The sequence below is a fragment of the Lysobacter auxotrophicus genome, assembly GCF_027924565.1.
GTDB lineage: Bacteria > Pseudomonadota > Gammaproteobacteria > Xanthomonadales > Xanthomonadaceae > Lysobacter_J > Lysobacter_J auxotrophicus.
The window spans coordinates 3633629-3689339 of sequence record NZ_AP027041.1 but is presented as its reverse complement, the minus strand read 5'-3'; the positions used below and the strand labels follow the sequence as shown (position 1 = coordinate 3689339).

Genomic DNA, 55711 nt, shown 5'->3' with positions numbered 1-55711 from the left:
GATGATGCAGTCGACTCCAGCGTTGTACGTGCGCTGCCGGACGCGCCGTTATGAACCGGCCCAGCCAGATCAGGTCCTGGAAGCCGCGCACTCGATCGTGGATGCACGCATGCAGCGCGGCACGTCGTTCAAGGATCCCAACGTGGCCTGCGCCTTCTTTCGGGACAAGCTGGGCGGCCGGGAACGGGAGGTATTCGTCGCGGCCGTGCTGGACACCCGGCATCGACTGATCGAGTACGCCGAGCTCTTCCTCGGCACCGTGGATGGCGCGGAAGTCCATCCGCGAGAGGTCGTCAAGCAAGCCCTGCGCCACAATGCCGCGGCGGTCATCGTCGCCCACAACCATCCTTCGGGCGAGATCGAACCTTCCGCGGCGGACCGGGCGGTGACCGCACGGCTGAAGCAGGCCTTGGCGCTGGTGGACATCCGCCTGCTCGACCATGTCATCGTCGGCGGCCATCAGAGCCTCAGCATGGCGGCGAGGGGCTGGGTCTAGCCGTTGTTCGTCCAACACAGACGCGACACCCGAACTATTGCCAAAAGACGGTGGGGGGACGATGGAGCGACTGGAGGGATTGGCGGCTTTGACCGGGTGAGCGCCACGGCGCTCACCCGGTCAGGGCGCGTGTCCTGTTTTTTTGGCCCCTGCGGTTGAAAACTTGCTATTCCTGCCATTCGTGGCACGAATAGCACTGCCATTGGCGGCCCGCTGTCCTGAATTCCGGTCAGCAGGCCGTCCCCTTCTTGAGCGGGCCCAAGGACTAGAGTGGGTCGCAACAGCGCATGGGATCGCCATCCGGTTCAAAGTTTCCGCGCATTGTCTACCGAGCGTAGGACGCGCGTTCTTCCGTCGTCATTGTGCGGATCCGTGCTGGACCCAGATAGCGCTCAGGTGCCCGGTGGATGCCACGTTCCCGTAGGGTCCGATGGTCGACCCGGGGGTCGTGTCCGTACTTGGCCAGGGCGGCGTTGATCTCCTCGGCGGCAGCCTTGCGCTGCGCAGTCAAATGACTGTGCAGCGCCTGCGGTGTCTTGCCGCCGCTGTCCTTGCGGCGACCGCCTTTTTCCGGATGCTTCCGGTTGTAACGCTTGAACATATGCTCTGGTGAACGCTCGATCCCGTCCGGTACACGGTCGCAAATCACGATATGCACGTGGGGGTGGAGCTCGTCCCGCAGCGAGGAGCGCGACATGTGCAGCGCGAACTGGAAGGGCTTGGGCCCGGCCAGCCGTCGGGCTTCCCGCCATGCCAGTTCGGTCAGTTGTTCGATCGTCAGGACGTTGGGCAGGGAAATCGTGAATGAGCGGAAGGTCGATCCGTTCTTTCGCTCGTTCCGGTCGGATGCCTGCCAGAGCAGCATTGGCTGGTCCAGCGCGAATGACGGCATGTTGCCGCGACCCGTTGCCACCAGATCATTGCGGGCCGCGTAGGACCCTTCGCGGGTGATGTAGTTCAGGTGGTCGGTCGCAGTACCGCGCTTGCCGCTGCGGATGCCGAAGTGCAGGGATTCCATGGGTTGATTCTCTCTTGGTAATAAAAAAAGCCAGCGAGGGTGGCCTCGCCGGCTCGGTGTGGGTTTGGCGATGTCTATGGGAAACGGTTAGTGCACGTCGGCTTTGCCCCTACTACCTCGACTGGCAATGGCGCGCATCTGTCGTGCAACTAGTTCAACGAATCTGCTTCCCATAACGTACCGTTACACCAGTATTTTTTAACCAACATGCAGACAGAGCAGACCTGGGATTCAATCGTTCGCCGATCAGTGAGTGCGGCCTCGAAGGTGACAGCTGCTACCCCTGCGACGCCAGCAACATTTGCGCATGCGGATGGGCGCGTTGACCATGAAAAGTGCCATGTGACTTGATACCCGGAATCGGGTCATCGCAGTGAAGGCCTGTTCCGCAACGCTGTGGCGGTGCAGAGGTGCAGCCGTGCGAGGTGAACCGTGAGGCCATGCGCGACAACGCCGCTGCGGTGAGCCTCGACCAAAACCCTCCCTTCGGGTAACTCGGAACCAAGCGCGGGCCAATCAGGCCGCAAACCGCTAACCCATCCCCCTGACCGCACCAGGTGGGCTCAACACCGGGCATCTCAACTTTCGAGACGCCTGTCTGTAATATCGCTTGGAACCGCGGACGACAACCTCGGGAGGATCGGCTGGGGAGGCGCTTGCCGGTTAGCGCCGAGACGATCCGGTGTCGGCCTTTCGCTTGGCCGCGACGTTATCGTCCGATTCAAACTGCCAAAGGGGGAGTGTCCAGATGAGCCACGCGGAAGCACAGGACTTGACCAATCTTCCGGATCCGTCACGCCTGATCTACGGGCTCAGGGATACCGGCTACGACTTCAACACTGCAGCGGCCGACATTGTCGACAATTCGATTGCAGCTGGCGCAACCGAGGTGAACATCAGGGTCACCTTGGAAAAAGACGGGCGGAAGTTCGTCTATTTCGGCGACAACGGTTCTGGCATGAGTTCATCCGAACTGTTTCATGCCATGCGCTATGGCGCTCCCAAACGGCAAAATCTGAAAAGTCTGGGCAAGTTCGGACTCGGCCTGAAAACTGCCTCCAGTTCCATCGGCAAGAAATTTACGATCATTACGCGCAAGGACGCTTCGGCTCCGCTCGAAAAGCTTGCTTGGGACCTGGAGCATGTGGAGTTGGAGAACAAGTGGGAAATGCTGAAGGAGCCAATCACTCCAACGGACGACTTTTATTTTTCCGAACTGTGCGGCGACAAGGGCACGCTGGTCATCTGGTCGAAGTGCGACAGGCTACTCGACAAGGACTACGAAGAAGCGGGCGGCACCAAGGAAAAGAATGCGATCCGGACACGCGTCAATAAGCTCCGCGATCACCTCGCTCTGGTGTTTCATCGCTTTATTGATCCCACGGACAAGCGTGAACGGAACGTTTCGATCACTCTCGATGGCACGGCCGTTCAGGCATGGAATCCTTTTTATCCAGAGAAGTCCGAGCAGGTTTTGCCGCCCCATGCGCGGGCCCTGAAAATCCAAGTTGAAGACGGATCAGTCCACGAAGCCAAGCTGGCGGCGTGGATTCTTCCTCATCGGAAAACCCTTACCGATGAGGAAAACAAGATTGCGAAGATCTCCAATCGGGCTCAGGGGTTTTACGTATACCGCGAAGGACGAGTGATCCACTGGGGCGGCTGGCTCGGCCTGTTCGACCTCGAACCCCACTTCTCCCTCATCCGGGTCGAATTCGATTTCGACCACCTGCTGGATGAGGCCTTCAAGATTGACGTGAAGAAGTCGAAGGTCCTGTTTGACCCAGCTTTGGAAGAAGTGCTGGACAAGATCCTCACTCCTTTCAGGAATGAAGCCAACAATCGCTATCGCCGCAAGGAAAGGACCATTGCGGCGGAAACGGTTATCAATCATCAGAGCGCCAACAAGACCATCGCCGCATCAAATACCCAGACGGCCTCAGTATCGGCTGTTGACATCGCCACTCAGACTGCGACCGTCAACAACCGGCTTGGTCAGGGCATCAAGCTTCATATTCCTGTCGAAAACAACGTCAACGTGAAGTCGATTTACGTCGAGACCGTTGATGACATGACCAGTGGCCTGCTTTGGGAGCCTGCCGTAAGGAGTCCGAACCAGTCCGGGCATCATGTGAGTGTTCGAATCAACAAGCATCACGACTTCTTCCAGAAGGTGTACCTCCGGGCCGGTTCGCAAGGCTACACAGTTGACGGCATCGACTATCTCCTCTGGGCTTTTGCCGCCGCGGAAATCAACAACTCAAATCCGGAGCTGGCTGCGGTATTCGAGGACCTGCGAGATGAAATTTCGTCGAACCTGCGAAAGCTTCTGAGAGACACTCCGGCGGCGAGCGAGGATGACATCGAGGAGTTGTTGCCTGCCCAAGCCGGTGCTGAGCAGTGACAGGGGACAGGGTGAACCTGCTCAAGCAGGTTCTCGAACTAGGAATTGGAGCTGGAATTGAAGTCAAGCTGGACAGGGCCGGCTTGAGAACTGGACTGCGTGCTCATTTCTCCGATCTGGAGCCAAACAATGGCCCGATTGTCACTGTCAGACCCTCCGGGCTCCGGCGCCATCTGGTTCTCCTGAAATTCGGAGACTTTTCCACGCCGTGCATCCGGCAAATGCAAGCAGCGAACTACGAGCAGCAGGCCACCGCACGTGGCTTGCTGAAGCAAATTGCCCGATCCCATGACCTGAGAATCAATCCGGGCTACGGCTTGGATGACTGGGTGGTCAGCGGCGGTGACTTCAATATCGAAGTAACCGTCAGAAATGTTGATGAGCACGACAGTGCCAATGCGGTTGCAGACACTGCAAAGACCATCATGGTGCCCTTGATGGCCGCGATGGCCGAACTCATCGGCTATGACGAGTGGACTGACAAAGTCCCGGACATCGAAGGTGAAGTGACAGAGACGCTGATACGGAAGCGCGAAAGAAGCCGCCGAAACCGCTATCTCTGTCTATCCATTCATGGCAACAAGTGTGCCGCCTGCGGGTTCAGCCCGCTGGAGGCGTTTGGCGAAAGCGGAAACATCATCGAGGTCCACCACCTCGAGCCGGTTTCCCTGCTCGAAATGCCGAGGCAATACGATCCTGTCTCCGATTTGATCCCCCTGTGTCCTAACTGCCATCGGCTGATACACACCAGGAAGCCCGTCCCCTTTTCGCCTGATGAGCTGAAGGAACTGCTGGTCGATGCTCGCTCCTGATCCGAAAACATGGCCACGCGAATTTTCGGTTCTTGAAAAGGATCCGCCTGATGGCTGGATCCTTTTCACTACCGTACTCGACCCGGTCCTCTCCATCGTGCGGGAGAACAATGGCTATGTCGTAAATTTGGGCGCACGCCTTGTGCGGCGCGCCGGTACCCAGTTCCTTACCGCGCCATCGCCCGAATTCAATTGGGTATGTGGGAATGGGCTGATCTATCCGTTACCCAAAGATGTCCAGCCTGTCATCAATAGAGTGCTGGCGGGAGCAAACTCAGAATCGCTTTCGTTTCCTGAAGTTCTCAAGCTGCAGCAAACGGCCAAAGATGAGATCCAGGTCGAACTTGACGAAAGCGTTCTGGTTTCCGCCAATGACGCGGCCGATCGTGAGACCGCGCCTCTAGTTGTTCCGAACCTGCAAGCCAATCTTTATCCATATCAGAACAAGGGCGTTTCATGGATGCGGAATGCCCTGTCGAAAACGGGTGGGGTCATCCTTGCCGACGAGATGGGCTTGGGAAAGACCTTGCAGATCATTTCTCTTCTCCTGCTTGACCCGCCAGATTCAACCTCTCCTGCATTGGTCATTTGTCCGACTACGCTGATCGCCAACTGGGTTCGCGAATTCGGAAAATTTTCTCCATCGCTGACCGTGATGATCCATCGCGGCAGCGGAAGGGGCACGCTCCCGCGCCACCTGCTTGGTGCGCAGATCGTAATCACTACCTACGACACGGTCGTCAACGACCTAGTCCTGTTTAAGGCCGTCGAGTGGTCATGGCTGATTTGCGATGAGGCGCAAGCCCTGAAGAATCCTGATTCGCAGCGGCGACAGTCCGTCAGTGACATTCCCAGGAAACGCACCATTCCGGTCACGGGTACGCCAGTTGAAACGAGGTTGCTCGACTTGTGGTCGCTAGCCGATATTGCGATTCCGGGACTGCTCGGTACACGGGACGTTTTCGAGGCCTCTTACTCCGACACCGACGATTCGGCTCGCACCCTGGCGAGAATTACATCGCCAATAATCCTCAAGCGGCGCGTGAAAGACGTAGCCCAGGATTTGCCGGAAAGGACCGATGTTCTTGTTCCGCTGGAACTCGATGCTGACTTGGCCAGCGAATATGAGTCTGTGCGGCTAGAGACCCTCCACAAGTATCCGAAAGCAGGTTCATTGGTCGCAACAGGGCAGCTCCAGATTTTTTGTGCGCATCCGGCGCTTGTGAGCGGGGGAATGGAGTCGGATGAATGGGAGGAGCTTGTAAGTCTTCGAGGCCGCTCCGGCTCAGTGCGAATGACGCCGAAACTGTTGCGCACTATCGAGCTGGTTATGGAGTCATTTGCAAACAACCGAAAAGTTTTGATATTCGCCAACTTCAACGCATGCGGTCCCATTGTCCGGTCCGCTATGCATCTTCCTGCATCGGTCTACTGGGGCGCCATAAATGGCTCCACTCCCCAGGAAGATCGACAGCGAATCGTTGACGAATTCGAGAAACACGACGGGGACGCAGTTCTAGTTCTCAATCCCAGGGCGGCTGGCGCCGGGCTCAACATTACCGCTGCAACCGTGGTCATCCACTACACCCAGGTGTGGAACCCTGCACTCGAAGCTCAGGCCAGCGCCCGGGCACATCGGCGAGGCCAGAAAAATCCAGTCACCGTCTATCACCTCTACTATGCCGATACCGTCGAGCAGGTAATGATGGACAGATCTCAGATGAGGCGTGAACTGGGAGCCGAGGCAGTTCCGACCAGTGCCGACGATGCAGCTGACCTCAGTCGCGCACTTTCCATCTCTCCTGTCAGCAAATGAAAGCAACTTTCGCCAAAACACTCAGCGCAAACGATGTGGGCGCAACTGGCAGCCACCAGGCGGGCATCCTTGTTCCAAAGGCTGACAAGGAGTTGATGGCGTTCTTTCCGGTGCTGGATCCAGCCATATTAAACCCGGATGCCTGGATCATTTGCATCGACGAGTTCGGGGATGAGTGGAAATTTCGCTATGTCTACTACAACAACCGTCTCCATGCCGAGCATGGGACCCGGAACGAGTATCGCCTTACGTATCTGACGAAATTCTTCAAGAGGATGGGAGCGAAAGCCGGGGACAGTCTCCTCTTTTCCACGACAAACGAAGTCGGCAAATACCGTATTTCTCTGAAGCGAAAAGAGTTACCTGCCGAAGACTCGCCGCCAGGTGTGATTGTTCTTCAGGGATGGCGCCGGGTGCATTGAGTCATGAGTCATTCGCTCTTCTATCGGCTGGATAATTCGCTTCATTCCCTCCCTGTGTCCAAGATTGGGATTGGCGATCTGGCAGAGGTCCTGCAGAGCGTAGGACTCGGAACGCTTGGTTCGCTGCTTGGAAGGCTTGAAATCGAGCCTCGCACACTCAGGATGATCGTGGGGCTTCGGCGTGATGACGCCGATGTCATTCAGCGAAGGCTGGATGCGCTTTCGCTCATGGTTGATGACTATGGCTTTGTTGACTGGAGTGAGTTCAATGGGCTTCCGCCGATCTCTCCAGTTGGCGAAGGCCCAGATTCGGCGAGCAGCACGGATGAGCCTTTCGTTGGCCCCGTTGCGCCACAGTCGCCCTTTGGTCCTCTTTTTCCAAAGTGCGATGTGACCAATGGAGAGGAATTTGTTTCGTCAATCCCTGAAGTCATCAAAGCGATCCTTGAGACACGAGGATCCGAGACGGACAGGTTGATCCTTACTGGGCGGATCCTCCGGTTCCCGGAAGAGCGCATGACGCTGGAGCAGGTGGCGACCGCGTCTCCTGTCCAGGTAACACGCGAAAGAATCCGGCAAAAGGAAGCAAAGCTCATCCAGTTGCTACTTTCGGCCTTCGTACTCGGTCGGCAACGCAAGCTTGGCATCTCGCTGCGGACAAGCTTTACAGGCTATTGGAAGCGTGCATCCGAGTGGTTTGGCGCAAAGGAGGAGATCAATTTTCCCGATTTCCTGGACGGACTTCAGACCGCATGGGATGTCCCGGCAGAACTCCTCTTTCCCCATTTGCCGCTTATCTTGACCATCCTTACCAGCAAGGCTTCCATTCCGGAGGTCTTGCGTGCCCAGATGAAGCTCGACCCTGGCCTCTTCTTGCCGCTGAGCCAGCATCTCCGGTCGGTTCCGCTTCATTCGATTCCACTGGGCGAACCAGCTACGGATCTGGCGAACCACGGCCTGACGACCTTGGGCGACCTCTGGGATTCCTTCAGGAGCGGCGCGGGCCCGTCACCTCATACACGCTCCGGAAAAAATCTTCGGAAGGTGGCTTCTCTTCTAAGAGCATCCATTTCCATCGATGGATCGATCGATTTTTTCGCCTACGCGAAGGCGATGAATCTGGAGATTCTTCCGGAGCATGACCCGGATTCGGCCGAGGAATTTGTAGAGGCATTGCCTCTAATCGTCGAGAAAATCATTCGTGCGAACAGCATTACCGCGCGTGCTGCCGACATTTTCAGAATGCGGATAGCTGTGCTCAGGGCATCACGGCCCACGCTGGAGCAGACTGCCCTCGCGCTCGGCACCTATGGTCCGTCGGTCAAACGTGAAGAGTCGATCATGTTGACCGCTCTCAACGACCAGCTTGTGGATGGGGATTTCTCAACGGCCAAAGCCTTGCTTCAGCCAAATTTCCTTCGCTACTGGCGAGAGGCTGCTGATTTCTACGCCAGCAGCCACGGAAGCTTCGGCAGCTTCCAGGTACAGACTTCTCTGAAGTGGGGCATCCCGCTTCCATCCAGCGGCGTTGGAACTGAAATCCTGTGGGCTGTGCTGGACGAGTACCCCGGCGGCCGGCGGTCGGGAAGGAAGGCTCGGCCCCAAGTCGTCCCTTCGAGCATCTCTCAGTCCTCTGCGCCTGGTCTCATAAGGCTCCGGGGTTTCCGAAGCGTCCACTGACTGCCCTTACCCCAGCGGGCGGGCTGATTCGCAGCGTGTGAGATGAAAATCGGACATACTGTCCGCATTCCGTCCCGCCGCCGAGGTCGCCCATGCAAGACGCCCGCCAGCTTCTGACTGCCCTCCGGGGTCGCTACAACCAGACAGAGTTGGCCCAGGCCTTAGGCATCACGACCCGAACCCTGCGGCGCTGGGAGGTCGGGGAGACCGACCCGCCGCCATATGCTGCTGACGCGATCCGCCAGCGCCTGTTGCCCTTGGCCAATGAGTCGGGAGACTGCGACTTCCGCTTCATTGACCTGTTTGCAGGTATCGGGGGCATCCGCATGGCCTTCGAGGCTCACGGCGGGCGCTGCATGTTCACCAGCGAGTGGAACTCCTACGCGCAGAAGACCTACCTGGCCAACTTCCCGGAGTCGGCCCACGCCCTGGAGGGCGATATCACCAAGGTGGACGAGCGCGACATTCCGGCTCATGACGTGCTGCTAGCTGGCTTCCCCTGCCAGCCTTTCAGCATCGCTGGCGTATCAAAGAAGAACGCGCTGGGCCGCGCCCACGGATTTGCCGACGAGACCCAAGGCACCCTCTTCTTCGACGTGGCTCGCATCATTGCAGCCAAGCGTCCGGCGGCGTTCCTGCTGGAGAACGTCAAGAATCTCGTCAGCCACGACAAAGGCAACACCTTCCGGGTCATCAAGAAGGTCCTGGAGGAGGAGCTTGGCTACCACATCACCTGCAAGGTTGTGGATGGCGCGCACTTCGTGCCGCAGCACCGCGAGCGCATCCTGATCGTCGGCTTCCGCGACAAGACCGATTTCACCTTCGACGACATGTATTTGCCGGAGCACAAGCCGAGGATGAAGGGCATCCTGCACCCGCAGGACGGAAGCGAGGAACCGGAGGGGCATTACACCGTCGGGCCGAAGGCCAAGGTCGACGACCGCTACACGCTCACCCCGAAGCTCTGGGCCTATTTGCAGGCCTACGCGGAGAAGCACCGCGCCGCCGGCAACGGTTTCGGGTTCGGGCTGGTCGGCCCGGACAGCGTGTCGCGCACGCTGTCGGCCCGCTACTACAAGGACGGCTCGGAGATCCTCGTGTCCCAAGGTCCACGCAAGCGCCCACGTCGGCTGACACCGCGCGAGTGCGCCCGTCTGATGGGCTTCCCTGAAGATTTCATCATTCCGGTCAGCGACACGCAGGCCTACAAGCAGTTCGGCAACAGCGTGGTCATGCCGGTCATGCGCGAGGTTGCCCGTGTGATGAAGCCGCGCATCATGGAACTGATCGATCCCGAGCTGGCCCGGCAGAAGTCGCTGCTGGCCGCCTGAGCCGCATGGACATCGTGGACCAGGCCACGCGCAGCCGGATGATGTCCGGCATCCGTGGCAAGGATACGAAGCCGGAGCTTGCCGTCCGCCGCGGGCTGCATGCGCTCGGCTTCCGCTACAGGCTCCATCAACGAAGGCTGCCGGGCAACCCGGATGTCGTGTTGCCGCGATACGGTGCGGTAGTGTTCGTGCACGGCTGTTTCTGGCACGGCCATGACTGCCGGCTTTTCAAACAGCCTGGGACCCGGCAGGAGTTCTGGCGAACCAAGATCGGCCGCAATCGTGAGAACGACCAAAAGCATCTGGCTGCGCTGCTCGAGGCGGGCTGGCGCGTGGGTACGGTTTGGGAGTGCGCCATTCGGACGGATCCCGCCGTCGCCGTGCAGCGATTGTCAGAATGGCTCCGGTCCAATGATGAACTCTGCGAGATAAAGAGCTAAGTGGTGAAGCGCGGCTACCTGTCAGAGTATTTTGAAGGCGTGGCGGTCAAGCGATTGTCGGCCGTCGAGGCCGATACGACGCGATCGAACCAGCACGAATACAACGCCACGAAGGACATGCTGGCTTTCATGGGACGCCCATCCGGGCGTACCCGATTGCCTGCGCGGTTCATCTACCTGGACGACCAGAGTGACGAACCGATCATTGAGGACGCTTTCCTGACGCTGTACGACAGCCGCGAGAACCAGCCTCTCCGTTCTGCCGAGTACCGCTTCTATTTTCCGACCACTACAGTTTCAGAGAAGGGCGGTGAAGGGGATCTGCTGCTTATAGCGAAGCGACGTGATGAGGGGCTGCTGGTCGTGATTGCCGCCAACGGTTCGAGCGCGGTGAACCAGATCGAATGGCTATTCGGTTTCGACGATGAGGGGCTTCTAAATTTTTCCGTGCGTTCCGAACTCGAAGGCGAGAACGACAAGGTTGGTTTCGCAGCAACCATCATTCTCGAAAGCATTGGTATCGAGGTGGAGCAGCGGGAAGAAAGCTATCTCGAAACCATGCTGGCGCGCTTCGGCGGAAGGTTCCCCAAGACGCTGGATTTCTCAGCTTACGCACGGGAGACACTCGCGGAGATCGATCCACGTGACGACCCGGACGCGGCGCTCATGGCCTGGATGGAGCGCGAGGAAATCCTGTTCCGCACTCTGGAACGCCATCTGATTGGAGAGAGGCTGGCGCAGGGTTTCAGTGGCGACCAGATCGAGGACTTCATCCAGTTCTCCCTGTCTGTGCAGAACCGGCGCAAAAGTCGGGTCGGTCTGGCCCTGGAAAATCACATGGAGGTTGTCCTGGCCTCGCTGGGAATCCGGTACAAGCGCACGGCCATTACCGAAAACAGATCCAAACCTGATTTCCTCTTCCCGGGGCAGAACGAATACCACGACAGCGGATTTGATCCTTTGCGCCTTTCCATGCTCGCGGTCAAGAGCACCTGCAAGGATCGCTGGCGGCAAGTGCTGGCTGAGGCCGACCGGATCGAAGAAAAGCATCTGCTCACTCTGGAAACCGCAATCAGCGTCAACCAGACCAGCGAAATGCAGGCCAAACATCTGCAGCTAGTTCTGCCCCGTGGTCTGCACGACACTTATAACGCTGAGCAGCGGCAATGGTTGTTCGATGTCGACGCATTCACCCGCTTGGTGCTGGAACGGCAGCAATAGGTTGAAACCGTCAACGATTGCCCCGTCGTCGCGTGCAGCTTTCAGGAGAGGGCGAAAATTGGCGGAATAGGGGCCGAGAGACCGCGAGGCGGTAAGCGGTTCGCTCGATGGTCGTGTCATCAATTCCCCCGTCCGAGTGGGAAGATCGTTCAAAATCTTCAAGGTCGTCTGCGACCCTGAAACGAGAAAGCCCGCCGGTTCTTGCGGGCCGGCGGGCTGGGTCGTGGACTGGCGGTTCGATCAGCAGATCGGGCAGGAATTGAAGTACTGCATGTTGAGCGCAATGGAGTCCTTCGGCTTCTTGCTGTCCCCGTACACCACCGGCCTGACCCACACTGCCTTGCGTCCCGCCAGAATCTGGAGGGCGCTATGGAGCCGGCTGCTGTTGCGCACGCCGCAGTACTGGCGAACGTGGTTCTTCGGTACTTCTCCAACCCCCCGAAGATAGAAGGTCCGATACAGATAGGCGTAGACGCTGTCGGCGTCCATCTCCTCGGGAGCGCGCTGCAGCGGCGGCGAAAAGAGCTGCTTGTACTCGTTCATGTGCCACCCAGCGATCGTTTCTGCCCGGGAGAGGGTGTCGCGGGAAATGGAGCCAATAGCACGGGCACGAGCCTCGGGGTCAGCCGGGAGGCGGGAGGTGTCGAGCTCGAAGTAGTGCAGGAGGCAGGCAATGCGGCCGACGATGTCCATGTACTTGTTGCCGAAGTCGCTGATGTCGTGGAGAAACTGGCCAGGCTGGAAGCTGGCCTCGACGTTGCCGGCGATCTGAAGCCACAGAACCTTCGCCTGCTCATCAAACTCAAGGACGTCCCGGCTCACGCGTCCGGACTGGAGCATCTCCTTATAGGCCAGGAGCAGCTCGCGAAAACGCGCATGGAAGGGCAGAAGGTGCTCAAGCGGCTGGTTGAGCTTCGGCTCGCGGCGCCCTTGGATCGAGGGAGACCGCGAGAACAAGAAGCGGGCGCAGAAGCCGGAGGACTGCACGATCTTGCCTCGCTTAGCGAAGAACTCCGCCAGCACGTCCGGCTGGATCATGAAGCTGATGGTCAGTCGCGAATCTCGGGCGACGAGATGTTTGTGCTCGGCGCGATCGAGCGACAGCAGCTTCTTGCCATCCCAGGCACTATTGAGGAAGCCGTAGTGGCGCATCACTGTGCTGGAAAGCAGGGTCTGCCCTTCGTCCGTCAAAAGGGCCATGGCCTTTCCGTTGCCGTCGAGCGCCTCAAAGATGGAGCGCTTGTTGACATCGGTGTAGATGAAGCGGTGCGCCCTGTTCCGGGCAGGCTCCTGAGCTTCGATCGCCGAAAGACGGGCCTCCGCCTCGGCGACCTCGCCCGCTTCGACCAGTTTCGCGTACTGACCGAGCACCCGCTTGTGGAGGGCAGCCCAACGTGCGTACGCCTTCTTGTATGCGTCCTCGTGGTCGTCTTCCTGTTCGATGACCTCGATGTCGTGGGCGTAAAGCGGGGCACAGAGCTCGGCTTCGGCCGAGGACTTGCGATCCCCGGAAATCGCAGCAATCGCCTGATAGAGAACGCACGGGCGGATCTGCCCGGACAACGGATGCCGCCAGTCGACAAGGGGACTCAGCGCAATCGAAAGTGCAGTCAGACAGGACGTGCCCGCAATGATGTCGGTGACTTGGACGTTCTTGGCCAGCTCTTCCGCCGCGCGTTGGATGCGCGGCGGGAAGGCATGGGTGGGATAGGAAGACTGGTTGAGGATGAACATGTCGGTTACTCCGAATGGGCCAGAAAGTGGTCGGCGGACTCGCGCACGGGGCCGTTGGTGTGGGGGCGGGCGGGGTCGTTGGGCTCCGCCGAGGTCAGACGGTGACCACAGGCGACGCAACAGACGGGCTCGCCACTGGCGTCCCGGCGGGCACGCTCCCGCTCGAGCATTTCGTTGAACTTGCGGGCGCAGACCTTGGCTTGGACCAGTTCGTTGAAGGCCGCCAGGATGTCCTTCAGGAGCTTGCCGTTGGCGAGATGGGCCTCGAGCTTCGGATAAAGGTCCCGGACGTACTGCTGGGCGAGCTCGCGCTTCGAGGGCTTGGCCTTCGCCAGCAGGCGGTCGAGCTTGTCCTGGAGCGCTTGCACGCCGGCCCTTTCGACAGGGGCCTCCGGAGCCCGAAGGCCTTCTGCGGCCGGGAAGTTGTTGTTGTGCGTCATGCTCTTAGCCTCCGTTCCCGTGATGCAGCTGGGCGCGAGACGTCAGGTACGCCATCACGGAGGAGTCCCACCACACCGACGGCGAACGCTCGGTCGTGCCCAACTTAAAAGGGCGCGGCATAGCCGGGTCGTACGAGGCCGACTTGGGGTTGAGGCGGTCGTAGAGGCAGCTCTTGGAAATACCCAGAATCTGCAGAACTTCGGGCAATCGGATGGCGTGGCCCTGATTCGGCGCAGGCCCGCATTCGCGGGACTTCAAGGCTTTGACCCCTTCGAAGATCGCCTCCAGGCGAGCAAGCACCTGTTCTTCGATCAGCCAGCGCAAGTTTTCGTAGTGCGCATCCCGAGTGAGGGAGGATTCACCGCACTTCGGCGGGGTGGCCCGGTAAGGTGCCAGGGCAGTTACGGCGGAGCGACGCATATAAACCTCGTAGATGACGCTGCACATTGCAGCGTGGCCATCGTCGGAAGTTCTCGGACCGTCGTCGTCCGTTATGAACGTGACGCTTGACATGTTCGCCTGCTTCAGGCAGGCCGCGTTCTTCACTTCAAAGGCGCTCTTCCAGCCCTCATAAGAGGGGAACGTCTGAGGGGGGGACTGAAAAGCGGAGGTCTTTCGCCCACTTTCCCGGCGGCCGCCTTCTCGGGCCGGATGATTGTTACGCCATGGCTCGCTGCATTCGTTCCGGTAAGGCCCATAAACTGAAGGAACGCAACTATTTCGTCCCGAGTTGGGTGCGTCTCAGGCTTGTCGTTCTGGACGTTGATGGGGGACCAAAACAACTTGGCGGCAGTGACTAAAGCAAGCATGTCCGGCGTCACTGACGACTCCAACTTCCTCGATTTAGCCAAGCTGGAGGGATCGCAGGCATCAGCCGCAAACTTTACGAGGGAATTCGGATTTGTGCCCTTTTTACAGAACGAACGGAATTTATCGTTCAAGTACTCGACGGTGAACGCCCTTTTTCGGACACGCTCGTCGGTTCCCAGCCCCTCGTGCTTGCGCCAAAGGACCTGGTTTGCCTCGATCATCTCTTTCAGCTTTCCGGAGATGTAGGGCGGGAGTTCTTCTTTGAACGTTCCGCCGTCAAAAAGATCTGAAATGAAGCTGTAGGACGTCAGGTTGACGAGGAACCTTTTTGCATCGGCGTCCCGGATGCAAACGTGATCGGGACGAACGACGAAGCTGGCCTGTATGACGCTGCGGCCGTCGATTGAAAGCAAATCGGCCGCGTTTGCCTCGTCCGAGGCGTCATACCCATCAAGGATTCGGAATATCCCGGCACGCCAGCCCACAGGCCGGAACGTGTGGCCGGACGTGCTCGGAAAAAGTCCGCGGAAGCAATCCCAGCTCAGGTTGTTGCAGATGACTGTATCGAAGGACTCGATTTCAACGGGGTTGCTGCTAAGAAGCGCTTCCAGAGTTGGGGCGTCTGGGACAAAACCGACGAGCTCGCCTTTGGGTAGCCGGATTAACGGTCCTTGGGTCAGAGGCATCGCGTCTTCATCGACGCGAAACAGCGCGTACTCCACGGCCTTGGGTGGTGGCTGGACAAGGAGTTTCAGCCGCCCTTGTGACGCGTGGTGCAACAGCGATCTGGCGGGGATGTTCAGCCGCTGCTCCCACTCTCGCAGAGATCTCTGTTCCCTCGCGCCCTGTCTAAACTCAACGTCGTGGAGCATGGCCCGCTGATCGCGAGTTTGGGGTTGTTATGATAGCGCCGTGCTCCGAGCCAACAGTCCAGGGTGAACCAGCGCGCCCGCGCAGCAGCAAGCGCGAAAGCGAAGGTGAGGTTGTCCGGTGTGGTCCGGGTTGGTGCGGCTCCAGCCAACCAAAAAGTGGACCAAGTTGTGAGTCAGGCCGTCGAAAATCTCTTTAGAAAATCAACGTAGTCAATCGCTTACCGTTGTAATGCGGTTGCTGGTGGGGCACTGGTCGTCGCGAGCCAGGCAGGCTCACCGCACTGTGGTACCCAGAGGGCCTTCAGAAGGAAGGCCCGAGCGAGAGCTCCTACCTCGATAGTCGCTGGAGGCGGGTAAAGCCGTGCCGCAATGACGGAGCTACCCGACACAAACATCGCCGAAGGAGCGCGCACACGATCTGCTCAAAGACGATCTCAGCCAGGTGTGATGAGATCCAGTCCGTCATCAGAATTGCTCCTTACTTTCGGGGTCAGTTGAACTCCTCGCCAACAACGCTGACACCGCTGCGCCATCGCGCCGGGTCAAGTTCGGAACGTAGCGCGAGTACACAGTGAACAACATCTCAGTGTTCACATGGCCAAGGAATCGGGCGATCCATTCCGGGTTCTCGCCGGCTGCCAGCAAGACGGTCGCAGTCGTGTGCCGGGTCTGGTAAGGACGGCGACGGGCGATTCCGAGGCGATCAAGCAACGGGTAGAAAACGCGATTGGTGAAGTTCTTTGCATCAATCGGGCCTCCGCGCGGAGACGCGAAGACATAGTCCGTACCCAGAGGTCGTGCGACGGCATGACGCTCAAGCAACACCTCCCTGACAGGAGGCAGCATCGGAATGTCACGAATGGAGTGCTCGCTCTTTGCGTTCTCCTCCGTTTCTCCCGCCGAGAACGTTTCCCTAACCAGTACGACGTTGCGCTCGAGATCCACGCGGCCCCACTTAAGCCCGTTGATCTCGCCGGTCCGCATTCCGGTGAAGAAGCGACAAACAAGGTAGTCGCGGTAGTCCGGACGCACCTCGTCGCAAAGGCGGCGCACTTCTTCCAGAGTAAACGGCTGAACCTCCGGCCTCTGAGACTTAAGCTTCCTAATCCCTGCAAGTGGGCTCTGGAAACCATGGCGGTTGGCCGCCTCTCCCATTGCCTGGCCAAGGATGACGAGGATCTTGTTGATGCGGGACGCCGACAAAGTGCGCCCACGGTGGCCTGGCAGCTTCGCCAAGTGGGCTCTGAACTTCATGACGTCCGCGCGGCCGATCCGACTCAGCTGCATTGCCCCGAACCAGGGGAGCAGGTGCTTACTTGCAATGTCATTCACCCCCTGGATATGCAGGCGGCGCCACTCAGGCAATTTCTCCATTCGCCATTCGTGGAAGAACTCTTCAAAGGTCGGGGTCTGCGTCATTGGCGGGTGCGTCAGCGAGGGTAGGGAAGTTGCAGGCTGTGGCTGCCAATCGATCGAACCTGAGGCGGGCAAGGCCATGTTCCACGTAACGTCTACTTTCATTCGAATTCCCGGTGAGGCGAAGCACGTCGCTTCGCGTCCTTCCTTGATCTCATGGGGAGCTCGATTCCAAAGTTATCCGCACGAGGTCAACCTTGCTCTTTTGGAATATTTGCCGTCGGATCACTGGCACATCAGGGATCTGCATCGCGTGCATCGCTTCGCGGACGGCAGATGACTATCAATAGCGGCAGCCAGCGGCCTATCTCGTTCTTCCGACCCTTGGCTAACCATTGAACCTTTCGGCAGCCGTCGTGGCTCGCAACTTTGAACGTAACACCTGAACCCGCACCCTGGACTGCAAGAAGCACAGTTCTAGCTTCGCTCTCTGTCCAGTCGCGTTTGGCAGCCCTGAACACTTTCATCGAATGAATGAGCTTCTCAACCGACTCCCGCTCGGCAGGACTTGCAGGGTTGGAGAAAAAAAGCCGCAGATCCCGGTATAGCTCCGAGAGGATTGCCTTAGGTGCAGAAGGCATCGCCCGGTATGCCGTAAGCGCCCGGGCGACTGAGGCGTCGCTTGGCGCCTGCGCCACAAGCATGGCTTCTAGCTGGTCGACTTCGCCGGCGCGATAGTCATCGCTCCCCATGGATCCGTCTGCATCTGACTCCAAAGTCTCGGCAGGAGCTGGTGTGCGTGCGGCGGGCGAGTGCGACTTTCGCCGGCGCGACATGGGAGCGCGCGAAGCTATCGTGGCCAAGGCCCCCTTCGCGCGGCTCACTGCCTTGTCCATGCGGTTGGCGACTCAAGCGCGCTGGCGCGCACGGATGTCGCGGCGGACGACGGACTTTCGCTTGATACCGTCCAGCCGAGCGCGAACTGCGATGGGGATGGCGGGCGCCAACCGCTTGGCGTACTGGGCGAGGATCACGTCCATGAAGTGCACATAACTATGCATCGACGTCGTTGGGTCGATATGGCCCAGCAGTGCACGGACTAACTGGGAGCGCGAGCCATGTTCGGCCCGGCGTCCGGACAGGATTTCGGCGTACGGCTTCTCCGCTACGCCGAGTCCACGAGCACTAATGCGCGCGTACCCATTGATCCATTCAAGTGCGCTGGGGTCTTCGATCTCGTCCGTGAAGATGCGGAGGGAAATGAAGGAGGCGGCTGAATGGCGTAGGTGGTGAAACACTAGACTCCCGTCGCCAGAGAGCAGGCGCATTCCCCTCTGTATGACGTCGTGCGTATCGCGGACGTTTGGCGGTGTACCTCCAGTTTCACGATTTGCAAAAAGCAATTCGGCGGGACGAACATCGTCCCGGTCAAGCAACGCCAGGTACTCCTGCAGCACACGCATTTCATCGGGCGTCAGGAACTGCTCAAGCGGCAGTCGCCTGAGCGCTTTGGATGTCTTGCCTGCAAACCAGCGGTTGACGCGGATATCCAGGATTCCGCACAGGCTGCCGTCGGGGTTCGTGGTGAGCATCAGATCGCGGCGCTGCCGGGTCTGCAACTCCTCCCAGCGGGGTCCTATGCGGTACGCCAGGATAGTTAGCACCTGGTTTCGCAGCGCTCCGAACCTATCCGCGCCGGCGACTTCGCTTAGCCAGCACAGCAACTGCTCATACTCGCCAGGCGTGACGATGTTGACGTCAACTCGTCCGACGGAAACCACTGATCTCCATTCGCTGTCGAGCTCAATCCTCGGTCCGCCGATGGCGGTAACGTAGGCCAAGAATGCCTGCAAGCCAGCTCGAGGAACGCCGGCTTGCTGCAAGCCGCTCAAGTCGTGACGCAACTGTTCTAGTCGGTCGGAGATGTCATTGGCGAAATGTGCCGGATCTTGGACTATCGACCACGGATCGAGATCGTGGAGCACCTTTAGCCACCGGTCGCCAAAGCCTTGGAGGTAACGCTGTAGCCCCGCGCGGTGCAATTTCATGCCGATCGCGCTACCGGTAGTAACGACATGACGTGCCCAGCACTCGAATAGGGCTGGCCATCCGTCAATGTGGCCGAACTCATGCCGCCACTTCTCCAATCGCTCGACCAGCTCGGAGGGCTTAGGCACTTGCTTGTCTGGGCCCTTGCCCAGCGCGGCAACCAGGCCTCGACATGCGCGCTGCTGTTCCATGAGCTGTGCAGGCGCCTGCGATGGCGACATGCTGCCGAGGCGCGCAATGCGCAATCCTTCAGTCACGGAGCTGGGTCTCGGCGCCTCCGCCAAGGCCGGCCGGCCAGTTAGCAGCCGTTGCCATGCGGAGTGGGGCAATGAGGGTGCGACTCGTGGATCTGAGACGTACTCGTACAGGATCGGCGGCAGGCGGCTCGCCCACCAGGCGCTCGCATGTCGAACTACCTGCTTCATGGTCAATGCGGTTCGGCCGAGTCGCGCGCACGCGGCACTTAGAAAGCGGTCCGGGGATGGCCGCTCGCGTGTCGGCGCAAACCCGAAGAGCCGGGCTAGAAGGAGTGCGCTGGCGTCGTCGGGCGTCCAGCGGCGAACGTTGGACGCAGGCTCCTCTGCGGGTGGTTCGTCGCTTTGCTCAGAAGCCTGCTTGCGGCGGCCCCGATGGTTTGGCGATCCGGCGCGGGCGATCTGGAAAGCAATCGAAGCGCTCCCTCCCGCTTCTTGAAGTAGTTCTCGCCGATGAGGCAGTTCGGTGAGCTGGCTGAGGAAGTCCGAGTGCACAACAGCGCCTACGAGCGCCGCATTCAGGATCAGTCCTCCCATCAGCACATCGGGATCTTCTGAGGCCAACAGGTCGCCCAAACCTGCAGCGATAGCTGCGCGGAGGTGCTCAGCTTCAGCAAGCAGTCTTCGATGGGCGGGTGTTGCATGGCGCACGCGGCGCGTCCGGCTGGACGCGGAGTCTAACTCCGGGTAGGTCCACCAACCTTCCTGCGCACCTTCGGCAAGCAGTCGGCTAAGTTCGTTGAACACGAACTTCCGATCCTTCGTGGGAAGTGCATGGATGCCTACGTCTTCGAGCGTAAGGTTTTGAAGCTCTGGCGTCCAAGCCGAGAAGCCAGCATCAGCCCGAACCGATATGGCCGTGATGAGCCTTTCGCGGAGTTCCGGGAGAGTGGCCTTCCGCTTGGGAGGGTGCTTGGCATCAGGTTTAAGCCGCACTGCGATAACCCTTACATTCTTCGAAGCCGGCAGCCGCCAAAACTGCTTCAAGCGCCTGAACTTCGTCAGCGCTCCAGGTGATTTCGATCGCACTCCACGGATATCCCGGCTCACACCCTTGGGCGTGATGTCCCATAAGCAAGCCGATGCGTTCGCCGGGCACGCCGCGACGGCGCAACTCATTAGGAAGCGAATGGCGCAGCGCGTTCGCCGCCGCTGGCGCCATGATCTTTCGCCACGAGGCGGGACTGACTGCCCGAACCGTAGGGCTTGAACCTTCCAGCTGGAACCACAGCGGGGCATTACTGAGTTTGAGCGTCTTGATCACGAACTCGCGGTGGCGCTGATACTGCTGCCATTGACGTACCGCGAGCTTCGGGACCGGAAGCAACCGCGCCGAGGATCCACCCTGCGGTTTCTCGTTAACCAGCCAGGTGTTGTTGACGGGCCGGAGGGCAGGGAATCCAAGAGCGAACGGGCGAATGCCGGACGCCGTCATGAACATGGCCATGACATAGTGGGTAAACGCGTTGTGGAACTTGATGAGTTCGGCGAGATCCGTCCGACCCCTCCGCAAGGGCGGCAAAGCCTTCTTGAGATCATCGACGAACGTGGCGATGTCTTCGGGCGGAGGACAGAAGCGGCTGCCGATGGAGCCTTCGATCGGGCAGGGCGCCACGACATCGGGGCAAAGTTCGGTGCCGTAGCGCTCCCCGACCAACGCGAGGGCCTTGGCAAAAGTTTCCTGCATCTCAATGCCGTCATGCACCGCGTAGTGGAGGTCCGCAGCGAACGCCGGTTCGATGGATCTCGCCGACCGCAGGTAGTACTCGAACGCACGTCGCTCCGTGACATCGAATCCAGCGACGAGCAGTTCACGGGACAGGCGTTCGAGACGCAGGCTGCTATTGACCGAGGAGGCGTAGGCACGCAGACGCTTACGGCACTGGACGACCTCTTCAGCAGTGAACAACACACCCCCGATCCGCGACGAGGCGTGCTTATGCAGTGCTTCAGCAACCCCACTCTTCGCGTACGGAAGTGGAAGGTAAATGTGAGTTGCAGGCTTCTCATGACCGTTCGGCTTGGGCAGCGCCCCATTGACGCGATTGGGAACCACGAGCCCAAAGGGTTCGATCACGAGACAGGCGCCTGAATCCATTGCTGTCGCAGCGCTCACGTCGGGAGCGATCCGCAATTCGGTGAGCTGCTCGGGCTGCTGACCACTAAGCAACACTGCTGCGATGACGGCCTGGTCATTGAGCGGGGCGTCAGGCAAGTACTCCCGCAGCCGGGCGCGGTCATAGGGCTGGATCAGTGATCGCGACCCGAACGGAAGGACATGGCCGCTGGCGTGTCGTGCCCGGGCAGCAAACAGGTGGCTGCGACCACTGCCAAGAATTCGGCGGAGGGTTAGCGGCCTAGTGCGGGCGCGAACACCCCTCCAAAGGCGCTGCTTGGCGCGGGCGCCCGCTTGGGTGGGCTCTGGCGTTACCGGAGCAGTCGTGGGCTGACGCTGGCCGCGGATGCGCTGGATAGGTTCCCGCTTGCCGCGAAGGGTCTGGAGTGCGAGCACGTATGGTCGACTGTCTTTATCCCGGAGGCTGCCCAAGGAGCGATACCCGGTTGCCCACTGGCGGATATAGCGGAAGCCGGCGTCGGCGGTGTTTTTGGTTCCGGCGCCGGCCGCCGTGCTGTCGGGTGCGCGAAGCCATGCTCGTATCAGGACGGCGGCCAGACGATCGATTCGTGCAGATGGCGGGCTGCAGGCGAGCACGACCAGCATCGACAGGACCGGCTCTTCATCCATTCGCCCCATGACAAGACCGCGCGGGTCTCCGGGCAGCTCCTCCACTGACGCGTCCACGCAATGGTCAACGTCAAGGCCTAGCAACCGCACGAGCGGGGGGCGGCCTGTGCAGACCCGGATGAGTCCGCGCAGTGCGCCCTTCAGGAAGGCGGCGTCGGTCTCAGCGAAAGGCCGTCCTGACGACGACAGGCGTTTGAGGATGGGGGTGAGGGGCATGTCCATGAGGGACATGTTGGCCGTCCGGCGGCACGTGCGATCACGCTAACCCCCCCTGCGTGAGGGGGTGTTGGGAATATTTCTGGCGGGAAGGCTTGGGAGCCATTGCCCCGGCACGTCAATGCGGCACGTCAATCGGGAGGGTTTTACGTCAATCGCTCAGGCGCGTTCGCCACGCTTGGTGCCAGTCCATGACCCCGAGTCGGGTGGGCAGCGAGCCCGGTCTAAATCGTTGCTGGGGTGACAAATCTGGAGGGTTACGTTGCCCGCCAGAGGACGGCTTGGCCCGGCACACGGCGAAGTGAGCCAAATGCTCAGAGGGGTGACAAACGTGCCCTATTGGCGATACCCAGAAACAAAAAACCCCGCGAAATCGCGGGGTTAGATGTGTCGTCCAAATCCCTTGCGGGGTGACGAATCTCGGCGGATGGTGGCTATGGGTGGACTCGAACCACCGACCCCAGCATTATGAGTGCTGTGCTCTAACCGGCTGAGCTACATAGCCCCGCGAAGAACCGCGAATTATTCATGCCGAAGGGGTGCGCGTCAATCGCCCCGGACCGGGTTGTCGTCGCGGGCGAGGCCGTGGCAGAGTCGGAGGCAGTGAATTCAGGAGTCCGCATCGTGATCGATCCGGACGGCTACCGACCCAATGTCGGCATCGTCCTGATGCACCCGGACGGGCGCGTGTTCTGGGCGCGCCGCGTGCATCGCGACGGCTGGCAGTTCCCGCAGGGCGGGATGAACAGCGACGAGACGCCGCTGGAAGCCATGTACCGGGAGCTCCGGGAGGAGACCGGGCTGCTTCCCGAGCACGTCGAGGTCCTGGGCGCCACGCCGGGCTGGCTCCGCTACCGCCTGCCGCAGCGCGCCATCCGCCGCAACGACCGCCTGGTCTGCATCGGCCAGAAGCAGGTGTGGTTCCTCCTGCGGCTGTGCGGGCAGGAGTCCGACCTGCGCCTGGACCTGACCGACAAGCCCGAGTTCGACCACTGGCGCTGGGTGGACTTCTGGTACCCGGTCGAGCACGTCGTGATGTTCAAACGCTCCGTCTACGCGCGCGCTCTGCGCCATCTGGCACCGGCCGCACGGCAGGTGGCGGGTCCCGCGGCCGTGCCGACGCCGGGGCCGGAATTCCGGGCCGCGGATCCGGCGGGGCGGAGCCGCAGCCCGCGCTGGCGGGGCGCCGGATGCGGGCCAGGCTGATGTCGGGCGGCGGATAGCTGCCGTTAATTGACAATCATTCTCATTCATGGCGGAATGGCCCTGCAGCCGATCCGGCTGCCTTGCCCGATACCGCCGCCGTGTACGTCTGCATCTGCAATGGGGTCACCGATCACGACATCCGCTCGGCCGCCGAGGCCGGCTGCCGCAGCGTGACCGAACTGACCATGCGTACCGGCGCCGGCGCCAATTGCGGCAGTTGCCTGGACATGGCGGCGTCGCTGCTCGAATCGGCCCACGCGGTGCGCGAGTTGCCCTTCGCGGTGATGCAGGAAGCGGCTTGAGCCCGCTTCGTTGAACTTGGCTCCCAAGCGAGACTGATTCTCGGACGCGGGTGCACCCGATTCGCGTTCCGTCATCGCGCGCCTGAACGGGCTAGAGTGCCGGCATCCATGCTTACAGGAGGCCGGCCATGAAGGGCGACGCCAAGGTCATCGAATTCCTCAACAAGGCGCTCTACAACGAGCTGACCGCGATCAACCAGTACTTCCTGCATGCCAAGATGCTGAAGAACTGGGGCCTGAAGGAACTGGCCGAACACGAATACAAGGAATCCATCGACGAGATGAAGCACGCCGACAAGTTGTCGGAGCGCATCCTCTTCCTCGAAGGGCTTCCGAACTTCCAGGCGCTGGGCAAGCTGCGCATCGGCGAGAACCCGCGCGAAGTGCTGGCGTGCGACCTCGCACTCGAACTGGAAGGCCTGCCGCTACTGCGCGATGCCATCCGCTATTGCGAATCGGTGAACGACTACGTCAGCCGCAAGCTGTTCGCCGACATCCTCGATTCCGAGGAAGAACACATCGACTGGATCGAAACGCAGCTGTCGCTCATCGAACGCCTGGGCGAGCAGAACTACCTGCTGACCAAGCTGGAAGACTGATCGCCGCATCGCATCGCAATTGCGCAAACGAAACGCCGCCGGATTCCGGCGGCGTTTTTCATTGCGAAGCCATCAGACCGGCCCGGGTTTCGGCGCGCGCCGGAACAGCATCCGCCACACCCACCACAGCAGCAGCGCGACGGTGATGCTGATCAGCACCACGATGGTCAGCGCGACCCACGGATGCGCGAACACCAGCGCGAGGCCGCCGATCGTGGCGACGTCTTCGGTGATGGAGGCCGTCCAGTTGCTGACCGGTTCCGGCGAGGTGTTGAGCAGGGCGCGCGAGCCGGACTTGAGTACGTGGCTGGTCAGCGCGACGCCCGCGCCGGCCGCCAGCGCACCGGCGCCCAGCTGGCCGTCCGGCGACAGCGTGGCCGCCGCGAGGAAGGCGCCCGCCGGGACGCGCAACAGCGTGTGGAGCAGGTCCCAGCCCGAATCGACGCCCGGGATCTTGTCGGCGAAAAATTCACCAGCGGCGAGCAGGCCCGAAACGCCCAGAACCCAGGGCGAGGCAGTAACCTGCAGCGCCTCCGGCAGGTCCAGCCAGCCGAAGAAGCCGGCCAGCCCGACGCCGAAAACCGTGAGATAGACGCGGATGCCGGCCAACCAGGCCAGAACTACGCCAATTGCGAACAGGTGCGCATCCGTCATGTCGCTCCCTCGCTAGACTGTCCATCGAAGTATAGGGGCTGGGGAATCCGGCGACTGCATCGCCGGAAAACACGCTTATGAACAACACGCCGCGCAGGGCGCCGCCGCCGCGTTTCACGATCGTCCAGCAACGGCCCGACCGCCGACCGCTGATCGTGGCCGTGCTCGCCGTCGCATGGCTGGGCTCGCTGGCGGGCGTGTGGCTCGGTGCCGAGCGCCACGCCGCCCCGAAGTTGCCGCAGGTAACCGCGCAGCTGGACGCCGCGCAGGACGAGCTGCGCCGCTGGCGTTCGCAGGCCGAACAGCTCGCCCAGCGCGAGGCCACGCTGTCGCGTTCCGACCAGATCAGCCGCGCGGCCAACAAGGAAGTGCAGAGCGAACTGGCCGAGCGCGAGGAGGAAATCTCCGACCTGCGCGCCAACCTCGCCTTCTACGAGCGCCTGGTCGGCGCCACCGGCCAGCCGAAGGGCCTGAGCGTGCATTCGGCACGCTTCGACGCCGAATCCGGCGGCAGCTGGCGCTACCAGATCGTGCTGACGCAGAGCCTCAACAAGGGCGCGATCAGCCGCGGCCGCCTGCATTTCACCGTGGAAGGCGTGCGTCACGGCAAGCTCGCGACGATCAGCTGGGACGAGCTCCATCAGCGCAGCTCCGCCCCCACGCAGGAATACTCGTTCCGCTATTTCCAGCAGTTGGGCGGCAGCGTCATGCTGCCGGCCGATTTCACGCCGCAGCGCGTGCGCGTGTCGCTGGAAGGCGGCGACGTGGCCGTCGAGCAGACGCTGGGCTGGCAGCTCGGCGCCACCTGACCTCATCCCTTTTGCCGGTTCGCCGGCGCGCAACCGGAAGTACCCGATGTTCAAGAGCAAACCCGCCCACGTCGACGGCCAGGTCGATACCCTCATCGGCGCCCAGGTGGTCATCCACGGCGACCTGAAGTTCAGCGGCGGCCTGTACGTGGAAGGCCGCATCGTCGGCAAGGTGATCGCCGAGGAAGGCCAGCGCGCCACGATCACGCTGGCCGAGAACGGCAGCATCGAGGGCGAGGTGCGCGCGCCGGTGGTGATCCTCAACGGCCGCCTGGATGGCGACGTCTACGCCAGCGAGCGCGTCGAGCTGGCCGCCAAGGCGCGCGTGCAGGGCAACGTGCATTACCAGGTCGTCGAGATGCTGGCCGGCTCGGTGCTCACCGGTCGCCTGATCCACGCCGGTGCCCACGAAGGGCACGCCCTGACTGAAGCGGATCTGGACGCCGCCGCCATTCTGCGCTGACGGTCACATCGCGTCGCGGTAGGCTGGGCGCCGGTTTCCACGGCGCCCCGGCATGACCCCGAGCGATCCCGAACAACCCGGTTCGTCCCGACCGGCCGGCCACGTGCCGGAGCCGGTTGCCGCGCCCTCCGCCGCGCGCGACGCGCTGGTCGGCGGGCGCACGCCGTTGCTGCTCGGCGCGGTGGCGCTGTCGCTGCTGTTCGGGTTGTGGGGGCTGTGGCGGGTGTTCGCGCCGGCTCCCGACAGCCCGCAGGGCCAGCTGGAAACCAGCGAGCGCGAAACGCGCGGCCAGCGGCGCGAGATCGAGCAACTCGAACAGCGCGTGGCCACGCTGAGTCGTTCCGACCAGATCAGCCGCGATGCCAACCGCGACCTGCAGAGCACGCTGGCCGAACGCGACGAGGAAATCGCCGGCCTGCGCGCCGACGTCGCCTTCTATGAGCGTCTGGTCGGCAGCACTGCCCAGCGCCGTGGCTTGGCGGTGCATTCGCTGAAACTGCAGCCGCAGACCGACACCGCGTGGCACTTCACCGGCACGCTCACGCAGAACCTCAACCGGGGCGCGGTCAGCACCGGCCAGCTCACGCTCGCCATCGAAGGCACGCGCGGCGGCAAGCTCGAAAAACTCACCTGGCCCGTGCTGCGGCAGCAGGCGAACGCGCCGGGCATCACCTATTCGTTCAAGTATTTCCAGCAGATCGAAGGCGACGTCTTCCTGCCGCCGGGCTTCACGCCGGTCCGCGTGGCGGTGCGGCTGGCCCCGCGCTCGGGGGCGGCGATCGAGCAGTCCTTCACCTGGGCCGAGGCCACGCGCGACGTCGCGCCGGCGACCGCAACCCCCTGAATGCCTGGAATCCGGCGCCCGCAGGACACAGCGACCCGCCTCGCGCCTTGAACAACCCGGCCGCGCGCCCCATCCTTTTCGCATGGAATTGCCGACCCTCTCCGCCACGCCGGACTACCAGTCCCTCGACCGCCCCCTCCAGTTCTCGTCGGCCGCCGCCACCAAGGTGCGCGAGCTGATCGCGGAGGAGGGCAACGATGCCCTGAAGCTGCGCGTCTACATCCAGGGCGGCGGTTGCTCGGGGTTCCAGTACGGCTTCGAGTTCGACGAGCAGCAGGCCGAGGACGACCTCGCCATCCTGACCGACGGCGTCACGCTGCTGGTCGACCCGCTGAGCCTGCAGTACCTGATGGGCGCCGAAGTCGACTACACCGAGAGCCTGCACGGCGCGCAGTTCGTGATCCGCAATCCGAACGCCAAGACCACCTGCGGCTGCGGTTCCTCGTTCGCGGTGTGAGCGACACGCCGGCACCCTTCGCGTTCGTCGAGGCCGGCGTCGATGCGGCCTGCCGCGGCGCGCTCGATCGCGCCGACGCCCTGCGCGACGACCCCGACGCACTCAAAGCCCGCTGGCCCACCTCGCGAGTGATCCTGCTCGACGAGAAGGGCAACGCCTACGCCGACGATCAAGGCCGCCTGTTCGCGGCGACCGGCCGCGACATCAGCGACGGCCCCGGCGGCGTGGGCGCGTCGGTGTTCCTGGGACTGGATCCGCACGACATCGCGTGGTTCGCGCTGGAAGGTGCGCTGACCGCGCTCGATGCGCCGCGTCGCGTCGACCTGCGCAGTGCGGCGTCGCTGTGGCCGGCGTTCGATGCCAGCGTGTTCGCGCAGGCGCGCGCGCTGCAGCACTGGCGAAGCCGCCATCGCTTCTGCGGCGTGTGCGGCGGCGAGGTCGCTTTGTCGCGCGCGGGCTGGCAGGGCAAGTGCGTCCAGTGCGGCGCCGAACATTATCCGCGCACCGACCCGGCCGTGATCGTCGCCGTCACCGACGGCTCGCGTCTGCTGCTCGGTCGCCAGGCGGGCTGGCCGGCGCGCCGTTATTCGGTGCTCGCCGGATTCGTCGAACCCGGCGAATCGCTGGAGCAGACCGTCGCGCGCGAAGTGTTGGAAGAATCCGGCGTGCGCGTGCGGCGTTGCCGTTACCTCGCGTCGCAGCCGTGGCCGTTCCCGGGATCGCTGATGCTCGGTTTTTACGCGGAAGCCGAACCCGACGCGCCCCAGGTAGGCGACGAACTGGAAGAGGCGCGCTGGTTCACCGCGGACGAGGTGCGTCGCGCACGCCAGCGCGGCGAATGGGGCAGCACGCAGGACGATGGCGAAGGCCCGGTGTTGTCGCCGAGCATTTCGATCTCGCGCTGGTTGATCGAGCAGTGGCTGGCGGGGCAGGGCGCGTAAGCGACTAGCGCTTACGCATCCGGCGCACCCAGCTCCACTCCCACCGGAATCACCGCAAACCCAAGGCGCTAGAATCCCCGCAGCCCCCGCGATCCGGAGCCCGCCGCGCACATGTCCGCCACGCTGATCGCCGTCGTCGTTGCTTTGGTGCTCGGGCACATGGCGCCGTCGTTCGCCGCGTCGGTGCGGCATTACGGCTGGTATCGCGACTGGCTGCGCTGGCTGGATTCGCGCTTTCCGGAAGGCAGCTTCTGGCACGGGCGATGGGGCCTGGTGCTGGCGCTCGCGCCGATCTCCCTACTGGTCACGCTGTTCCAGCTCGCGCTGCACGATGCCTTCTTCGGACTGGCAAGCCTCATCTTCGGCGTGGCGGTGCTGTTCTACGCCTGGGGACCGCGCGATCTGGACGTCGATGTCGACGCGGTCGCCGACGCCCCCGACGCTGCATCGCGACGCACCGCCGCGATGCGCCTGTGGCCCGAAGGCGGCATGCCGGCGGTGCTCGACGGCGGCAGTCTCGTCGAAGCGGTCTTCCGCAACGCGCAGCACCGCTGGTTCGGCGTGCTGTTCTGGTTCCTGCTGCTCGGTCCGTTCGGCGCGCTGCTCTATCGACTCACCGCCATCTCGGCCGAAGGCGAGGCCGCGACCGCGTTGCCGGTGCAGACACGCGAGGGCGCGCGCTATTTCTTCGCGATCCTCGACTGGCCCGTCGCGCAGCTCATGACCCTGTCGCTCGCGCTGGTCGGCAACTTCGACACCGTGCTCGGCGCGTGGCGCGATGCGGGTGGCGCCTCGTTCGACGTGCGCCGTCCGTTTCTCGGTGCCGTCGCGCGCGCGAGCGTGAAGTGCGAACTCGCCGACGAAGCGGCCGATTACGACGACGCGACCATCGGCGTGGAAGCCGGTGACGCCGGCCTCACGCCGCCGCCCGCGCCGATTCCGGCCTTCTCCGGCGAAGTGCCCGAACTGCGCGACGCGATGAGTCTGGTCTGGCGCAGCCTGCTGGTGTGGCTGGCGGTGCTGGCGCTGTTCGTGATCGCCGGCTGGGTGAGCTGACCGTAGCTCTTGTAGCCCGGGTAAGCGAAGCGCACCCGGGATCACGCGTGACAGCCCCGGGTGCGCTTCGCTTACCCGGGCTACAACAGCACAATCTCAGCCCGGCGCCATCCACGCCAACGGCGCGAACGGAAGATTCCGCAGCACGCCGAACAGCACCATCGCGACAATCCAGACGCGCCCATCGTGCACGACGCGATTCAGGCGCGCAGGCACCAACGGGCGCGCCAGCCACCACTGCATCAGCATCATCGCCAATAGCGGCAGCGCGATCATCGCCAGCGGATTCATCGACCACGCGCGCGCCATGTCGCCGTGCACCAGCGCATGCAGCATGCGCGTGAGACCGCAGCCGGGGCAGTGCAATCCGGTGATCGCATGGAACGCGCAGGGCCAAAGCGCACCCGGCTCGACCGCCCGCAACAACGCCGCGCCGGAAAGCGCGCTTACCGCCGCGGCGCCCACCACGACGGTGCGCATGTCGAAGGTCGAGGCGCGGGACGCGACGGCGTTCATTGCTGGACGCGCTGCGCGTTTTCCAGTTCCTGCAGCATCTGCTGGTACTGCGCCATGCCGCCGGCGCTGATGAACCAGATCGTCCAGCACAGGCCGAGGATCGTCAGGCCGGTCGTGATCCAGCACCACAGCTTCGCGCGACGCGAGGCCACCCATGCGCCGGCTTCATCGCCCGCGGCCAGCTTCGTGTTGACCTGCGCGGCGAACACGATCGCGATGACGCCCGGGATCGTGCCGACGATGCAGCAGAACAGCACCGAGGCGATGGTGATCAGGATCGCCCAGATCATGTAGTTCGGAATGCGCGTCGCCAGCGGCGACGGCGACGGCGGGATGGGGGGCGGCACGTTCATGGCGATCCTTCGGGTGCGCCGCGACGCCGCGGCGACCCGATCCTAGCAGCGCGTCATCCCGCCGTGGTGACGGCTCAGGCGGCGTCGCCGCGCATCGCCCGCACCTTCGCTTCCAGCGTGGCCGCATCCACCGTCGCATCGACGATGGGCGCCTGCGCGATCACCTCCACCGGCGCGCGGAAGCGGCGCGGCACGCGCATGCGCCCCAGCCGCGTGTCGCGACGGCTCCACATGCTCGTCCACATGTTCCGCAGCGCCATCGGCACCACGGGCACAACCTGCCCGCGCGCGGCGGCGCGTTCGAGGATGTGCTCCACGCCCGACTTGAACGGCGCGATCTGTCCGTCCTTCGTCAGCGCGCCCTCGGGGAAGATGCCGACCAGCTCGCCTTCGGCCAGCGCGGCGTCGATCTCGTCGAATGCACGGCGCATCAGCTCCGGGTCCTCCTTCGCGCCGGCGATCGGGATGGCCTTCGCCGTGCGGAAGATCCAGCTCATCACCGGGATGCGGAAGATCTTGTAATACATGACGAAGCGTATTGGCCGCGGCACGCTGGCCGACAGGATCAGTGCATCCATGTAGCTCACGTGGTTGCACACGATCAGCGCCGCGCCTTCGTCGGGCACGTGCTGCTCGATGCCGTGGGGCCGCATGCGATACAGCACGCGCACGAACACCCAGCTCAGGAAGCGCATCATGAACTCGGGCACGATCGTGAAGATGTAGATCGCCACGACCACATTCGCGATCGCCAGCGCCAGGAACACCTGCGGGATCGTCCACCCGAAGAAGCGCTGCACCACGATGCCCAGTACCGCCGCCAGCACGATGAAGCCCGCGTTCTGGATGTTCATGCCGGCGATCACGCGCGAGATCTCCTCGCGCGGCGTGCGGCTCTGGATCAGCGCGAACAGCGGCACCGCGAAGAAGCCGGCGAACAGCCCGATACCCGTCAAATCCATTGCGATGCGCCAGCTGCCCGGCTGCTGCAGGAACTCCATCGCGCCCAGGTCCGACACCGGGGCCGCACCGCTGCGCGCGAAATACAAATCGAGCATGAAGGCGCTCATGCCGAACGCGCCCAGCGGCACCAGGCCGATCTCCACCGTGCGTGCGGAGAGCTTCTCGCACAGCACCGAACCCACGCCGGTGCCGATGGAAAACAGCGCCAGCGCCAGGATGTACAGCGTCTCGCTGCCGCCGAGGTTCACCACCGCGTAGCTCGGCAGCTGCGAGGTCAGCACCGTGCCGATGAACCAGAACCACGACACGCCCAGCACCGAATTGCGCACGGCGAGCTGGCGCTTGGCCAGACGCAGCACGGCGAGCGACTCGGGGATCGGGTTCCAGTTGATCCGCAGCCCCGGCGCGCCCGGTTCGGCGCGCGGAATGAAACGGCTCACCACGTTGCCGCTCACCGCGAGCAGGATGATCGCCGTCGCCGCGACCACCGGCCCGTGCGCGCCGGCGAGCTTGAAGATCAGGCCGCCGAAGATCATGCCGATGAGGATCGACATCGACGTGCCCATCTCCACCAGCCCGTTGCCGCCGGTGAGTTCTTCCGGCTTCAGCACCGACGGCAGGATCGAATACTTCACCGGCCCGAACAGCGTGGACTGCACGCCCGTGCAGAACAGCGCGACGAGCAGCACGATCATGTTCTGCGTGAGAAAGCCCACCGCCGCCAGCGACATGATCGCGATTTCCATCGTCGTGGTGATGCGGATGAGCCTGGACTTCTCCAGCTTCTCCGCGATCTGCCCCGCCGTGGCCGAGAACAGGAAGTACGGCAGGATGAACAACGCCGGCGCGATGTTGGTGTAGAGCGTGCGCTCGGCCTCGTCCACGCCGAGCCAGAACAGCAGGCCGATGATCGCCTGCCGGTACACGTTGTCGTTGAACGCCCCCAGGCACTGGGTCACGAAGAACGGCAGGAAGCGCCGCTGCCGCAGCAGGTCGAACTGACTGTGTGCCATGCACTCGGTGTTCTGGCTGGAGGGTCAGGGGAGACTAGCAAAAGCCGGTGCCGGAAGAGCGGCGACCGCATGCGTCGCTCGGGTACCCGGGCGACAGAAGTGCGCACTACACAAACTCATCCAGAGTTAAGACGTCATTCCGGCGGGAGCCGGGACCCCGGCCCGCAGCGCACGGGCACCGCCCTCCAGCAACGGGCCTCACCCGACACCACGGGGCACCGAGCAAAAGTCCCGCCCGAAACCGTTGATCCAACGTCCGCACATTGCAAGCCTCGACCACGCGTCGCATCGACGCGATTCGACCTTCAAGGTGGCAAACATGCGGGATGGATTCATCAGACTGGGCGATCCGACGACCAGTGGCGGCAAAGTTGTTCAGGCAAGCGGGTTTCCGAGCGACGGCATCCCGACTGCGTTGGAGGACGACAAGGCGTCCTGCCCACTGCACGGGGGCGACTTCCCGATCGTCGGGGGATACGCGTTCTTCAAGCAGAGCGGCCGAAACACAGCGACCGAACAGCTCAGCAAACTTGCTTGCGGCTGCGGCCTGATCTCCACTACGGCGCCGTCGCTCGCGCGCGTCGAACAGACGCCGAGCCATGGCAGCAACGCTTCAGCTGCCCGTGCCGCCGAGCGGTTCGCTGAACCAACCAAGGGCGGAATGGAAACGGGCCAGTTCGACGAGCACTTCATCTTCGTGGACGCTGTTACTGGCGACCCGCTGAGGGGCTTGACGTGCTTACTGATACCCGAGGTCGGACTCCCGCAGCAGTGCGCGCTCGACGATAGGGGGAGGACCGAGCGACATCGCACGGCTGCGCCCATACCCATCTCGGTCGCCATCTCTGCTCCGGCACCTGCAGAGGAGTGAAGACGATGGGACTTAGCGATTTCTCCGCGTTGAATGCACTCAAGCCTGACACCCTGATTCTCACGAGCAGCGCCAAATCGAGAACCAGCCCCGTCGATGTCACGCAGGGCAAGCGGATCACGATTGATCGGCTCTCGATTACTCAGATTCCGCACGCCATGCGCACGATGGGGTGGAGCACTGCAGCCAGCCTGATGGAGCGATGGTTCCAGAACGAAGCCTGGGAGTTGCCTGGCGATTTCAAGGTGAAGACGCCCCCCATCTCGAAACTCCATCCATCCATGTATGACGGAGATATCGTCAAAGTCGCATGGGCGCAGCGCTTTCCCCGCGTGGCGGAAGCGCTGCGTGACGTGCATGGGAGACGGTTCAATATCGCTGCAATCCAGGAGCTGTGTCAGAAGCTTCGGGGCGTAGGGTGGGACGGGATGCGCGCTCAGGCGCTCGGTGCAGATCGGATGCCCGCAGCGGAAATCGATTCGATCTGCCAGGTTAATGTCAGGCCATTCGGGGCGCTTGGCGACACGCTGGACGAAGTTTACGGCGCGCTCGGGTACGCCTCGGCTAAGGTCGGATTGATTGGCAATGCCTGGTTTGAAGCCGAATCAGGGCGTCGCTACTTCCATGTGAAGCGAAGTGCGTTGTACCTGCGGGACACCTATGACTTCACTGGGCCTCAGTTTCTCGGCATATGGACCAAGAGCCGCGTGCTCACCAAGGCGGAGCAGATGGCGGTAACGGTCGGGGCGTCCAACACCCCGGACGTGGCAAGTCTGGACGAAGGGGCATTCATGCAGGTTTGGAATCACGACTTCAACCGATACCGGAAATCTACCGGTCGTGGCGGGGACTTCCTCGTCTTTTCCGATGTTCACTGGGTGGACGAGGATCGCGTGATCGATATCACCTCTGCATGGGACTCAATCCGCGGAGATGCCGATGCGCACGTGGGCTAATGGTCTCGCGATTTCAGCCGTGGTCCTGGTCGTTCTGAATCTCGCCTCGCCGTACTGGGAACGCGGTTTGGCAACCAAAGAGGCGGAGGAGACGAGCCCGGATGGCTGTTATCGCCTTGAGCGTTATCGCCCCTTCTGGGTGCTGCCCTCGTTCCTGCACACGCAACCCCATCCCGACCCGGAGGCAGGAAAGCGACCGTTCTGGACCCTCCCGCTGTGGGATTTCCCGGTCTTCTACCGGCTCTACTACGCTCCAACCAACGACTTGATTACAGAAACCGACGTTTACGAAGGCACATCGCTAGGCCAGACGCACTGGGGTCCCACTGTCGCGATTGGCATGCTCAAAGTCGCGGATATCCACGAGGCAGTTCCGTGCAGCCATGCGGCGCGCCGGAGGCTACGATGAAGCGCATCGCAGTACTGGTAGCCGCCATTGCCGCATTGGCCGGTTGCAGCACGCTCACCATGGGCTCATCGGACGACGCCCTCGATGCGGGCGCCAACGAAGCCCGCGAGCGTCCGTTCGAAGAGGAGTCCAGATGGTCGACGCTGAGACAGGAGAACCCCTGAGCGATCTGGCGTGCACATTGCTGTTCAACTCGGCCCCCGCGGTCGTCGGAAGGCTGGATGCGGACGGCTACTGTCGAACTGGCAAAACCCTGACCGAGCGGCCCACCCATATCGCCACCGAGGCGCCGCCACCGGTCTTGAGGTGATGGGGCGGCGCTTCATGCCGCTCACGGCGGGGCAAATGGATCTGGGTGGGCAGAGCCCATCCATGCGACCCGCGCCACACCAAAACGAAGGGCCCCGCATGCGGGGCCTTCTCGCATCCACCAAGCGAAAAATCAGACCGCCGGCACCTTCGCCGCCGGCTCCCGCGGCCCGGACGCGAACCGCTTCGCCAGCAACTTCTTCAGCGCCTCCAAACCATCGCCCTTGCCGACAGCCTTCAGCACCGCGTAGCCCTCCCGCGCGGTGACCATCACGTCGCTGCCCAGCGCAGTTTCCGCGTTGCGAAGCTGTTCCAGCAGGCGCGTGAGCTTGTGCGGTTGTCGCTCTCTGCTGCGCGACCCGCTCTTGTAGCCCGGGTAAGCGAAGCGCACCCGGGGAACCGTGCGCCTTCCCGGGTGCGCTTCGCTTACCCGGGCTACAAAGGCCAGCTACGGGGCGCGCAAGGCGTGGAGCTGCTGCTTCGGCGGGAATGACGAACGATGGGGTTCGCACATCGATGTCGGCGGTGCAGTTGCCCTCATGCCCACATCCGCAACGGCACCAGGCCCCACCATGCCAGTACGCAGGTCCACTGGAGCACGGCGAGCATCGCGGCGGCGTCGAGCGTCATGCGCGCCGACCACGGGCGATGGCGCAGTGCCGCCATCAGGCCCGCCAGCATCGACAACGGCCACAGCGCGGTGACGATGGCGAGCAGGACGCTGGCGATCGTCACGTCGCCCAGTTGCAGGAAGGATTGCCCGTAGAAGAACGGGAGGGGCAGCACGAGGGCGAGCAGGCCGCAGCAGGGGATCAGCACCGCCCTGTTCGCCGTGCCGCGTCGCCGGATCAGCACGAACGCGCCCGAGATCAGCAGCCACACGCAACCGAGCAGGCCGGCGATCACGCTGCCCCACAGCAGCGCCATCCGCGCGAGCGACACGCGTTCGTAACTCTGCAGGCCGGTGCTGATGACGCGGCGGCCATCGGGCATGGTGATGAGGGCGTGCGACGCGAGGGTGCGGTCGGGCGCGCGCAACAGGCGGTCGCCGACGGGTTGCAGCACGATCTCTTTCGACTGGAACGGTTTGAAACGCAGCGTGTCGCCGTCGCGCCGCACGTGCACGAAGTTCAGCGTGGTGTCGAGCCATTCCAGGCTCGCGAACCGGTTCGGCGCGGGGATGTAGACGCCTTCCCATTCGCGCAGCGCTGAGGCCTTTGTCTGGGGCTGCGTATGGCTCGGCGGCAAATCGAGCGTGTCGATCAGCGTGCGATCGAGCCGCCCGTAATCGACGCCTTCGACATCGGCGTTCACCGCGACGAAGAACGCGCGCTGTTCGCGTGGAAACAGGCACAGCATCGCGCGATAGCCGACCGTGCTGCCGCCGTGGCATCGGCCGACCGCGCCGTGCCGGTCGCGCGTGCTCAGGCCAAGGCCATAGCCGACACGCAGGCCGGCGTCGGCGGCTTCGGTGGAGACGGGCTCGCCCATCGCGCGCAGCAGCGCGGGGTCGATGAAGGGTGCGCCATCGATGCGGCCGTCGCTCATCAGGAAACGCGCGAAGCGGGCCATGTCCGCGGCGGTCGTGGTGAACTGCCCGGCCGGCCGGATGTAACTCGGCACGGCGGCGTGCGTCGCGCCGTTCTCGAAATGTCCCATCGCCAGGCGCGGGTGTGCGCGTTCGCCATCCTGCGTGGTGAACGCGAACGTGCTGTCGTGCATCCGCAGGGGCGTGAGCAGATGCGCGTCGAGGTAGGTCTCGTACCGCTGGCCGGCGACGCGCTCAACCACCATGCCCAGCAGCGTGTAGCCGGTGTTCGAGTACGAATGCCGCGCGCCGGGACGGCTGCGCACGCGCAGCGGGTCGCGTCCTTCGAAGGCATTGCGCAGTGGCGTGTCTTCGCGCGGGACGAGGGTGAATGCCTGCGAGAAGCGCACGTCATCGAGGCCGGCCGTGTGATCGAGCAGGTGGCGGACGCGGATGGGATCCGTCGTCGCCCATGGGTTGTCGAAGCCGATGTCCGGCAGCAGCGGCGCGACCGGCGCATCCAGGGTCAACTTGCCCTGCGTGATGAGCCGAAGCACGCCGGTGGCGAGCAGCGTCTTGGCGACGGAGCCGACATGTACGCGATCGTCCGGCCGCATCGGCGCGTTGCTGCGCGCATCGCGGATGCCGGCGGCGCCGGTATCGACGGTGTCGTCGACGAGCGTGGACCAGACGGCGCCCTGCAAACCGTGCGATTGCAGTTCCCGCGTCATCGCGTTTTCGAGTGCGACTGCGGCGCTGGCGCCCGCAGGAAGCGCGGTAAGCGCTAGGGCGCAGGCGATGCGCCGAAGCGCGCGCTGGAACGTTCCGATGTTCACGTGGTTGTGCGGCCTTGCGATGCGAGGCGCCAGTGTCGCGGGAGTGCGCGGCGCAGGCCCGTGTCCTTCGTCACGAGCCCCAACGGATGCTTGACGCCGGGTTTTTCGGCCGGTTCACCTGCGGGTGGCTACGCTGCGGGGGCGATTCCCAACAGGAGGTCGTCATGTCGTCCGACACCAAATCTCCGCTCGACCACGTCAACGACACGCTGCTGCAGCTCAAGGAGATGCGGCATTACGCGAAGGGCAACGTGGAACGGCTCACCGCACAGTGGTTGCTGTTCGATGGCGAGCTGGCGAAGCTGAAAGAAGCCGGGAACATCGAGGATCTGATGACGCGGCAGGCCGAGTTCTATGATGCGCTGGAGCGCGTGATCGCGGAGCTGGAGGAGGTGGTGGTGAAGTTGACGCCGGCTCCGGAGGAGCAGGGTTCGTAGGCGGCCATCCGCTGAAACATTGGATTTCAGCGCTGTGCGGGTGAGGGCGTTCGAGCGTTGTCGCTTCGTTGCCCCTCACCCCAACCCCTCTCCCGATGGGAGAGGGGCTTTAGTGCGTTACGCCGGCTCGCCCGCTTCCGCACGTTCGCGCTCGATCGCGCGCCAGCCGATGTCATGGCGATGGAATTCGCCGTGCCACGAGATGCCGGCCACGCCTTCGTAGGCCTTGTGCTGCGCGTCGGCGACGGTGTCGCCCAGCGCGCACACGCACAGCACGCGGCCGCCGGCGGTGACGACGTGCTCGCCTTCCAGCTTCGTGCCGGCGTGAAAGACCTTCACGTCGTCGACTTCCGGCGCGTCCCAGCTGCCGATCACATCGCCCGCGCGCGGCGTGCCGGGGTAACCCTCGGCCGCCATCACCACGCCGAGCGACGGGCGCTCATCCCACTGCGCGCTCACCTTGTCCAGGCGCTCGTCGATCGCCGCTTCCACCAGGTCCAGCAGGTCCGAACGCAGGCGCAGCATCACCGGCTGCGTTTCCGGATCGCCGAAGCGCACGTTGTATTCGATGACCTTCGGCGCGCCGCTCTTGTCGATCATCAGGCCCGCATAGAGGAAGCCGGTGAACGGGATGCCGTCGGCCTGCATGCCGCGCACGGTGGGTTCGACGACCTCGCGCATGATGCGCGCGTGCACTTCCGGCGTGACCACGGGCGCGGGCGAATACGCGCCCATGCCGCCGGTGTTCGGGCCGGTGTCGCGGTCGCCCACGCGCTTGTGGTCCTGGCTGGTCGCCATCGGCAGCGCGTGCGTGCCGTCGACCATCGAGATGAAGCTCGCTTCCTCGCCATCGAGGAATTCCTCGATCACCACGCGCGCGCCAGCGGCGCCGAAAGCGTAATCGGACAGCATGTCGGTGATGGCGGCCTCGGCTTCGGCCAGCGTCATCGCCACGATGACGCCCTTGCCGGCGGCCAGGCCGTCGGCCTTGATGACGATGGGCGCGCCTTTGTCCTGCACGTATTCCAGCGCCGCGTCGGCCTCGGTGAACACCGCGTAGTGCGCGGTGGGAATGCCGTGGCGCGCGAGGAAATCCTTCGCGTACGCCTTGCTGCCTTCCAGCTGCGCGGCGGCGGCGGTAGGTCCGAAGATGCGGTGCTTCTTCTCGCGGAAGCGATCGACCACGCCGTTCACCAGCGGGCCTTCCGGGCCGACGACGGTGACGCTGACGCCCTCGCGTTCGACCAGGGCGAGCAGGCCGTCGATGTCGGAAGCGGGCACGTCCACGTTGCGGCACTTGGCTTCTGTCGCGGTGCCGGCATTGCCCGGTGCGACGAGGACTTCGCTCACGCGACGCGACTGGGACAATTTCCAGGCCAGGGCGTGCTCGCGACCGCCGGAACCGATGACGAGGACTTTCATGTGCGCTCCTGCTGGGGGCCTGCGGAAGGGGCCGATTTTACGGGCGACGGGAGGACACCGCGACCCGGCTGGTACCATCGCCAGCCGCGCGGCCCCGGCCGCGGATGTCGTTCGCGACGTCGTCACGCGCCGGGCCCCTCGACGGCGGCCATGCGCGGGATGAACGCGCCCCCACAGGAATGTCGATGGAAGCCGTAGCCCACCTGATCGAAACGTTGTTGTCGCCCGTGATCGGCCTGATCAACAAGGTCCTGTGGGACTACGTGCTGGTCTACGGCCTGCTGGCGGTAGGCCTGTACTTCACGGTACGCCTGCGTTTCGTGCAAGTGCGGCGCTTCCCGCACATGCTGCACGTCATCGGCCGCGGCACCGACGGCGATACCGCCGGCATCTCGCCCTTCCAGGCGCTGTGCACGTCGCTGGCCTCGCGCGTGGGCACGGGCAACCTCGCCGGCGTCGCGATCGCGCTGAGCGTGGGCGGCCCGGGCGCGCTGTTCTGGATGTGGTGCACGGCGGTGCTCGGCATGGCGACGGCGTACGCCGAGAGCGCGCTGGCGCAGCTGTACAAGGTCCGCGACGAGAACGGCCAGTATCGCGGCGGCCCGTCGTACTACATGGCGCGCGGGCTGAAGAAGAAGTGGATGGGCGTGGCGTTCGCGCTGTGCCTGTTGCTTACGTACGGACTGGTCTTCAGCAGCGTGCATGCCAACGCGATGGCGCAGTCGCTGCACAGCGCATTCGGCTTCAGCCAGGCCCAGATTGCGACCGGGCTGGTGCTGCTCACGGCGGTGATCATCTTCGGCGGCCTGCGCACCATCGCGCGTTTCGCCGAGTGGGTAGTGCCGTTCATGTCGGTCGGTTATCTGGGTCTCGCGGCCTGGGTGGTGTTCACGCACCTGGGCCAGGTGCCCGACGTCCTGTCGCTGGTGCTGCGCAGCGCGTTCGGCCTGGATGCGGCGGCCGGCGGCATCTTCGGCGCGATCGCCGTGGCGATGCTGCAGGGCGTGAAGCGCGGCCTGTATTCGAATGAAGCCGGCATGGGCAGCGCGCCGAACGTCGCCGCCGCCGCGACGCCGGTGCCGCATCACCCGTCGAGCCAGGGCTTCGTGCAGTCGCTGGGCGTGTTCATCGACACGCTGCTGATCTGTTCGGCCACCGGCTTCGTGATCCTGCTGTCGGGCGTGCTCGGCCAGGGCGGCGACGGCGTGGAGATCACGCAGAACGCGATGACCGTGTTCTTCGGCGGATGGGGCACGTACTTCGTGGCGATCGCGCTGTTCTTCTTCGCCTTCACCACCATCATCGGCAACTACTCGTACGCCGAGAGCAACCTGCTGTACCTCGGCGGCGGCCGCTGGAGCCTGCTCGCGCTGCGCCTGGCCGCGCTGGCGGTGATCGTGTGGGGCGTCTACTCGAAGGTGCAGCTGGTGTGGGACGCGGCCGATGCGGCGATGGCGCTGATGGCGTCGATCAACCTGGTGGCCATCGTCATGCTGTCGGGCGTGGTCATCAAGCTCACGCGCGATTACGACCGCCAGTTGTCCGAAGGCCGCTCGCCCACGTTCCATATCGCGCAATACCCGGAACTGGGCGACGGCGTGGACCACGAGATCTGGAAGGAACCGGTGCGTCGCGACTGATCGCCCGCGACGCGCGGCGCACGCGCGTCAGTGGGACGAGAACGAGCGGTGGTAGCGCACGTCGCCCTTCGCCTCTGCTTCGCCGAAGGCGAGCGACTGGAAGTACTGGGCCGGGGCGTCGGCGTAGCGCAGCTCGCCGTCGTTGCGGAAGCCGAAGCGTTCGTAGTACGCCGGCTCGCCGAGTACGACGCAGCCGGCCGCGCCCAGGTCGGCGAGCTCGGCCAGGCCGGCGCGGATCAGCGCGGTGCCGACGCCGTTGCCCTGGTCGCGCGGTGCGACCGCGACCGGGCCCAGGCCGTACCAGGACTTCGCGCCTTCGATCGCGACTGGCGAGAACACGGCCACACCGGCGATCCGCCCGTCGATATCGGCCACCAGGCACAGGCTGAGCTCGCCGTCCTCACGCAAGGCATCGACGATCCGCTGCTCGATGCGCCCGTTGCCGTCGGATCCGGCGAACGCTTCGCCGAGCAGTTCGCGGATGGCTGCGTGATCGTCGTGGGTTTCGGTGCGGATCCACATAGAGCCTCCGGTCGTGTGGCCGTAGTCTGAAGCGGCGGCGGTTACGGTCGGGTGGAGTGGCGCAGCCGCGTGCGTTGTAGCCCGGGTAAAGCGAAGCGCACCCGGGCTACAAGAGCGGGTGGTTTTCCAGACGGGTGCGTGGGAGTGCCCGTGCGTGACGGGCCTGGGTCCCGGCTTTCGCCGGGATGACGGAACTAAAGGCTCCGCGGGAATCAGTGACGGAAATGCCGCACGCCGGTGAACACCATCGCCAGGCCGTGCTCGTCGGCGGCGGCGATGACTTCGCTGTCGCGCATCGAGCCGCCCGGCTGGATCACCGCCTTGATGCCGGCTTCGGCCGCCGCGTCGATGCCGTCGCGGAACGGGAAGAAGGCGTCGGACGCCATCACCGAACCCGGCACGATCAGGCCCGCGTCGGTCGCCTTGATGCCGGCGATGCGCGCCGAGTACACGCGGCTCATCTGGCCGGCGCCGACGCCGATGGTGCGGTGATCCTTCGCATAGACGATCGCGTTGGACTTCACGAACTTCGCCACGCGCCACGCGAACAGCAGGTCGTCCAGCTGCTCCTTCGTGGGTGCGATCTTCGTGACGACCTTCAGCTCCTCGCGCGTGACTTCGCGGATGTCGGCGGTCTGCATCAGCAGGCCCGAGCCCACGCGCTTCACGTCGACGTTGTTGCGACCCTCGCCGTGCGGAATGCGCAGCACGCGCACGTTCGCCTTCTTGCGCGCGTAATCGAGCGCGCCTTCCTCGTAATCCGGCGCGATCAGCACTTCGACGAACTGGCGGTCGAGGACGGCCTTCGCGGTGGCCGCATCGAGCTTCGTGTTGAACGCGAGGATGCCGCCGAACGCCGACGTCGGATCGGTCGCGTACGCGAGTTCGTACGCGTCGCCGCAGGCCACGCCTTCGGCCACGCCGCACGGGTTGGCGTGCTTGACGATCACGCACGCCGGGCGCTCGAACTGGCGCACGCATTCCCATGCGGCGTCGGCATCGGCGAGGTTGTTGTAGCTCAGCTCTTTACCCTGCAGCTGCGTGAATGTCGCCAGCGTGCCGGGCACCGGCCACAGGTCGCGGTAGAACGCGCCGGCCTGGTGCGGATTCTCGCCGTAGCGCAGGTCCATCACCTTCACGAAGCTGCCATTGGCCTGCGCGGAGAACGCGGCGCGCGAACCGTCCTCGACGTTGATCGACGACAGGTAATCGCTGATGCGCGCGTCGTACTGCGCGACGCGGTTGAATGCGGCGACCGACATCGCAAAACGCGTCTTGCCCGAAATCGCGCCGCCATTCGCGTTCAACTCGGCGACGAGCGCGCCGTACTGCGCCGGATCGGTGGCGACGGTCACGCGCGCGAAGTTCTTCGCCGCCGAACGCAGCATCGCCGGGCCGCCGATGTCGATGTTCTCGATGATGTCCTCGAGCGTGGAGTCGGGATTGACCGACACCTTCTCGAACGGATACAGGTTCAGCACGAGCAGGTCGATCGCGCCGATGCCGTGCTGCGCCATCACCGCTTCGTCGAGTCCGGCGCGGCCGAGCAGGCCGCCGTGCACGATCGGATGCAGCGTCTTGACGCGGCCGTCCATCATCTCGGGAAACCCGGTGACGTCGCTGACGTCCTTCACCGGCAGGCCGGCGTCGCGGATGGCCTTCGCGGTGCCGCCGGTGGACAGCAGTTCGACGTCCAGCGCATGCAGCGAGCGGGCCAGTTCGATCAGGCCGGTCTTGTCGGAAACGGACAGCAGGGCGCGGCGGACGGTGACCGGCGGGCCGGACAGGAGTTCGGAGGTCATGAGGGTGGCAGCGTGCGGCGGGGAGCCCGGAATTATACGCAGCGGGCGCTCGGGGCCGCTTTCAGCCGTCATTCCCGCGAAGGCGGGAATCCAACCGTCCGAACCCGCGGCATCTTCGAAGGTCGTGACGCACGCAGGCATGGATCCATGCTTTCGCGGCGATGACGGTGAGATGGAGCACGCTTGCAGTTCGCGCGATGCACGGAAGCGGCGGGAACATCGCGCGCCCCGGGTGCGCTTCGCTTCGCCGGGCTACAAAAGCATCATTGGAAGCGGGCGCACGAACGCGTCGCGCGACATCAATCCAGCCCGTATTCGCGCAGCTTCTTGCGCAATGTGGCGCGATGGATGCCGAGCATCGACGCGGCGCGGCTCTGGTTCCCGTCGCAGTGCTGCAGCACTTCCACGAACAGCGGGATCTCGAGTTCGCGCAGCGCGATCTCGTACAGGTTTTCCGTGCCGTGACCGTCCAGGTCGCCGAGGAAACGGCGAATCGACGTGGCGACATGGTCGCGCAGCGGCACGCGCGGCGCGGGTCGTGCGATGTCGTTTCGGTCGGTCGCGGCGTTCAAACGGAATCCCCAGTCTTCGCGTCGATCTGCCCGGTGCAGGATCGGCGGGAGGGCGAGTCTAGCGTGCGCCTGTCGCAGGCGCCAATGATGCGCGGGCGTCAGCGGAAGTCGAACGTGAACGCCACGATGCGCGGTGCCGGTTCGATGACCTGGAACGTCACATGCGCGCTCTGTCCGGGCAACAACCGGTCGTCGGGACGGTGCGTCGTTCGATATTCAGCAGGTGCGAACGCACGAACGCCGACCGGGCGGCCATCCACGTCGGACAGGCTCAACACCAGCGTCGGCCAGGGCTGCGGCCAACGCGCATCGTTGCGGAAACTGGCGTCTACGGCGAGCACGCCGGCCGCGTTCGGCTGCGGACGCACGCTGCGCTGGAGCATCGTGAACGCCGCCGGCTCGCGCCACGCCGGCACGTCGCAGCGCAACACGGTGCATGAGCCGCTGACGAGCGGTCGCCATCGCGCATCGGCGGCGAGTTCATGTCGCTGAGCGAGCAATAACTGCAACGCGAACAGCAACGCGAGCGCGGAGATGGCGGCGTACCAGCCCCAGTGCGTGCGGGTGGTCGTGCGTTGCGCGGTGTGGCGGGCGAAGCTCGGTTCGCCCTTGCGACGCGGGCGCGCGGCACGTCGGGTCGCGCGCGCCGGCGTGCCGCCGACGTTCGCCGCGGCGATGGCGGCTTCGTAACTGCGTTCGGGCGTCGTTTCGACCGCGACGTCGTCCACGTCGACCGTCGTGCCGTCGTCGTTGGTTGCCGGCGTAACCGTCGTCGCATCGTCGGTTGTGGGCGACGGTTCGGGCGCATCGATCCGCGCGACGTTGCTTGCATCCGATGAACCGCTTTGTGTGGTCGCGGCGGGGGCGCTCTCGTCGATGGGCGCTTCCGCGTCGTCCTGCACGAGGCCATCGCAACGCGGGCAGCGTTGCGGCGCACCGTCCGGACGGACGATGAGCGCGACCAGGAAACCGCAATGCGGGCAGGGAACGAACATGGCGGCTATTCAAACATGCCGCCGCGCGCCGATGTCATCGGCGGCGCACGCCTGTGACGCGCATCCAGTCTTCCATCCGCTCCGCGCGCAGGTCGTCGAAGTCGGCGCGATAGCGCTCGATCACCTCGTCTTCCTGGCCGGCCAGGATGCCGGACATCGCAATGCGGCCGCCCGGCACGACGCGCGCGCTGAGGGTATCGGCCAACGCGATCAGCGCCGAGGCGAGGATGTTGGCGACCACGACCGGGTAGGCGTCGGCCGGTTCGGTTTCCGGCGAATACGCCACGAGCTGATCGGCCACGCCGTTGCGCTGCGCGTTGTCGTCGGTGGCGGTGAGCGCCTGCGGGTCGTTGTCCACGCCGATCGCCTGCGCGGCGCCGAGCTTCAGCGCGGCGAGCGCGAGGATGCCCGAGCCGCAACCGAAGTCCAGCACGCGCTGGCCGGCGAGGGCACCTTCGTCGGCCATCTCGTCGAGCCACGCCAGGCACAGCGCCGTGGTCGGGTGCGTGCCCGAGCCGAAGGCCAGCCCCGGGTCGAGACGGACCACGGCGGCATCGTCGGCGTCGGCGCCTTCGGGCAGCTCGTGGTTCCACGGCACGATCCAGGTGCGACGGCCGAAGCGCAGCGGCTCGTACTGGTCCATCCACGCGCGTTCCCAATCCTGGTCCTCGACTTCGCGGAAACTCGCACGCGACCAGTCCAGGCCCTCGTCGGCGGCATCTAGCGCGTAAAGCAGCAGCTCCGGCGAGGTGCCGCCCTCGAACAGCGCGGTCAGCTGCATCTCGTTCCACAGCGGCTGCTCGCCGACGCCCGGCTCGAAGATGGCCTGTTCGTCCGGGGCATCCGCGTGCTGGTCGGCCAGGGTCACGGCCAGTGCGCCGACGTTCTCCAGTGCGCGCTCGTAACGCGGCTGCTGGGCTTCGGTGCAGGGCAGGGTGAGTTCGAGGAACGGCATGGCGATGGGCGTTCGGAACGGCGACGGGCGGCCATGGTGGGCCGTGGCCGGGGCGGCGTAAAGCGGGCACGGATCACGAGGTTACATTCGCGGCCCGCGCATTCAGGCGACTTGCGGGCGGCACCTCGCGCCAGTTGGCCTAGAATGGCCCAACGCCGGCGCCAGCCGGTGATCCCCCGCCGATGACCGACACCCTGCAAACCGGGATGAGCAGACGATCGCCTTCGTGGCCGGGCACCCGCACGCTCGCCTGGGCGACGCTGGTGCTGCTCGTCGTCGCGTCGGTGGCGGCATGGGTGCAGGGCGGGGACCACGACAGCGTCGAACGCGTCGCCATCGCCACGGCGGTGGACGCGCGGCTTCCCGACGGCGGCGTCGATCGCACGATCGATCGCCCGCGTGCGAACGGCATCCAGGCGCCGGATGCGTCCGCGTTGCGGCCCTCGTCGATCCGCACGGCGTTCGACACCACGCGCGACCTGTTCGCGTACGCGCAATCGCTGGAACCGGCCGCGCGCGAACGCGACGCCGACGCGATCTGGATGATCAGCCGCGTCTACGAATACTGCTCCGGCTTCGCGATGGCGCCGGCGGCATTCGACCGCGACACGCGCGTGATCGGCGAGATGGGCATGCGCGGTTCGGCGGCGATGGTCGCCGCGCGGCAGCGCGTGAGCGAGCGTTGCGCGCGCTTCGTCCCGCAGGACGAACTGACGCCGCGCATGATCGTGCTCAAGCGCGTGGAAGCGGCCGAAGCGGGCAGCGTGGCGGCCGAGGCGTCGCTGATGGCCTCCGGCGAACCGCTCAAGGACACGCCCGAGTACAGGCGCGAGCTCGTCGAGCGCGTGCAGAAATCCGAAGATCCCGAGGCGTATTCGGCGCTCGCGCCGGCCATGGGGATCGCCGCCAGCGGCAAGGTCGAATACACCGACAAGGTCGCCGGCACCCAGTTTTCCGAGCTGGCCTGGCAACTGGCGGCATGCCGGCTGGGCATGGACTGCACGGCCGACAGCGCGCTGATGACCTCGTACTGCGCGAACGGCGGCATCTGTTCCAGCGTGCCCGGACAGGATTTCGAACGTTTCGTCTTCGACGCCGCGGTACCGCGTCAGGGCGTGGACGTGATCAACGACATGGTCGACTCGCTCATGGGCGGGAAGAGGGAACTGAAATGAAGCAGCTAGCTTTGACAACGAGGCCGCTGGCGGGAAAGGTCCGCCGGTATTTCTGGGTACTGCTGTTCGCCACCTACTCGGTGGGCGCGGCCGGCGTGGTGATCGACGTGCTCGCCGACGAGTACCGCCACCTGTCGCAGGTCGCGGTGACCACCGCACGCTCGTCGGAGGACCTGCGGATGTCGGGCGCGGCGCAGATCGCGGCCGTGTACCGCGCGAGCAGCGGTGCGCCGTTCTCGACGCTGCCGCCGGGCAGCACCTTCAAGGTCGTCTGGCCCGACGGTTCCAGCGAGTACGTGATGGTGGTGAGCCCGACCTCGGCGTCCGGCGCGCGTCCCATCGCCGGCACGCAGAGCGCCGCCAGGGCGCTGGGCGACTCCGACCTCATCGACGCCGCCGCCGACGCCTCGGCGCAGGCCGCCACGCAACGCTGAACGATGCAGTTCCCGACGCGGGCGCCCTCAGCGCGACGCCCGCTCCGCGCGCCCACCGGGCGCGGCTTCGAACTGCGGCGGGACGAAATCCACCGGTACCCGCACGATCGCACCCGATTCCTGGCGCTCTGACTGCACGCGCCATTCCCAGGCGGTATCGATCGCCGACTGGTCCAGCTGCGGAAAGCCCGACGACCCGCTCAGGCGCACCGCACGCACTTCCCCGCACGGATTGACCAGCAGGCGCAGCTCGACGCGGCCGCCTTCGCCGTGGCGCGCGAGCGAGGCCGGGTAGCGCGGCGCCGGCATCGCCTTGGGCGCGGGCGCGCAGGCCTCTTTTTCGATCAGGCGACGCCATGCGTCGTAGGACGCCGATTCGTCGCTGGTCACCGGTTCCGGCGGCGCCATCGAGGCAGTGTCCGCGCGCAGTTTCCGGCAGGACTCGGTGGCGGCGTCGCAGTGCACGCGCGCGAGGATGCGGTAGTTCGCCGCGTCGGACCGGTCGATCACCTGCACCGCCGCGCCGGGCCAGCGGCCCTGGTCCGGCGGCGCGAACGTCCACTGCCCGGCGGAGGGCCCGCTGTCGATGGAGAAGCTGGTGAGGTCCGGGCGGAAGGCGAAGTAGTCGGCTTCGGGCAGCGCGGCGAGTTCGCGTTCGTCCATCGTGCCGCTGGTGCGGTACCAGGACAGCAACTGGTCGCGATAGAGCGCGGCGACGCCGTCGTCGCCGGCCATTTCCACCTGCAGCCAGTTCGTCGGCGCTTTCGCGCTGGCGCGCTTGTCGGCGGCCTGCTTCGCGGGGCGCTTGTGGGCGTCGGTGGATTTCTGCGCGGCGGCGACCTGCAGCGACGACAGGCCGATCATGAGCATGACGAGCAGGCGCGGGGACATGCGGGCTCCGGGACGGGTGCGTCGGGCAGCGTACAAAGAAAAACCGCGGCCTGGGCCGCGGTTGAATTCACACGATGGAGAGCGCCTTTTCCTTCTGTTCCTTCAGGCGCTTTTCCAGGTAGTGGATGTTCATGCCGCCCTGCTGGAAACCGGCGTCGGACATGATGCGCTGCTGCAGCGGGATGTTGGTCTTGATGCCGTCCACCACCATCTCGCTCAGCGCCACGCGCATGCGCGCGATGGCCGTTTCGCGATCCGGGCCGTGCACGATCAGCTTGCCGATCATCGAATCGTAGTTCGGCGGTACGCGGTAGCCTTCGTAGATGTGGCTGTCCACGCGCACGCCCGGGCCGCCCGGCGCGTGGAAATGCTGGATCAGGCCGGGGAACGGCATGAAGGTGTCCGGATCCTCGGCGTTGATGCGGCACTCGATCGCGTGGCCCTCCAGCACGATGTCGCTCTGCTTGATCGACAGCTTGTGGCCGGCGGCGATCATCAGCTGCTCGCGCACCAGGTCGATGCCGGTGACCAGTTCGGTGACCGGATGCTCCACCTGGATGCGGGTGTTCATCTCGATGAAGTAAAAGCGGCCGTTCTCGTAGAGGAACTCGAACGTGCCGGCGCCGCGGTAGCCGATGCGCAGGCACGCTTCGACGCAGACCTTGCCGATTTCCGCGCGCTGCTCCGGCGTGATGCCCGGCGCCGGCGCTTCCTCGACGACCTTCTGGTGGCGGCGCTGCATCGAGCAGTCGCGCTCGCCCAGGTGGATTGCGTTGCCCTGGCCGTCGGCGAGGACCTGGATCTCCACGTGGCGCGGGTTCTCCAGGAACTTCTCCATGTAGACCATGTCGTTGCCGAACGCGGCCTTCGCCTCGGTCTTGGTGGTTTGGATCGCCGCGGTGAGGTGCGCCTCGGTGTGCACCACGCGCATGCCGCGACCGCCGCCGCCGCCGGCGGCCTTCACGATGACCGGATAGCCGATCTCGCGCGCGATCTTCACGTTGGTGGCCGCGTCGTCGCCGAGCGGACCGCCGCTGCCGGGCACGCACGGCACGCCGGCGGACTTCATCGCGCGGATGGCTTCGACCTTGTCGCCCATCAGGCGGATGGTGTCGGCCTTCGGCCCGATGAAGATGAAGCCGGACTGTTCCACGCGCTCGGCGAAGTCGGCGTTCTCCGACAGGAAGCCGTAGCCGGGATGGATCGCCTGCGCGTCGGTCACCTCGGCGGCGGCGATGATCGACGCCATGTTGAGGTAGCTGTCGGTCGACGGCGCCGGGCCGATGCAGACCGACTCGTCCGCCATCGCGACGTGCTTGAGGTTGCGGTCGACGGTGGAATGCACCGCGACCGTGCGGATGCCCAGCGCGTGGCACGCGCGCAGGATGCGCAGCGCGATTTCTCCGCGGTTGGCAATGACAACTTTGTCGAGCATTGGGATGTTTCCGTTAGTGGTTGTGGGGGCTGAGCCCCCGGCCAGCGGGCCTGCATGCCCGCTGGCGTTCGCGGGCTCGCGGCTGGCGCCGCTCGAAATCCCCGCTCACCCAATCACAAACAGCGGCTGGTCGAACTCGATCGGTTGGCCGTTCTCGACCATCACCTTGAGCACGGTGCCGGCGACGTCGGCCTCGATCGGGTTGAACATCTTCATCGCCTCGATGATGCCCAGCGTGTCGCCGGCCTTGACCGCCTGGCCGACGCTGACGAAAGCCGGCTTGTCGGGCGAGGGCGAGGCGTAGAAGGTGCCGACCATCGGGGCGCGGACGACGTGGCCCGGCGGCAGGTCGGCGGCGGGCTTGGGCGCGCCGCCGCTGGCGGCTTCGGTCGGGCCATGCATCGGCATGACCGGCGCCGGCGCCGGAGCGGCCTGCATGATCGGCGCCGCGGCGACTTGGACGCCCTTCGGGGTGCGGGCCAGGCGGACCGACTCTTCGCCTTCCTTGATCTCGATCTCGGCGAGGTTGGATTCCTCGAGCAGGTCGATCAGCTTCTTGATTTTGCGCAGGTCCATGTTCGGGCCTCAGGTTGCGTGCGCCCGGCGAGCGGGCAGGCAGGTGGATGTCAGGGCGTGCCGGCGGGCGTGGCCATGCGGGCCAGCGCCGCGTCGAGCGCGTATCGGTAGCTGTCCGCGCCGAAGCCGCACACCACGCCGACCGCGAGGTCGCTGAAGTAGCTGGTGTGGCGGAAGGGTTCGCGGCGATGCGGGTTGGACAGGTGGACTTCGATGAAGGGCAGGGCGACCGCCGCCAGTGCGTCGCGGATGGCGACGCTGGTGTGGGTGAAGGCCGCCGGGTTGATCAGGATGAAGGCGGTGCCGTCGGTGCGCGCGGCCTGGATGCGATCGACGAGCACGTGCTCGGCGTTCGACTGCAGGCTGTCGAATGCGTGGCCCGCGGCTTGCGTCCGCTCGCGCAGCGCGGCGTCGATGTCGGCGAGCGTCGCACGGCCATAGACCTCCGGCTCGCGGGTGCCGAGCAGGTTGAGGTTAGGGCCGTGCAGGAGCAGCAGCTTCGCCATCGGGGCCGAAAAACTCGCGTCGAACGGGTCGAAGGCCGGCAGTGTGCGCCATGGCCATCGGGGTGTCCAGACGTTCGCCGCCGTATCGACGAAGTTCGCGGAATTTAATCGGGCGTTTGAGTGGTCGCTCTAATCCGCGACCCAGTTATCGATTTCGCCGTGCTGGAATGGGCCGATCTTCTGCTTGATCAGGCGGCCGTCGGCGGAAATCAGCGCGGTATAGGGCAACACGCCCTTCGGATTGCCCAGCTGCACACCGGCGTCGCGCGGCCCGGCGTCGTCCAGCAGGATCGGGTAACGCACCGGAATGCGCTTGAGGAACGCCTCGACGGCGGCCGCGTCATCCAGCGCGATGCCGACCACTTGCGTGCCGTTCGCGCCCTGGGACGCGGCGAAGCGATCCAGCTCCGGCATCTCCTCGATGCACGGGCCGCACCAGCTGGCCCACAGGTTCACCAGCACCGGCCGGCCGGCGTAGGCGGACGGCAGTTCCACGAAGGCGCCGTCGAGCGCGGGCAGCCGGATCGTTGGGATCGCCTCGCCGCGCCGCGCGACGGGAAGGTCGGCCGGCGGCTTCGGCGCGCTGGCGTCCATCGCCGACTGCAGCGCGCGCTGGCCGACCTCGGTGCGCAGCAGTGGCCCGGGCCCGTTGACGAGGAGCCCGGCGGCCACGCCCAGCGCGCCGGCGATCGCCGCGACCAGCAGGATCTTCGCCGTCGAACCCATCAGCGGCCGGCCTGCGCCGGCTGCACGCGACCGGCACGTTCGACGAAGTTCTCCGCATCCTCGAACCCGAACAGCCGCAGTTCGCGGCGCTCGGCGCCGTCGCGGAACCACAGCGTCGCCGGCGGGCCGATGATGCCGAGCCGCTTCATCAGCGCCTGGTCGGTCTCGTCGTTCGCGGTGACGTCGGCCTTCAGCAGGACGAAGCCGTCCAGCGCCTTGTGCACGGCCGGTTCGGGGAAGGTGTACTTCTCCATTTCCTTGCAGGCCACGCACCAATCGGCATAGAAGTCGAGCATCAGCGGCTTGCCGGTGGCCTTCGCCGCGGCGATCTCGCGATCGAGGTCGTCGGTCGACTTGATCCTGCGGAACGGCAACTCGGCCTCGACGTGTGCGCCGCCGCCGACGAGGCCGGCGAGCGGCTTGAACGGATCGCGGCTGCCGGCCATCGCGCCGAGCAGCTGCGCCGCGCCGAACAGGCCGAGCACCAGCGCCGCCGTCCAGCCCATGATCCGCGCGCCGTCGTGGCGCGAGTTGCGCACGACCACCGCGGTCGTCGCGGCAGCGGCGATCAGCACCACGCCCCACAGCGCGAGCGTCACCGGCGCCGGCAGGATGCGCGAGAGCATCCACACGGCGAGGCCCAGGAATACGAAGCCGAACGCGCGCTGCACGGCGACCATCCACGGCCCGCTGGTCGGCAGGCCCTTGCCCGCGGCCACGCCGAACACCAGCAGCGGAACGCCCATGCCCATCGCGAGCAGGAACAGCGCCGCGCCACCGAACGTCGGATCCTGCGTCTGGCCGATGTAGAGCACGGCGGCGGCGAGCGGCGGCGCGACGCACGGGCCGACGATCAGCGCCGACAGCGCGCCCATCGCCGCGACGCCGGCCATCGAACCGCCACGTTGGCGATCGCTCAGCGCGCCCAGCTTCGAGCGCAGCGACGACGGCAGTTGCAGCTCGTACAGGCCGAAACTCGACAGCGACAGCACGACGAACAGCGCCGCGAACGCGACGATCACCCACGGCGTCTGGAAGGCCACCTGCAGGTTCGCGCCGACCAGCCCGGCCACCACGCCTGCGGCGGTGAACACGAGCGCGCTCGCCAGCACGTACACGAACGAGAGCGTGAGCGCGCGACGAACGCCGAGGTTCGGCCCCTGCCCGGCGATGAGGCCGGAGAGGATCGGAATCATCGGCAGCACGCACGGCGTGAACGACAGGCCGAGGCCCAGCGCGAAGAAGGTCAGCAGCGCGAACCAGCGGCCCTTGCCCGACAGCGCCGCGGCGAGTCGCGCGTCTTCTGCCTGCCCGGTGTCGGCGGCGCGAGACGTTGCGGCTTCGTTCCCCGCAGTCGTGGACGGCGCGGCTTCGGCAATCGCCGGCGTCTGCGCGGTCGTGGCGTTCTGCGGGGCGCTGGCGGCCGGTGCGGCAGGCGCGCTGTCCGGAACCGAGGCGGCGGGCGACGGCCCATTGCGGATCGCCTCGACCTTGCGCGCCGGCAGCGCGACGTCGACGACGCGCGTCATCGGCGGATAGCAGATGCCGTCGGTCTGGCAGCCCTGGAACGTCGCGGTCAGGTGCAGCGTCGCGGGATCGGCCACGCGCGCGCTGACCGGCACCGGGACGTCGATCTGGTCGAAGTACACGGTGACGTCGCCGAAGTGTTCGTCGCGATGCGCGACGCCGCGCGGCCAGCGCGGCGCGCCGAGCGCGAACCCGGCCTTCGTCGCGGCGGCATCGAGCTTCAGCGTGGTCTTGTCGCGATACAGGTAGTAGCCGCGCGCCGGGGTGAAGCGCAGCAACAGGGTGCTGCCGTCGCCGGCGATGGCCTCGAAGCCGAACGCCTGCTCCGGCGCAAGCGGCAATGCGTCGGTGCCGGCACCGGCCTTCTGGCCGAGCAACCCGCCGCCGAGTGGCGCGGTGTTACGCGGGCCGAAGTTCACGAGCGGCTTGGCGCCGTCGGGCGCGGCGGCGGGCAGCGCGACGGTCACACTGCGTGTCTGCGGCGGATAGCAGATGCCGGCGTCGGCGCAGCCCTGGTACTTGATCTTCAGCGTGACCTGACGCGCGTTGGCCTGTCCGGGCAGCACGGCCGTGAGCTGCTGCCGGTAGGTTTCGACCCGGCCGAAGAACTCGTCCTCGTGCGCGTCGCCCTTGGGCAGTTGCAACGGCTGCGCGGCGAAGCCCGCGTCGGCCTGCACGGCGATGCGGTGCTTGTAGAGGTAATAACCGTCCGCAATCCGCCAGCGGATCTCGATGCGGTCCGGCGAGGGCGCCTCGGCCCGCAGCGCAAAGGCGTCGTCGACCGGCAGCAGGTCGTCGGGATCGATCGCCGCGGTGGCGGGCATCGCGAACATCGCGAGCGCGAGCGGGAAGAGGAAGCCAAGCAGGCGCGCGGCGCGCGTTCGGATCATCGGTTCACTCATCGTCACGTGTCTGTTCGGCCACCCAGTCGAGGTAGGCGGCAAGGCCGCCGACGGCTTCGACCGCGAGCGCCTCGGGCAGTTCATACGGATGCAGCGTCGCCAGGCGCGCGACCAGCGCATCCTGGCGGTCGGCCGTGGTCTTGATCAGCAGCAGGATTTCCTCGCCGCGTTCGACCGCGCCCTGCCAGCGGTAGATCGAACGGATGCCCGGCAGCACGTTCACGCACGCGGCCAGTCGCTCGTCCACCAGCGCGGCGGCGAGGGCCTCGGCGGTCGGTGCGTCGGGACAGGTGCTGAGCACCAGCCGCACGCGCGGGTCGGTGGGCGTAGGCATGAGGGGCGCCAGTGTAGGGCCTGCCCGCAGGCGCTGCCCGTGCCGGAGCGGCCCGCAGCGTTCCGCCCACCGCGCGCCGGACGGGGCTTGCACAGTGCGCCCCCGGATGGCGTAGGCTGCCGGCGCCGGCGCGTCCCAGCCGGCCAGGAGGTTCGATGTCCCACCGCCCGCTGCCCGCGACGCTCGGCCTTGCGCTCATGCTCGCCAGCCCGTTCGCCATCGCCCAGTCCACCGATTCGCAGACCGGCGACGCCCACGGCATCCAGGTCCGCGCCGCCTGCGCGCAGGCCGTGCCGGCGCCCCGGCTGCTGCTCGACCTGAGCTGCGAATCGGCCATGGATTGCTGGAGCGATCCGGCGAGCCTGGACGTGCTCGACGTCGATACGGGCGAGCGCGTGGAGGCCTCCGGTCGCGACCTGGTCTACGTCGACGCGAATGGCGCTTTGCAGGCGGAGCCGCCGATGCAGGGCACCATCCGCGCCGTCTGGACCGCCGTGCTGGGCGCGCCCCTGGCGGCCAAGCGCCTGCAGCTGGTGCAGAACGACGAGACCGCGACGGCGGCGTTCGCCCCGGCCGCCGAGTGCGCGGCGGTTCCGGCCGCGGCGGTCAAGCGACTGGCCGGCGGCTGAGCCCTACGTCCGCGTCGCCTTCATGGCGGCGCGAGGCCGGCCGGTCCGCAATTCGGCCAGTTGCTCCACCACTTCGACCAGCGGCGCCTTCGAACGCGTCGGCGCCGCGCGGAACGCGACCAGCAGCCGAAGCTCGAGCGGGTCCTCCACCAGCACGGCCTCGGCGGCCGCGACCGAATCCAGCGCCGTGTCGGCGGCGAGCCCCATGCTCCCGCGCCCCGTCGCCAGCCACTCGAACTGGACGCCGGTGATCATCGCGATCTCGCGCAGGTGCGCCACGCTGGGGAACTTGCCGCGCGCGGCTTCCCAATGCCCGACGGCGCTGCGCTGGACGCCGACGGCCGCACCGAGGGCGGCCTGCGACAGGCCGGCGTGGCGACGGGCGAGGCGGATCCGCTGTTGGGGCGTCATGGCTACCAGAAGTCACAGGGTGAACGAGATACACCCCAAGCTGTGCGCTGCCGGTAGCAGGTGCGCCAACAGAAGCAAGCTCAGAGCCGTGATTCTGACAAACCCTCGGCCGGAGTGGATACCGCTGGTCAGCAGACTCGGCCGGGTTCCGACTGGCCCGATCGCGACGAACCGCACACCATTCGCGTGCGCCATGACAGGCGCAGGTTCGGAGCACGTGCGCAGGGATGGCGCCGCGCCAGGACGGCATCTTCGACACCAAAGAGCGCGTTCCACGGGACGCGCTCTTTCTTTTTGGGCTGCCGCATTGCCGCCCGCCGGCCCATCCCGCGTTGGACGAAGGCGCCGCGCGTGGACGCGCAGCCCTTGAAAGGTTCCGCCGCCGCCCCATCTGTGACGGATCCCGGTTCGCCGGGTCTTTGTTGCCCGCGATCTTGGCACTCGTCGCGGGTGACTGCTAAAATTCCTTCACTTTTCCCGCTGTATCAACCACTTACGACTCACAGAGGTTATCAGTCGCCATGAATATCAAGCCGCTCTACGACCGCGTGGTCATCAAGCGCATGGAAGAAGAAAAGATGTCCGCTGGCGGCATCGTGATCCCGGACTCCGCCACC

General features: G+C 64.9%; 55 protein-coding genes, 1 tRNA gene and 1 pseudogene (2 of these 57 cut by a window edge). 28 read left to right on the top strand and 29 right to left on the bottom strand.

Features of this window, described 5'->3' with window-relative positions:
- Nucleotides 1-496: the 3' portion of a RadC family protein gene (gene radC, locus LA521A_RS16730; RefSeq protein ID WP_281779972.1), read on the top strand. 2 nt of this gene lie to the left of the window's left edge; only the last 496 of its 498 coding nucleotides appear in the window; the start codon is cut by the window's left edge — 1 of its three bases falls inside, at nt 1; the stop codon is at nt 494-496.
- Nucleotides 497-821: 325 nt separating this feature from the next.
- Here the strand turns inward: radC and LA521A_RS16725 are convergent, their stop codons facing one another.
- The gene (locus LA521A_RS16725; RefSeq protein ID WP_281779971.1) at nt 822-1514 is read right to left on the bottom strand and encodes a MobA/MobL family protein; all 693 of its coding nucleotides are present in this window, start codon (nt 1512-1514) and stop codon (nt 822-824) included.
- A 748-nt stretch (nt 1515-2262) separates the two neighbouring features.
- On the opposite strand from LA521A_RS16725, the gene LA521A_RS16720 reads away from it, so the two are divergent.
- From LA521A_RS16720 to LA521A_RS16685, 8 genes are all read left to right on the top strand, one after another.
- Nucleotides 2263-3918 carry an ATP-binding protein gene (locus LA521A_RS16720; RefSeq protein WP_281779970.1) on the top strand — a complete coding sequence of 552 codons (1656 nt, stop codon included), beginning with the start codon at nt 2263-2265 and terminating at the stop codon, nt 3916-3918.
- Between the two features lie 11 nt (nt 3919-3929).
- Entirely contained in the window at nt 3930-4730 is an 801-nt protein-coding gene (locus LA521A_RS16715) for an HNH endonuclease (RefSeq protein ID WP_281779969.1), read from the top strand.
- Nucleotides 4717-6546: a DEAD/DEAH box helicase gene (locus LA521A_RS16710; RefSeq protein ID WP_281779968.1), complete on the top strand. Its 1830-nt coding sequence runs from the start codon at nt 4717-4719 to the stop codon at nt 6544-6546. Before LA521A_RS16715 ends, LA521A_RS16710 begins: the two co-directional genes overlap by 14 nt.
- Entirely contained in the window at nt 6543-6968 is a 426-nt protein-coding gene (locus LA521A_RS16705; RefSeq protein ID WP_281779967.1) for an EcoRII N-terminal effector-binding domain-containing protein, read from the top strand. Before LA521A_RS16710 ends, LA521A_RS16705 begins: the two co-directional genes overlap by 4 nt.
- Nucleotides 6969-6971: 3 nt before the next feature.
- On the top strand, nt 6972-8648 hold the full coding sequence (locus tag LA521A_RS16700) for a hypothetical protein (protein ID WP_281779966.1): 1677 nt from the start codon (nt 6972-6974) through the stop codon (nt 8646-8648).
- A 92-nt stretch (nt 8649-8740) separates the two neighbouring features.
- Nucleotides 8741-9979 (top strand): DNA (cytosine-5-)-methyltransferase, encoded by a 1239-nt coding sequence (dcm, locus tag LA521A_RS16695; protein ID WP_281779965.1) that lies wholly within the window; start codon nt 8741-8743, stop codon nt 9977-9979.
- Nucleotides 9980-9984: 5 nt separating this feature from the next.
- Complete coding sequence (locus LA521A_RS16690; RefSeq protein WP_281779964.1) at nt 9985-10419, top strand: very short patch repair endonuclease; 435 nt, start codon at nt 9985-9987, stop codon at nt 10417-10419.
- 3 nt (nt 10420-10422) lie between these two features.
- A complete protein-coding gene (locus LA521A_RS16685) occupies nt 10423-11640 on the top strand; it encodes a type II restriction endonuclease (protein WP_281779963.1) in 1218 nt (405 codons plus the stop codon).
- A gap of 240 nt (nt 11641-11880) precedes the next feature.
- Here LA521A_RS16685 and LA521A_RS16680 read toward each other — a convergent pair whose 3' ends face one another.
- The 8 genes from LA521A_RS16680 to LA521A_RS16645 all read right to left on the bottom strand — a co-directional run bounded on the left by LA521A_RS16680 (nt 11881) and on the right by LA521A_RS16645 (nt 22623).
- Nucleotides 11881-13374, bottom strand: a complete 1494-nt coding sequence (locus tag LA521A_RS16680) for a YfjI family protein (RefSeq protein ID WP_281779962.1) — start codon at nt 13372-13374, stop codon at nt 11881-11883.
- A 5-nt stretch (nt 13375-13379) separates the two neighbouring features.
- Complete coding sequence (locus LA521A_RS16675; protein WP_281779961.1) at nt 13380-13814, bottom strand: hypothetical protein; 435 nt, start codon at nt 13812-13814, stop codon at nt 13380-13382.
- 4 nt (nt 13815-13818) lie between these two features.
- Complete coding sequence (locus LA521A_RS16670; RefSeq protein WP_281779960.1) at nt 13819-14361, bottom strand: helix-turn-helix transcriptional regulator; 543 nt, start codon at nt 14359-14361, stop codon at nt 13819-13821.
- The gene (locus LA521A_RS16665; RefSeq protein WP_281779959.1) at nt 14358-15497 is read right to left on the bottom strand and encodes a hypothetical protein; all 1140 of its coding nucleotides are present in this window, start codon (nt 15495-15497) and stop codon (nt 14358-14360) included. Before LA521A_RS16665 ends, LA521A_RS16670 begins: the two co-directional genes overlap by 4 nt.
- Nucleotides 15498-15962: 465 nt before the next feature.
- Nucleotides 15963-16916 (bottom strand): tyrosine-type recombinase/integrase, encoded by a 954-nt coding sequence (locus tag LA521A_RS16660; RefSeq protein WP_281779958.1) that lies wholly within the window; start codon nt 16914-16916, stop codon nt 15963-15965.
- Nucleotides 16917-17761: 845 nt separating this feature from the next.
- Nucleotides 17762-19903, bottom strand: a complete 2142-nt coding sequence (locus LA521A_RS16655) for a hypothetical protein (RefSeq protein WP_281779957.1) — start codon at nt 19901-19903, stop codon at nt 17762-17764.
- 178 nt (nt 19904-20081) lie between these two features.
- The gene (locus tag LA521A_RS16650; protein WP_281779956.1) at nt 20082-22133 is read right to left on the bottom strand and encodes a site-specific integrase; all 2052 of its coding nucleotides are present in this window, start codon (nt 22131-22133) and stop codon (nt 20082-20084) included.
- 413 nt (nt 22134-22546) lie between these two features.
- Nucleotides 22547-22623, bottom strand: a tRNA-Met gene (locus LA521A_RS16645).
- Nucleotides 22624-22742: 119 nt separating this feature from the next.
- Here LA521A_RS16645 and LA521A_RS16640 point away from each other — a divergent pair.
- The 3 genes and pseudogenes from LA521A_RS16640 to bfr form a co-directional block, all read left to right on the top strand.
- A pseudogene (locus LA521A_RS16640) lies at nt 22743-23225 on the top strand (RNA pyrophosphohydrolase); the annotation flags it as partial.
- 197 nt (nt 23226-23422) lie between these two features.
- The gene (locus LA521A_RS16635; RefSeq protein WP_281782127.1) at nt 23423-23626 is read left to right on the top strand and encodes a (2Fe-2S)-binding protein; all 204 of its coding nucleotides are present in this window, start codon (nt 23423-23425) and stop codon (nt 23624-23626) included.
- 128 nt (nt 23627-23754) lie between these two features.
- On the top strand, nt 23755-24225 hold the full coding sequence (gene bfr / locus LA521A_RS16630) for a bacterioferritin (protein WP_115841833.1): 471 nt from the start codon (nt 23755-23757) through the stop codon (nt 24223-24225).
- A gap of 72 nt (nt 24226-24297) precedes the next feature.
- Here the strand turns inward: bfr and LA521A_RS16625 are convergent, their stop codons facing one another.
- Nucleotides 24298-24879, bottom strand: coding sequence for a DUF4126 domain-containing protein (locus LA521A_RS16625; RefSeq protein ID WP_281779955.1), 582 nt, complete (start codon nt 24877-24879; stop codon nt 24298-24300).
- 77 nt (nt 24880-24956) lie between these two features.
- Between LA521A_RS16625 and LA521A_RS16620 the strand changes: the two genes are divergently transcribed.
- The 6 genes from LA521A_RS16620 to LA521A_RS16595 all read left to right on the top strand — a co-directional run bounded on the left by LA521A_RS16620 (nt 24957) and on the right by LA521A_RS16595 (nt 29449).
- Nucleotides 24957-25688 carry a DUF6776 family protein gene (locus tag LA521A_RS16620; RefSeq protein ID WP_281779954.1) on the top strand — a complete coding sequence of 244 codons (732 nt, stop codon included), beginning with the start codon at nt 24957-24959 and terminating at the stop codon, nt 25686-25688.
- Nucleotides 25689-25734: 46 nt separating this feature from the next.
- Complete coding sequence (locus LA521A_RS16615; RefSeq protein WP_425494537.1) at nt 25735-26151, top strand: bactofilin family protein; 417 nt, start codon at nt 25735-25737, stop codon at nt 26149-26151.
- Nucleotides 26152-26203: 52 nt separating this feature from the next.
- Nucleotides 26204-26995, top strand: coding sequence for a DUF6776 family protein (locus tag LA521A_RS16610; RefSeq protein WP_281779953.1), 792 nt, complete (start codon nt 26204-26206; stop codon nt 26993-26995).
- A gap of 82 nt (nt 26996-27077) precedes the next feature.
- Nucleotides 27078-27452: an iron-sulfur cluster insertion protein ErpA gene (erpA, locus tag LA521A_RS16605; protein WP_281779952.1), complete on the top strand. Its 375-nt coding sequence runs from the start codon at nt 27078-27080 to the stop codon at nt 27450-27452.
- Nucleotides 27449-28393: an NAD(+) diphosphatase gene (gene nudC, locus LA521A_RS16600; protein WP_281779951.1), complete on the top strand. Its 945-nt coding sequence runs from the start codon at nt 27449-27451 to the stop codon at nt 28391-28393. Before erpA ends, nudC begins: the two co-directional genes overlap by 4 nt.
- A gap of 111 nt (nt 28394-28504) precedes the next feature.
- Nucleotides 28505-29449 carry a hypothetical protein gene (locus tag LA521A_RS16595; protein WP_281779950.1) on the top strand — a complete coding sequence of 315 codons (945 nt, stop codon included), beginning with the start codon at nt 28505-28507 and terminating at the stop codon, nt 29447-29449.
- Nucleotides 29450-29545: 96 nt separating this feature from the next.
- On the opposite strand, the gene LA521A_RS16590 is transcribed toward LA521A_RS16595, so the two are convergent.
- The 3 genes from LA521A_RS16590 to LA521A_RS16580 form a co-directional block, all read right to left on the bottom strand.
- The gene (locus LA521A_RS16590) at nt 29546-29965 is read right to left on the bottom strand and encodes a DUF2752 domain-containing protein (RefSeq protein WP_281779949.1); all 420 of its coding nucleotides are present in this window, start codon (nt 29963-29965) and stop codon (nt 29546-29548) included.
- Complete coding sequence (locus LA521A_RS16585) at nt 29962-30318, bottom strand: CD225/dispanin family protein (RefSeq protein WP_281779948.1); 357 nt, start codon at nt 30316-30318, stop codon at nt 29962-29964. The genes LA521A_RS16590 and LA521A_RS16585 overlap by 4 nt, the downstream gene beginning before the upstream one ends.
- A gap of 74 nt (nt 30319-30392) precedes the next feature.
- The gene (locus tag LA521A_RS16580; RefSeq protein ID WP_281779947.1) at nt 30393-32294 is read right to left on the bottom strand and encodes an MFS transporter; all 1902 of its coding nucleotides are present in this window, start codon (nt 32292-32294) and stop codon (nt 30393-30395) included.
- Nucleotides 32295-32538: 244 nt separating this feature from the next.
- Here LA521A_RS16580 and LA521A_RS16575 point away from each other — a divergent pair, with 244 nt between their 5' ends.
- Genes LA521A_RS16575 through LA521A_RS16560 form a run of 4 tightly spaced genes read left to right on the top strand, consistent with a single transcriptional unit; the run spans nt 32539 to nt 34694 of the window.
- Entirely contained in the window at nt 32539-33165 is a 627-nt protein-coding gene (locus LA521A_RS16575) for a PAAR domain-containing protein (protein ID WP_281779946.1), read from the top strand.
- Between the two features lie 5 nt (nt 33166-33170).
- Nucleotides 33171-34121, top strand: a complete 951-nt coding sequence (locus LA521A_RS16570) for a DUF6402 family protein (RefSeq protein ID WP_281779945.1) — start codon at nt 33171-33173, stop codon at nt 34119-34121.
- Entirely contained in the window at nt 34105-34530 is a 426-nt protein-coding gene (locus LA521A_RS16565) for a hypothetical protein (protein ID WP_281779944.1), read from the top strand. The genes LA521A_RS16570 and LA521A_RS16565 overlap by 17 nt, the downstream gene beginning before the upstream one ends.
- Complete coding sequence (locus LA521A_RS16560) at nt 34527-34694, top strand: hypothetical protein (RefSeq protein WP_281779943.1); 168 nt, start codon at nt 34527-34529, stop codon at nt 34692-34694. Before LA521A_RS16565 ends, LA521A_RS16560 begins: the two co-directional genes overlap by 4 nt.
- Before the next feature lie 278 nt (nt 34695-34972).
- Here LA521A_RS16560 and LA521A_RS16555 read toward each other — a convergent pair whose 3' ends face one another.
- Nucleotides 34973-35230, bottom strand: coding sequence for a hypothetical protein (locus tag LA521A_RS16555; RefSeq protein WP_281779942.1), 258 nt, complete (start codon nt 35228-35230; stop codon nt 34973-34975).
- Between the two features lie 146 nt (nt 35231-35376).
- Complete coding sequence (locus tag LA521A_RS16550; protein WP_281779941.1) at nt 35377-37098, bottom strand: serine hydrolase domain-containing protein; 1722 nt, start codon at nt 37096-37098, stop codon at nt 35377-35379.
- Between the two features lie 269 nt (nt 37099-37367).
- Between LA521A_RS16550 and LA521A_RS16545 the strand changes: the two genes are divergently transcribed.
- Nucleotides 37368-37640 (top strand): hypothetical protein, encoded by a 273-nt coding sequence (locus tag LA521A_RS16545; RefSeq protein WP_281779940.1) that lies wholly within the window; start codon nt 37368-37370, stop codon nt 37638-37640.
- A gap of 117 nt (nt 37641-37757) precedes the next feature.
- Here LA521A_RS16545 and purD read toward each other — a convergent pair whose 3' ends face one another.
- The gene (gene purD, locus LA521A_RS16540; RefSeq protein ID WP_281779939.1) at nt 37758-39062 is read right to left on the bottom strand and encodes a phosphoribosylamine--glycine ligase; all 1305 of its coding nucleotides are present in this window, start codon (nt 39060-39062) and stop codon (nt 37758-37760) included.
- 185 nt (nt 39063-39247) lie between these two features.
- Between purD and LA521A_RS16535 the strand changes: the two genes are divergently transcribed.
- The gene (locus LA521A_RS16535) at nt 39248-40702 is read left to right on the top strand and encodes an alanine/glycine:cation symporter family protein (RefSeq protein WP_281779938.1); all 1455 of its coding nucleotides are present in this window, start codon (nt 39248-39250) and stop codon (nt 40700-40702) included.
- Between the two features lie 27 nt (nt 40703-40729).
- Here the strand turns inward: LA521A_RS16535 and LA521A_RS16530 are convergent, their stop codons facing one another.
- From LA521A_RS16530 to prmA, 5 genes are all read right to left on the bottom strand, one after another.
- Nucleotides 40730-41224: a GNAT family N-acetyltransferase gene (locus tag LA521A_RS16530; protein WP_281779937.1), complete on the bottom strand. Its 495-nt coding sequence runs from the start codon at nt 41222-41224 to the stop codon at nt 40730-40732.
- 212 nt (nt 41225-41436) lie between these two features.
- Nucleotides 41437-43026 (bottom strand): bifunctional phosphoribosylaminoimidazolecarboxamide formyltransferase/IMP cyclohydrolase, encoded by a 1590-nt coding sequence (gene purH / locus LA521A_RS16525; RefSeq protein ID WP_281779936.1) that lies wholly within the window; start codon nt 43024-43026, stop codon nt 41437-41439.
- A gap of 299 nt (nt 43027-43325) precedes the next feature.
- Complete coding sequence (gene fis / locus LA521A_RS16520; RefSeq protein WP_115844272.1) at nt 43326-43598, bottom strand: DNA-binding transcriptional regulator Fis; 273 nt, start codon at nt 43596-43598, stop codon at nt 43326-43328.
- A 98-nt stretch (nt 43599-43696) separates the two neighbouring features.
- On the bottom strand, nt 43697-44593 hold the full coding sequence (locus LA521A_RS16515; RefSeq protein ID WP_281779935.1) for a DUF3426 domain-containing protein: 897 nt from the start codon (nt 44591-44593) through the stop codon (nt 43697-43699).
- A gap of 34 nt (nt 44594-44627) precedes the next feature.
- The gene (gene prmA / locus LA521A_RS16510) at nt 44628-45548 is read right to left on the bottom strand and encodes a 50S ribosomal protein L11 methyltransferase (RefSeq protein WP_281779934.1); all 921 of its coding nucleotides are present in this window, start codon (nt 45546-45548) and stop codon (nt 44628-44630) included.
- Nucleotides 45549-45730: 182 nt separating this feature from the next.
- On the opposite strand from prmA, the gene LA521A_RS16505 reads away from it, so the two are divergent.
- Nucleotides 45731-46723 (top strand): hypothetical protein, encoded by a 993-nt coding sequence (locus LA521A_RS16505; RefSeq protein WP_281779933.1) that lies wholly within the window; start codon nt 45731-45733, stop codon nt 46721-46723.
- The gene (locus LA521A_RS16500) at nt 46720-47157 is read left to right on the top strand and encodes a hypothetical protein (RefSeq protein ID WP_281779932.1); all 438 of its coding nucleotides are present in this window, start codon (nt 46720-46722) and stop codon (nt 47155-47157) included. Before LA521A_RS16505 ends, LA521A_RS16500 begins: the two co-directional genes overlap by 4 nt.
- Nucleotides 47158-47184: 27 nt before the next feature.
- Here the strand turns inward: LA521A_RS16500 and LA521A_RS16495 are convergent, their stop codons facing one another.
- The 7 genes from LA521A_RS16495 to cutA all read right to left on the bottom strand — a co-directional run bounded on the left by LA521A_RS16495 (nt 47185) and on the right by cutA (nt 54054).
- On the bottom strand, nt 47185-48048 hold the full coding sequence (locus LA521A_RS16495) for an energy transducer TonB (protein ID WP_281779931.1): 864 nt from the start codon (nt 48046-48048) through the stop codon (nt 47185-47187).
- Nucleotides 48049-48115: 67 nt separating this feature from the next.
- A complete protein-coding gene (accC, locus tag LA521A_RS16490; RefSeq protein ID WP_281779930.1) occupies nt 48116-49483 on the bottom strand; it encodes an acetyl-CoA carboxylase biotin carboxylase subunit in 1368 nt (455 codons plus the stop codon).
- Between the two features lie 105 nt (nt 49484-49588).
- Nucleotides 49589-50059, bottom strand: coding sequence for an acetyl-CoA carboxylase biotin carboxyl carrier protein (accB, locus tag LA521A_RS16485; protein WP_281779929.1), 471 nt, complete (start codon nt 50057-50059; stop codon nt 49589-49591).
- Nucleotides 50060-50109: 50 nt separating this feature from the next.
- Nucleotides 50110-50565, bottom strand: a complete 456-nt coding sequence (gene aroQ, locus LA521A_RS16480) for a type II 3-dehydroquinate dehydratase (RefSeq protein ID WP_281779928.1) — start codon at nt 50563-50565, stop codon at nt 50110-50112.
- Nucleotides 50566-50694: 129 nt separating this feature from the next.
- Nucleotides 50695-51291: a TlpA family protein disulfide reductase gene (locus LA521A_RS16475; RefSeq protein ID WP_281779927.1), complete on the bottom strand. Its 597-nt coding sequence runs from the start codon at nt 51289-51291 to the stop codon at nt 50695-50697.
- The gene (locus LA521A_RS16470; protein WP_281779926.1) at nt 51291-53708 is read right to left on the bottom strand and encodes a protein-disulfide reductase DsbD; all 2418 of its coding nucleotides are present in this window, start codon (nt 53706-53708) and stop codon (nt 51291-51293) included. The genes LA521A_RS16475 and LA521A_RS16470 overlap by 1 nt, the downstream gene beginning before the upstream one ends.
- Before the next feature lie 4 nt (nt 53709-53712).
- On the bottom strand, nt 53713-54054 hold the full coding sequence (gene cutA, locus LA521A_RS16465; RefSeq protein ID WP_281779925.1) for a divalent-cation tolerance protein CutA: 342 nt from the start codon (nt 54052-54054) through the stop codon (nt 53713-53715).
- 155 nt (nt 54055-54209) lie between these two features.
- Between cutA and LA521A_RS16460 the strand changes: the two genes are divergently transcribed.
- Nucleotides 54210-54683: a hypothetical protein gene (locus tag LA521A_RS16460; protein WP_281779924.1), complete on the top strand. Its 474-nt coding sequence runs from the start codon at nt 54210-54212 to the stop codon at nt 54681-54683.
- 3 nt (nt 54684-54686) lie between these two features.
- Here the strand turns inward: LA521A_RS16460 and LA521A_RS16455 are convergent, their stop codons facing one another.
- A complete protein-coding gene (locus LA521A_RS16455) occupies nt 54687-55094 on the bottom strand; it encodes a helix-turn-helix transcriptional regulator (RefSeq protein ID WP_281779923.1) in 408 nt (135 codons plus the stop codon).
- 521 nt (nt 55095-55615) lie between these two features.
- Between LA521A_RS16455 and groES the strand changes: the two genes are divergently transcribed.
- On the top strand, nt 55616-55711 hold the start of the coding sequence (gene groES / locus LA521A_RS16450; protein WP_115844288.1) for a co-chaperone GroES. It continues 192 nt past the right edge of the window; only the first 96 of its 288 coding nucleotides appear in the window; it begins with the start codon at nt 55616-55618; its stop codon lies beyond the right edge, outside the window.

Excerpts from the sequence above, each read along its gene's own strand:
- purH (WP_281779936.1), bottom strand. The coding sequence starts at position 43,026 with ATGACCTCCGAACTCCTGTCCGGCCCGCCGGTCACCGTCCGCCGCGCC.
- LA521A_RS16725 (WP_281779971.1), bottom strand. The coding sequence starts at position 1,514 with ATGGAATCCCTGCACTTCGGCATCCGCAGCGGCAAGCGCGGTACTGCG.
- cutA (WP_281779925.1), bottom strand. The coding sequence starts at position 54,054 with ATGCCTACGCCCACCGACCCGCGCGTGCGGCTGGTGCTCAGCACCTGT.
- LA521A_RS16590 (WP_281779949.1), bottom strand. The coding sequence starts at position 29,965 with ATGAACGCCGTCGCGTCCCGCGCCTCGACCTTCGACATGCGCACCGTC.
- prmA (WP_281779934.1), bottom strand. The coding sequence starts at position 45,548 with ATGCCGTTCCTCGAACTCACCCTGCCCTGCACCGAAGCCCAGCAGCCG.
- LA521A_RS16495 (WP_281779931.1), bottom strand. The coding sequence starts at position 48,048 with ATGTCCCCGCGCCTGCTCGTCATGCTCATGATCGGCCTGTCGTCGCTG.
- LA521A_RS16665 (WP_281779959.1), bottom strand. The coding sequence starts at position 15,497 with ATGCTCCACGACGTTGAGTTTAGACAGGGCGCGAGGGAACAGAGATCT.
- accC (WP_281779930.1), bottom strand. The coding sequence starts at position 49,483 with ATGCTCGACAAAGTTGTCATTGCCAACCGCGGAGAAATCGCGCTGCGC.
- dcm (WP_281779965.1), top strand. The coding sequence starts at position 8,741 with ATGCAAGACGCCCGCCAGCTTCTGACTGCCCTCCGGGGTCGCTACAAC.
- LA521A_RS16505 (WP_281779933.1), top strand. The coding sequence starts at position 45,731 with ATGACCGACACCCTGCAAACCGGGATGAGCAGACGATCGCCTTCGTGG.
- LA521A_RS16500 (WP_281779932.1), top strand. The coding sequence starts at position 46,720 with ATGAAGCAGCTAGCTTTGACAACGAGGCCGCTGGCGGGAAAGGTCCGC.
- LA521A_RS16470 (WP_281779926.1), bottom strand. The coding sequence starts at position 53,708 with ATGATCCGAACGCGCGCCGCGCGCCTGCTTGGCTTCCTCTTCCCGCTC.
- LA521A_RS16615 (WP_425494537.1), top strand. The coding sequence starts at position 25,735 with ATGTTCAAGAGCAAACCCGCCCACGTCGACGGCCAGGTCGATACCCTC.
- LA521A_RS16710 (WP_281779968.1), top strand. The coding sequence starts at position 4,717 with ATGCTCGCTCCTGATCCGAAAACATGGCCACGCGAATTTTCGGTTCTT.
- LA521A_RS16625 (WP_281779955.1), bottom strand. The coding sequence starts at position 24,879 with ATGACGGATGCGCACCTGTTCGCAATTGGCGTAGTTCTGGCCTGGTTG.
- bfr (WP_115841833.1), top strand. The coding sequence starts at position 23,755 with ATGAAGGGCGACGCCAAGGTCATCGAATTCCTCAACAAGGCGCTCTAC.
- LA521A_RS16545 (WP_281779940.1), top strand. The coding sequence starts at position 37,368 with ATGTCGTCCGACACCAAATCTCCGCTCGACCACGTCAACGACACGCTG.
- LA521A_RS16690 (WP_281779964.1), top strand. The coding sequence starts at position 9,985 with ATGGACATCGTGGACCAGGCCACGCGCAGCCGGATGATGTCCGGCATC.
- LA521A_RS16610 (WP_281779953.1), top strand. The coding sequence starts at position 26,204 with ATGACCCCGAGCGATCCCGAACAACCCGGTTCGTCCCGACCGGCCGGC.
- LA521A_RS16475 (WP_281779927.1), bottom strand. The coding sequence starts at position 51,291 with ATGGGTTCGACGGCGAAGATCCTGCTGGTCGCGGCGATCGCCGGCGCG.
- LA521A_RS16550 (WP_281779941.1), bottom strand. The coding sequence starts at position 37,098 with ATGACGCGGGAACTGCAATCGCACGGTTTGCAGGGCGCCGTCTGGTCC.
- LA521A_RS16570 (WP_281779945.1), top strand. The coding sequence starts at position 33,171 with ATGGGACTTAGCGATTTCTCCGCGTTGAATGCACTCAAGCCTGACACC.
- LA521A_RS16460 (WP_281779924.1), top strand. The coding sequence starts at position 54,210 with ATGTCCCACCGCCCGCTGCCCGCGACGCTCGGCCTTGCGCTCATGCTC.
- purD (WP_281779939.1), bottom strand. The coding sequence starts at position 39,062 with ATGAAAGTCCTCGTCATCGGTTCCGGCGGTCGCGAGCACGCCCTGGCC.
- LA521A_RS16455 (WP_281779923.1), bottom strand. The coding sequence starts at position 55,094 with ATGACGCCCCAACAGCGGATCCGCCTCGCCCGTCGCCACGCCGGCCTG.
- LA521A_RS16580 (WP_281779947.1), bottom strand. The coding sequence starts at position 32,294 with ATGGCACACAGTCAGTTCGACCTGCTGCGGCAGCGGCGCTTCCTGCCG.
- LA521A_RS16565 (WP_281779944.1), top strand. The coding sequence starts at position 34,105 with ATGCGCACGTGGGCTAATGGTCTCGCGATTTCAGCCGTGGTCCTGGTC.
- LA521A_RS16535 (WP_281779938.1), top strand. The coding sequence starts at position 39,248 with ATGGAAGCCGTAGCCCACCTGATCGAAACGTTGTTGTCGCCCGTGATC.
- LA521A_RS16560 (WP_281779943.1), top strand. The coding sequence starts at position 34,527 with ATGAAGCGCATCGCAGTACTGGTAGCCGCCATTGCCGCATTGGCCGGT.
- erpA (WP_281779952.1), top strand. The coding sequence starts at position 27,078 with ATGGAATTGCCGACCCTCTCCGCCACGCCGGACTACCAGTCCCTCGAC.
- aroQ (WP_281779928.1), bottom strand. The coding sequence starts at position 50,565 with ATGGCGAAGCTGCTGCTCCTGCACGGCCCTAACCTCAACCTGCTCGGC.
- LA521A_RS16595 (WP_281779950.1), top strand. The coding sequence starts at position 28,505 with ATGTCCGCCACGCTGATCGCCGTCGTCGTTGCTTTGGTGCTCGGGCAC.
- LA521A_RS16660 (WP_281779958.1), bottom strand. The coding sequence starts at position 16,916 with ATGACGCAGACCCCGACCTTTGAAGAGTTCTTCCACGAATGGCGAATG.
- LA521A_RS16700 (WP_281779966.1), top strand. The coding sequence starts at position 6,972 with ATGAGTCATTCGCTCTTCTATCGGCTGGATAATTCGCTTCATTCCCTC.
- LA521A_RS16585 (WP_281779948.1), bottom strand. The coding sequence starts at position 30,318 with ATGAACGTGCCGCCCCCCATCCCGCCGTCGCCGTCGCCGCTGGCGACG.
- LA521A_RS16650 (WP_281779956.1), bottom strand. The coding sequence starts at position 22,133 with ATGTCCCTCATGGACATGCCCCTCACCCCCATCCTCAAACGCCTGTCG.
- LA521A_RS16720 (WP_281779970.1), top strand. The coding sequence starts at position 2,263 with ATGAGCCACGCGGAAGCACAGGACTTGACCAATCTTCCGGATCCGTCA.
- LA521A_RS16680 (WP_281779962.1), bottom strand. The coding sequence starts at position 13,374 with ATGTTCATCCTCAACCAGTCTTCCTATCCCACCCATGCCTTCCCGCCG.
- LA521A_RS16620 (WP_281779954.1), top strand. The coding sequence starts at position 24,957 with ATGAACAACACGCCGCGCAGGGCGCCGCCGCCGCGTTTCACGATCGTC.
- LA521A_RS16675 (WP_281779961.1), bottom strand. The coding sequence starts at position 13,814 with ATGACGCACAACAACAACTTCCCGGCCGCAGAAGGCCTTCGGGCTCCG.
- accB (WP_281779929.1), bottom strand. The coding sequence starts at position 50,059 with ATGGACCTGCGCAAAATCAAGAAGCTGATCGACCTGCTCGAGGAATCC.
- LA521A_RS16705 (WP_281779967.1), top strand. The coding sequence starts at position 6,543 with ATGAAAGCAACTTTCGCCAAAACACTCAGCGCAAACGATGTGGGCGCA.
- LA521A_RS16515 (WP_281779935.1), bottom strand. The coding sequence starts at position 44,593 with ATGTTCGTTCCCTGCCCGCATTGCGGTTTCCTGGTCGCGCTCATCGTC.
- LA521A_RS16530 (WP_281779937.1), bottom strand. The coding sequence starts at position 41,224 with ATGTGGATCCGCACCGAAACCCACGACGATCACGCAGCCATCCGCGAA.